At 42.1% G+C, this 40,849-nt stretch carries 32 protein-coding genes; 5 read left to right on the top strand and 27 right to left on the bottom strand.

Translation table 11 applies throughout. The features are described 5' to 3' along the window. The 20 genes from Q7J41_RS10815 to Q7J41_RS10720 form a co-directional block, all read right to left on the bottom strand. On the bottom strand, positions 1-693 hold a 693-nt coding region (locus Q7J41_RS10815), incomplete at its 3' end, for a histidine kinase dimerization/phospho-acceptor domain-containing protein (RefSeq protein ID WP_304887955.1). A gap of 293 nt (positions 694-986) precedes the next feature. Further along, the gene (locus Q7J41_RS10810; RefSeq protein WP_304887953.1) at positions 987-2,519 is read right to left on the bottom strand and encodes an ABC-F family ATP-binding cassette domain-containing protein; all 1,533 of its coding nucleotides are present in this window, start codon (positions 2,517-2,519) and stop codon (positions 987-989) included. Between the two features lie 383 nt (positions 2,520-2,902). Then, on the bottom strand, positions 2,903-4,798 hold the full coding sequence (gene htpG / locus Q7J41_RS10805) for a molecular chaperone HtpG (protein ID WP_304887951.1): 1,896 nt from the start codon (positions 4,796-4,798) through the stop codon (positions 2,903-2,905). Positions 4,799-5,021: 223 nt separating this feature from the next. Further along, complete coding sequence (locus tag Q7J41_RS10800; RefSeq protein WP_304887949.1) at positions 5,022-6,257, bottom strand: LL-diaminopimelate aminotransferase; 1,236 nt, start codon at positions 6,255-6,257, stop codon at positions 5,022-5,024. Between the two features lie 38 nt (positions 6,258-6,295). Continuing rightward, positions 6,296-7,549 (bottom strand): diaminopimelate decarboxylase, encoded by a 1,254-nt coding sequence (locus Q7J41_RS10795; RefSeq protein WP_304887947.1) that lies wholly within the window; start codon positions 7,547-7,549, stop codon positions 6,296-6,298. A gap of 2 nt (positions 7,550-7,551) precedes the next feature. Further along, positions 7,552-8,247: a TrmB family transcriptional regulator gene (locus Q7J41_RS10790; RefSeq protein ID WP_304887945.1), complete on the bottom strand. Its 696-nt coding sequence runs from the start codon at positions 8,245-8,247 to the stop codon at positions 7,552-7,554. A 215-nt stretch (positions 8,248-8,462) separates the two neighbouring features. After that, positions 8,463-8,882: an MORN repeat-containing protein gene (locus tag Q7J41_RS10785; protein ID WP_304887943.1), complete on the bottom strand. Its 420-nt coding sequence runs from the start codon at positions 8,880-8,882 to the stop codon at positions 8,463-8,465. 157 nt (positions 8,883-9,039) lie between these two features. Next, positions 9,040-9,384 carry a branched-chain amino acid transporter permease gene (locus tag Q7J41_RS10780; protein ID WP_304887941.1) on the bottom strand — a complete coding sequence of 115 codons (345 nt, stop codon included), beginning with the start codon at positions 9,382-9,384 and terminating at the stop codon, positions 9,040-9,042. After that, a complete protein-coding gene (locus Q7J41_RS10775; RefSeq protein WP_304887939.1) occupies positions 9,374-10,126 on the bottom strand; it encodes an AzlC family ABC transporter permease in 753 nt (250 codons plus the stop codon). The genes Q7J41_RS10780 and Q7J41_RS10775 overlap by 11 nt, the downstream gene beginning before the upstream one ends. 102 nt (positions 10,127-10,228) lie before the next feature. Further along, positions 10,229-11,614, bottom strand: a complete 1,386-nt coding sequence (locus tag Q7J41_RS10770; protein WP_304887937.1) for a PLP-dependent aminotransferase family protein — start codon at positions 11,612-11,614, stop codon at positions 10,229-10,231. A gap of 154 nt (positions 11,615-11,768) precedes the next feature. After that, positions 11,769-12,884 carry a two-component system response regulator gene (locus Q7J41_RS10765; protein WP_304887936.1) on the bottom strand — a complete coding sequence of 372 codons (1,116 nt, stop codon included), beginning with the start codon at positions 12,882-12,884 and terminating at the stop codon, positions 11,769-11,771. Between the two features lie 2 nt (positions 12,885-12,886). Then, complete coding sequence (locus tag Q7J41_RS10760; RefSeq protein WP_304887934.1) at positions 12,887-15,973, bottom strand: response regulator; 3,087 nt, start codon at positions 15,971-15,973, stop codon at positions 12,887-12,889. A gap of 21 nt (positions 15,974-15,994) precedes the next feature. Beyond that, positions 15,995-16,582 carry a SpoIIE family protein phosphatase gene (locus Q7J41_RS10755; RefSeq protein WP_304887932.1) on the bottom strand — a complete coding sequence of 196 codons (588 nt, stop codon included), beginning with the start codon at positions 16,580-16,582 and terminating at the stop codon, positions 15,995-15,997. Next, the gene (locus Q7J41_RS10750) at positions 16,569-17,045 is read right to left on the bottom strand and encodes an anti-sigma regulatory factor (protein ID WP_304887930.1); all 477 of its coding nucleotides are present in this window, start codon (positions 17,043-17,045) and stop codon (positions 16,569-16,571) included. The genes Q7J41_RS10755 and Q7J41_RS10750 overlap by 14 nt, the downstream gene beginning before the upstream one ends. A gap of 24 nt (positions 17,046-17,069) precedes the next feature. Beyond that, positions 17,070-17,426, bottom strand: a complete 357-nt coding sequence (locus Q7J41_RS10745; protein ID WP_304887929.1) for an STAS domain-containing protein — start codon at positions 17,424-17,426, stop codon at positions 17,070-17,072. 33 nt (positions 17,427-17,459) lie between these two features. Next, on the bottom strand, positions 17,460-18,263 hold the full coding sequence (locus Q7J41_RS10740) for an STAS domain-containing protein (protein ID WP_304887927.1): 804 nt from the start codon (positions 18,261-18,263) through the stop codon (positions 17,460-17,462). A gap of 60 nt (positions 18,264-18,323) precedes the next feature. Further along, on the bottom strand, positions 18,324-19,994 hold the full coding sequence (locus tag Q7J41_RS10735) for an MBL fold metallo-hydrolase RNA specificity domain-containing protein (protein WP_304887925.1): 1,671 nt from the start codon (positions 19,992-19,994) through the stop codon (positions 18,324-18,326). Positions 19,995-20,232: 238 nt separating this feature from the next. Next, positions 20,233-21,552, bottom strand: coding sequence for an ATP-binding protein (locus Q7J41_RS10730; RefSeq protein ID WP_304887923.1), 1,320 nt, complete (start codon positions 21,550-21,552; stop codon positions 20,233-20,235). A 72-nt stretch (positions 21,553-21,624) separates the two neighbouring features. Beyond that, on the bottom strand, positions 21,625-23,955 hold the full coding sequence (locus Q7J41_RS10725; protein ID WP_304887920.1) for a methyl-accepting chemotaxis protein: 2,331 nt from the start codon (positions 23,953-23,955) through the stop codon (positions 21,625-21,627). Positions 23,956-24,330: 375 nt separating this feature from the next. Then, positions 24,331-24,735 (bottom strand): hypothetical protein, encoded by a 405-nt coding sequence (locus tag Q7J41_RS10720; protein ID WP_304887918.1) that lies wholly within the window; start codon positions 24,733-24,735, stop codon positions 24,331-24,333. A gap of 259 nt (positions 24,736-24,994) precedes the next feature. Here Q7J41_RS10720 and Q7J41_RS10715 point away from each other — a divergent pair, with 259 nt between their 5' ends. Together Q7J41_RS10715 and Q7J41_RS10710 are read left to right on the top strand one after the other, a co-directional pair. Next, positions 24,995-25,672 (top strand): LiaF domain-containing protein, encoded by a 678-nt coding sequence (locus Q7J41_RS10715; RefSeq protein WP_304887915.1) that lies wholly within the window; start codon positions 24,995-24,997, stop codon positions 25,670-25,672. Beyond that, positions 25,669-26,511, top strand: a complete 843-nt coding sequence (locus tag Q7J41_RS10710; protein WP_304887913.1) for a DUF4097 family beta strand repeat-containing protein — start codon at positions 25,669-25,671, stop codon at positions 26,509-26,511. The genes Q7J41_RS10715 and Q7J41_RS10710 overlap by 4 nt, the downstream gene beginning before the upstream one ends. Before the next feature lie 54 nt (positions 26,512-26,565). Here Q7J41_RS10710 and Q7J41_RS10705 read toward each other — a convergent pair whose 3' ends face one another. After that, positions 26,566-27,201, bottom strand: coding sequence for a flavodoxin family protein (locus Q7J41_RS10705; protein WP_304887911.1), 636 nt, complete (start codon positions 27,199-27,201; stop codon positions 26,566-26,568). 182 nt (positions 27,202-27,383) lie between these two features. On the opposite strand from Q7J41_RS10705, the gene Q7J41_RS10700 reads away from it, so the two are divergent. Beyond that, positions 27,384-28,040: a YitT family protein gene (locus tag Q7J41_RS10700; RefSeq protein WP_304887908.1), complete on the top strand. Its 657-nt coding sequence runs from the start codon at positions 27,384-27,386 to the stop codon at positions 28,038-28,040. Between the two features lie 53 nt (positions 28,041-28,093). Here the strand turns inward: Q7J41_RS10700 and Q7J41_RS10695 are convergent, their stop codons facing one another. The 6 genes from Q7J41_RS10695 to Q7J41_RS10670 all read right to left on the bottom strand — a co-directional run bounded on the left by Q7J41_RS10695 (position 28,094) and on the right by Q7J41_RS10670 (position 38,034). Further along, on the bottom strand, positions 28,094-30,367 hold the full coding sequence (locus Q7J41_RS10695) for a PAS domain S-box protein (protein WP_304887906.1): 2,274 nt from the start codon (positions 30,365-30,367) through the stop codon (positions 28,094-28,096). Positions 30,368-30,552: 185 nt separating this feature from the next. After that, positions 30,553-31,440: an SPFH domain-containing protein gene (locus Q7J41_RS10690; protein WP_304887904.1), complete on the bottom strand. Its 888-nt coding sequence runs from the start codon at positions 31,438-31,440 to the stop codon at positions 30,553-30,555. 16 nt (positions 31,441-31,456) lie between these two features. Next, complete coding sequence (locus tag Q7J41_RS10685; RefSeq protein ID WP_304887902.1) at positions 31,457-32,002, bottom strand: hypothetical protein; 546 nt, start codon at positions 32,000-32,002, stop codon at positions 31,457-31,459. A 147-nt stretch (positions 32,003-32,149) separates the two neighbouring features. Beyond that, complete coding sequence (locus Q7J41_RS10680; RefSeq protein ID WP_304887900.1) at positions 32,150-32,986, bottom strand: 4Fe-4S binding protein; 837 nt, start codon at positions 32,984-32,986, stop codon at positions 32,150-32,152. A gap of 216 nt (positions 32,987-33,202) precedes the next feature. Next, positions 33,203-36,280 (bottom strand): EAL domain-containing protein, encoded by a 3,078-nt coding sequence (locus Q7J41_RS10675; RefSeq protein WP_304887898.1) that lies wholly within the window; start codon positions 36,278-36,280, stop codon positions 33,203-33,205. Between the two features lie 158 nt (positions 36,281-36,438). Then, positions 36,439-38,034, bottom strand: a complete 1,596-nt coding sequence (locus tag Q7J41_RS10670; RefSeq protein ID WP_304887896.1) for an ABC-F family ATP-binding cassette domain-containing protein — start codon at positions 38,032-38,034, stop codon at positions 36,439-36,441. 573 nt (positions 38,035-38,607) lie between these two features. Between Q7J41_RS10670 and Q7J41_RS10665 the strand changes: the two genes are divergently transcribed. Then, a complete protein-coding gene (locus tag Q7J41_RS10665) occupies positions 38,608-40,323 on the top strand; it encodes a sulfatase-like hydrolase/transferase (RefSeq protein WP_304887894.1) in 1,716 nt (571 codons plus the stop codon). Next, a partial coding sequence (locus Q7J41_RS10660; protein ID WP_304887892.1) for a radical SAM protein occupies positions 40,323-40,849 on the top strand: 527 nt, incomplete at its 3' end. The genes Q7J41_RS10665 and Q7J41_RS10660, both read left to right, overlap by 1 nt.

Below are 40,849 nucleotides of genomic sequence, written 5' to 3'. Positions count from 1 at the left end.
TGCGCTTGCGGCGTAAGGCCTCATCGCATCTTCTACGGTTGCATAGAGATCAAAGGGAACAATTTCAAGGTCAATCTCGTTGGTCTCCATTTTTGACATATCCAGAATATCATTGATGACATTGCTTAACAAAATCGAGGATAGCTTCATATTTTTTATAAATAGCTGTTGTTTTGAGGTTAGCTCAGTGTTCTCCAGTAATTGTATAAATCCCAGAATGCCATTCATCGGCGTTCGTATTTCATGGGATATATTGGCCAGAAACTGATGCTTAATGTTATTTGCAGTATCCACCTGCTCTTTAGCTTTCACAAGAGCGGTTTCATTTAACTTCTTTTGGGTGATATCCCTGCCGGCCGCGTAAATATATTCCCCAGAAAGATGAGCGTCCCATTCGATGTATCGGTAAGTATTGTCTTTTGAACGATATCGATTAACAAAATTCATTATTTCTTTCGTACTTATAAGTTGTTCAATCGCAAAACGTGTAGCTTCTAAATCATGGTGATGAACAAAATCAAGATATGCTTTGTTGTTCAATTCCTGCGGCAAATATCCAAGTATGGTTAGAAAGCCATTATTATTTTTCACAAAAGCACCATTTCGATCCACGATACAGATAAGGTCGAGATTTAAAGAAAATAAACCATCGATAGCCTCAGTATCGCACTTCACTTCATTTGACTTTTCCATTGTTCATCATTCCTTTCTTCATTTAAGGTACCAATGCTTCCTGTCCATCGTGATTATTTATTGCCCAAAATGAACCAGTTCGAATCATCATATTGCCAATATCCGGTGCGTTTTAGTTTCCTCTGTTTTGCAATGATGATGATCCTAGGCTAAATTTTTATCAATTTTTAAGTCAATCGAAACCATCCAGATAAACAACGCCCCGATCTGATTCGAGCCGATTCAACTTTCTTGAACTATCATTATACATGTTGTTCTTTATTGAAGATACCCCTGATTATCTCTTTATCACATCAACCCTCAATATTGATAATGTGCTCGGCCCAGTCTTCATAAAAAGAAGCTTCATGCGAAACCAGAATCAGACTTCCGGTCCATTTGATCAGCTCTTTTTTCAACACCTCTTTGGCATCGGCATCGAGATGGTTTGTCGGTTCATCCAAAATTAGAAAATTCGCCTGAGTCAGCATTAGAATGCAAATTTTCACCTTGGCTTGTTCCCCACCACTGAGGGTAGCTACCCCTTGAAGCATGCTTTTGGCTTTTAAACCACATTGGGCCAGATAACGCCGCAACTGACTCTGGGAGAGCTTGGGATAGACTTCTGATACCACCTGGATCGGTGTCATGCTGGGGTTACCCCAATTGAGATCCTGCTCGAAATAAGCGATTTTGATGTTATCAGCAAACTTGAATTTTCCGGAAATAGCAGGAATCTGTTTGATCAGGGTTTTCAGCAGGGTTGATTTTCCGATCCCATTGAAGCCGGTGATCACAGTTTTTTGACCCGACTCGATTTTAAAATTCATTTTCGACAGCAGCGGATAATCATAACCGATCTCCAGATCTTTGACACTTAAGGAGCGCTGGGCGGAAATGTGCGTGGCGGTTAAACGAAAATTGGGTTTTGGCACCAGTTCTGGAGGCGGAATCCTGTCGATGCGATCCAATTGTTTCTGCCGGCTCTTGGCCATACTGGCCGTGGATGCCCGGGCCTTGTTTTTGGAAATATAATCTTCATACTTCTTGATCTCTTTTTTCTGAGCTTCAAATTCCCGGATATAACTTTCCCGACGCAACCCTTTTAAAGTAATGAACTTGGTAATATTGCCGCTGTATTTTTTGATAGTAGAAAACTCAATGTCGCAGATACAAGTGGTGATCTTGTCAAGAAAATCAAAATCATGGGAGATCACCAGAAAAGTTCCCTCATAAGTTTTTAGATAGTCGGTGAGCCAATCCACATGTTCCTTATCGAGAAAGTTAGTCGGTTCATCCAAGAGCAACACGTTGGGTTCTTCCAGCAGTAGCTTGGCCAGAATCACCTTTGCCCGCTGTCCGCCACTAAGTTGTCCCAGTAGGCTGTCCATCCCCAATGCCGTAATCCCCAGACCGTCAGCAATCTTTAAGATCCGGCTTTCCAGTTCATAAAACCCGGAATTCTCCAGCAGACTCTGCAGATCCGAAGCCCGGTTCATAGCTTTTTCACTGCAATTACTGCCCATGTCTTCATAAATTTTGGTGAGCTGAGCTTCTGTTTCATAAAGCTCATAAAACGAGGTTTTCAGATAGTCAAATACGGTCACATCTTGATCCATTTTAGCATGCTGATCCAGATACCCGACCTTGATTCCTTTTTGCCAGCGGATCTCCCCGCCATCGGGAATAAGTTCTCCGATTAGGGTATTTAAAAGGGTTGTCTTCCCGGTTCCGTTGCGCCCGACAATTCCCATGTGCTCGCCTTTGAATAATTCGAAGGAAGCCTCCTGATATAAAATTTTATCACCAAACGAATGTGATAGATTAATTACGTCCAATAGTCCCATTATCATTTCTCCTGTATGTTAGAATTTTTAACAAAAATAAAACAGAGAGCCATTTTATACTGACTCTCTGTCATTATAAAAGGCCATAACGAACATTGCGTTATGGCCTGAAAACTTTCCTGCTGGTTACCGGTTTAAGCGCACTAAAATAAAGTATAGCAGTGCTATACCATAAAAACGCTTAGACCGACGAGAATAAAAGTTTTAGTTTATCTTTAGGCTCTAAACAATGTCTCATCGTATCTCTCATTGCCAGAGCTGCTTCAATGGTTAAAATCATCTTGTTACACCTTCTGCTATTAGTTTATCAAAACAGACTGAACTTGTCAATTGGCATTAAAAAACCAGCACTAATCCTTTAAGGATGGTGCTGGTTTTTGTTGTTACATCAGTTTGCTGATGTTTTTGGTAAAGGCGACTACGTCGTCAAGTGGCAATCCGGCAATTAGTCGGGCCTGATTGTAAAGCAGCTCGGTATAGAGCGCAAACTGGTCATCATTTGCTTCGTAGAAGCTTCGCAGTTTTTCATAAACCGGATGGTTTTTGTTGATTTCCAATACTTTTTGCGCTTTGACATCACCGCCCTGAGGCATGGTGTTCAGGGTCATTTCCATTTCAATGGACAGATCCCCTTCAGTGGAAAGATAAGCAACGTCATCTTTCAGATGAGCCGTGGTTTTTACTTTCACTACCTCTTCCCCGATCAGGTCTTTCATTTTTGCCAGCAGTTTTTCATCCACTTCAGATGTTTCTGCGGCCTCATCGGCGGCATTTTCTTCCGGTGCTTCCAATCCCAGATTCTGGCTCGAAACTGAACGGAATTCTTTATCCTGATAGTGTTTTAAGGTCTGAGTTACAAATTCATCAATAGTTTCGGTTAAATAGAGGATCTCATAATCTTTGTTTTTAATAATGGAAACCTGGGGCAGTTTTTCCAGCTGACTGACCGATGAACCGGTGGCGTAATAAATGTATTTCTGATCTTCCGGCATCCGTTCCACATATTCTTTAAGGGTGACCATCTTGCCTTCTTTGGATGAATAAAAGAGCAGGAAGTCCTGGAGTTTATCCTTATCCTGTCCCCATTTATCGTAGGTTCCGACCTTGATCTGATTGCCAAAGGCTTTAAAGAATTTTTCATAGGTTTCGCGGTCATTTTCCAGCATTTTTTTGAGTTCTTCGGAAATTCGGGTATCGATTTTTCGACTGATCAGTCGTAGTTGCCGATCCTGCTGAAGCATTTCCCGGGAAATATTCAATGAAATATCTTCGGAATCCACTACTCCTTTAACAAAACTGAAGTAGTCCGGCAACAGCTCACTGCATTTTTCCATAATCAGAACGCCATTGGAATAGAGCTCCAGCCCCTTTTCGTAGTCTCTGGTGTAATAATCAAAGGGGGCCTGACCGGGGATATAAAGAATCGCTTTGTAGCTCATCGCCCCTTCAATACTCAGGTGGACATGAGCCAGCGGGGCATCAAAACCGAGCCGTTTGTCGTGATAGAAGTTGTTATAATCCTCATCGGTCAGCTCGTTTTTATTTTTTCGCCAGATCGGGATCATTGAATTCAGAACATCATCAGCCAGATAGGTTTCGTATTCGGGATTTTCACTGTCCTTGGTTTCTTCTTTAATCCGGCTCTTTTCATCCACCATCTTGATCGGATAACGGATAAAATTGGAATAATGCTCGACCAGGTGGCGGATGCGATAGGGTTCCAGATAGTCGTCAAAGTTATTATCTTCGGTATTTTCTTTGAGATGGAGGGTGATTTTTGAACCATGGGTGGTGCGGGTGCCGGGTTCAATGGTATATCCGTCGGCGCCTTCTGAAACCCATAAAAACGAAGCCTCATCATCAAAGGCTTTGGTTTCCACTTCGACCTTGTCAGATACCATAAAGGCCGAATAGAAGCCAACGCCAAATTGGCCAATGATATCAAAATCTTCTTCCATTTCCTGATCGTTTTTAAAGTCGCTGGAACCGCTTTTGGCAATGGTTCCCAGGTTATCTTCCAGTTCCGCTGCGGTCATCCCGATCCCGGTATCTTCGATCGTCAGGGTTCGGTTATCCTTGTTGGGGTGAATGCGGATGTAGTAGTCATCCTTATTAAAGGTTTTATCTTTGTCTGTTAATGTTTTGTAGTAAACCTTGTCGATGGCATCGGATGCATTTGAAATCAATTCTCTTAAAAATATTTCTTTGTTGGTGTAAATTGAATTGATCATCAAATCCATAAGACGCTTGGATTCTGATTTAAACTGCTTTTTTTCCATAACATACCTCTTCTTCATCTTGTTTATTGTTAGCACTCTTTCTTTAAGAGTGCTAACAATATTGTAAGTAACTTTATTAAAAGTGTCAACCCTTTTAATGATTTTTTAAGGCTGACGAATCACGATCTATTTTTCGTATAACCAGATGAAAAGACTAAAAACAAATCTTCCTAAAAAACAAAATGCCCGGACAATCGATATTGCCGGGCATTCCTTTTCAGTCTTACAGTTTAAATTCGGTGGTAAATCGGCGGATTGCTTCTTCGGTATTTTCTTTGCTGCCGAAGGCGGTGAGTCGGAAATAACCTTCGCCGCTGGGACCGAAGCCTACCCCTGGTGTTCCGACAATGTTGACCTCATTGAGGAGTTTGTCAAAGAATGTCCAGGAATCCATGCCGGCCGGTGTTTTAAGCCAAATATAAGGAGCATTGACGCCGCCGAAAACTTCAATGCCAGTACTGGCAACTCCTTCACGGATCATTTTGGCGTTATTCATATAATACTCCACCAGGGCTTTGATCTGCGCTTGACCAGCTTCAGTATAAACGGCCTCCGCTCCTTTTTGGATAATATAAGGAACACCGTTGAATTTGGTACAGTGTCTACGGTTCCACAGCTTATTTATTTCGACCGATTCCCCCACTTCGGTATAGCCCATCACTTGTTTGGGCACGACCACGTAGGAGCAACGGGTTCCGGTGAAGCCGGCATTTTTAGAGAAACTGCGAAATTCGATGGCTACCTCTTTGGCACCGTCAATTTCGTAGATGCTGTGGGGTACATCGTCTTCCTGAATATAGGCTTCGTAGGCAGCATCATATAAAATAATGGCCTGGTTGGCTTTGGCATAGTCCACCCATTTTTTCAGTTCGGTTTTATTGATGGTGGTTCCGGTCGGGTTATTTGGGAAACACAGATAAATCAGATCCACCTTTTCAGTTGGCAATTGTGGCACAAAGCCGTTTTCGGCGGTGCAGGGAATATAGACCATGTCGCTCCACTTACCGTCGGCACCTAGTGTTCCGCTACGGCCAGCCATAACGTTGCTGTCGACATACACCGGATAAACGGGATCAGTGATGGCGATTTTGGTATTCTGGCTGAATATTTCCTGAAAATTGGCAGTATCGCTTTTGGAACCGTCACTGACAAAAATCTCGTCAATAGCCAGATCGACTCCCCGGGTTTTAAAATCGAACTCGACGATTTTTTCCAGTAAAAAATCGTAGCCTTGTTCCGGGCCATAGCCCTTAAATGTTTTTTCGTCGGCCATTTCGTCAACGGCGGTATGCAGGCCGGTGATGACTGCTTCGGGCAGCGGTTTGGTCACGTCACCGATCCCCAATCGGATAATGTTAGCCTCGGGATTGGCGGTCTTATAAGCTTCCACCCGTCTCGCTATTTCTGAAAAAAGGTAAGAACCAGGTAATTTGAGATAATTTTCATTAATTAATGCCATTTTATTTTTTTCCTTTCGTTTTGTATTGTTTAGATCTATTATTTAGTCCACTTGGAAAAATCCAGGGTGGCAAAGTAGTCGGCCGGGGTTTCGGCGCGACGGATCAGTTCGGTACTACCGTCTTCTTTTAACAGCACTTCGGCAGAACGCAGCTTGCCGTTGTAGTTGTAGCCCATGGCAAAACCGTGGGCACCGGTGTCGTGGAGAACAACCAGATCTCCGATATCGATTTTAGGAAGTGGTCTGTCGATGGCAAACTTATCATTATTTTCGCATAACCCCCCGGTGACATCATAGACATGATCCAGTGGGGCATCTTCCTTACCCATCACAGTGATATGGTGATAAGCACCATACATGGCCGGGCGCATCAGGTTGGCCGCACAGGCGTCAAGACCGATGTATTCTTTGTGGGTGTGTTTTTCATGCAGGGCGGTGGTGACCAGATGACCAAATGGTCCCAAGACAAAGCGACCCAGTTCAGTGTAGATGGCAATATCGCCCATTCCGGCTGGGACCAGAATTTCTTCGAAGGCTTTTTGAACACCCCGGCCGACTTCATAAATATCGGTGGGCTGCTGATCGGGCAGGTAGGGAATCCCGACACCACCGGACAAATTGATAAAGGCAATATGAGCGCCGGTTTCCTGATTCAGCTCCACGGCGGTCTGGAAAAGAATCCGTGCCAGAGCCGGATAATATTCATTGGCAATGGTATTACTGGCTAAAAAGGCATGGATCCCAAAATGCTTGACGCCTTTGCTTTTTAAGATCCTAAATCCTTCGGTCATTTGTTCCCGGGTGAACCCGTATTTGGCCACCTGGGGGGTATCCATAATGGCATTGTCGATAACAAAATCACCACCGGGATTAAAGCGACAACTGATGGTTTCAGGCAGACCTGCGACCTCTTCCAGAAAGTCAATATGGGTGATATCATCCAGAGTAATCAGAGCGTCCAGTTTTCTGGCCAGAACAAAATCTTCTGTGGGCGTCACATTGGAGGTGAACATAATATCCGCACCGGTGAAACCAACGGTATCTGACATCATCAGTTCGGTATAGGATGAGCAGTCCACCCCACAGCCTTCTTCTTTTAAGATTTGCAGAATCGTTGGGTTAGGGGTTGCCTTGACAGCAAAGTATTCTTTATAACCCTTATTCCAGGAAAAAGCTTCCTGCAGATTTCGCACGTTTTCGCGGATCCCCTTTTCATCATAGAGATGGAAGGGGGTTGGGAATTCTTTGACTATCTCTTCTAATTTTTCTTTGTTTAAAAACGTCTTTTTCATATTTAGTTTCCTTTCGTCATTTCAATCAGCTTTATTTCATTTTTCATGGAGTCTTTAAACAAATCCACCAGATTTCGCTTGCGGGAATAAAGACAGGTGGAATGCTCGCCGTTACTCACATCGCCAGTCAGGACATTCGTTGAATCGGCAATCAGCCGAATCTGCTGGAGCGGTTGGTCAGCGATATGGATAGTGGCCCCTGCCAGCGTAAATGATCCATTGGTGATGATAACCATTTTAATATCACGATTAATCGCTGATTCAATATCCCCTAGCACGGTTTCCAGAATCTGAGCGGGCACTGAAATGTAGACCCGTTCCCGGGCTTCCAGAATCATGTTGCGCAGTTTGTTGAGAATATTGTTTTCACCTTTGATGGTGATATAGCCTTCCACCGCATCCCGTTTTGCGGGGATGGTAGCGATTAGATCCTGTTTGGCTTGCTGCAGTTTTCTGATCTTATTCTGGCAGAATTCGGCAATCGCCACTGGGGTGTAGCGGATGGTCGCTTCCTCAATCACATAAGCCCCGCCTTTTTCCACCAGGGACGCCAGCGATGTGTAGGCATTGGATCTTGAAATGCCAGTTGTCTTAGCCACCTCATAGCCATTTAGGTCACCTTCGGCAAGTAAGGTCAAATAAATAGCCGCCTCATGCCGGGTCAGTCCAAATTGTGTCAGTCGTTCAACGATATCCATAACCATCAGTCCTTATTTTTAATAATCTGTGAATTGTCGACCCGATCTGCCAGCGTAGCGGCTGTTTTTAAACCGCCACTGCTTCAGATCAGGCGCTTATTGATTTAGTGTTCCTACTTAGTAAGTCTACACTAGTTTTGATCTTCTGTCAAGAATGATTATAAAAAAACAGCATGAAAAATTCATACTGTTTTTTAAATCATTGCCCCTGTTATTTACGGGCCGACGTATTGATCGTTGGCAAAGGTTCCCACATAGGTGGTGCCGTCGGCCATGGTCAGGGTGCCTTTCCCATGCATCATGCCTTCTTTAAATTCGCCCGCATAGGTGTTTCCACTATCGGTCTTGGTGCCATAGCCGTCCAGCTTACCATATTTCCATTCCCCTTCGAATTTTGTTCCATCATACCCTATGGCAGTGCCCTTGCCATGGAGCTTGCCATCCTTCCATTCACCCTCATAGATTACATCCTCAGAGTAAGTGAACTTGCCATATCCATTGGGCACGCCATCTTTCCACTCACCAGTATAAATACCACCACCATAGCTCTGGGTGTGAACACAGCCGCTGACTGTCAATAACAGACTTGTCACCATTAATATCGCAAATAATTTCGATATCGTCTTCTTTTTCATCCGATCCCCCTGTATTGTTCGTGCATCCTTTTCATACGCCTCAGCTTTTAAAGAATTGTGGTCTTATTATACCGCATTAGTCACTGATAATAAATATTAAACCTACTAATCCGCGCAATTATTATTAAAACCATCTACGAAAAAGATTCTCTGATTATCAGCAGCCTGTCATAAACAGGGTACGGGTCAACACCATATAAAGTCCGGTTCCGGCGCTGATGCTGAGAAAAACATTTTTTCTGAGCCGATGAACAATGATCACCACGGCGACGCTTAACAGCTCCGGCAAGCCAAAGGGATAGGCGGTCAATCCGATATTTCGCAGACAGAACACCACCAGAATAATCATAATGGCAGCTGGTAAAACTGTTCCCAGATAACTTATCGTATCTGGCAGTTCTTTTTTACCACCAAAAAACAAAAATGGCAAAGATCTTGTCAGAATAGTAACCAGCGCCACAACAAGTAGAGCTTCCAGCGTGTTGATCCAATTAATACTCATAACTGATTTCCTCCGCTTGCTCTGTTAAACCCGCTTCCAATTCTAGACCACGGTTCTTTTTTTGATCGTTAAGCCATCGGGATCTTACCACGATTAACACGAGGACGCTGACAGCCAGGGCTGGCAGGATAAACTGACTGGGTCCCAGGATAAAGTAAAAGGCCAATGCGCTGATCAGCCCGGTGATTGCTGGCAGATGGGAATCCATGGACTGCCATTGATTCATGCAGACGGTAATAAAAAAAGCTGTGGCTGAAAATTCAATACCGGCCAGATCATAGGGTATCAGCTGTCCAAACAGGGCTCCGGCCAAACAGCTTAAAATCCAGACCAGATGAAGAATCAGGGTGATATAAAAATCGGTCTTCCTGACATCCACTTCATCCGGATAGTCGATGCTGCAAAAAATAGAATAGACCTCATCGGTAAGAGTCACGATCATATAGGGATATTTCCGTCCCATTTTTTTGAATTTCTCAATGAAGGCGATACCGTAAAAAATATGTCGGGCATTAACAAAAAAGGTCATTACGGCAATGGTACCAAGCGAGGCCCCGGCAGTAAGCAGCGAAACCAAAACAATCTGCATCGACCCGGCATAAATAAAAATGCCGGATAAAAATGACCAACCTGCTGTATAGCCAGCCTCATCCATTAAAACTCCAAAAGCGATGCCAATAAACAAATAGGGGAAAAAAACGGGTATCGCTTGTTTGAAGGCAAAAACAAAACTTTTCATCATCAGACACTCCCTTCACGCTCGGTTATATATGAGCTTTATTTTAACACGCAAAAATACGCCATACAATAGTTTAAATGTATGGCGTACAAATTAGCCTGAATTTCACAAATGATCGAGGAGGTTTTTCAAGATTATCAGTCCCTGTTCCAGTTCAGCTAGGGTTTCCGGGGCACAAACTGATATCCGAACGGCCCGGCTGGGCAAACTATTTCCGACCGTAAAGCGCTCGGCGCCGTAAACTCGAACCCCTTTTTCCATGGCCAGCACTTCAAAAGCTGATCCGCTAATCGTTCCCGGTAGCTCCAGCCAACGAAATATTCCGGTTTCATCGCCGTGGCAGGAGTATTCCCGAAAGTAGCGGTTCACCAGCGCATTACGCTGGCTGGCATTCTGCTGGTGGCTCTTAATAAATTGATCCAGCTGTCCGGAAACGATGACCCGAGCCGCCAGCACTGCCATCAGTGGAGAAACTGATATATTCAGATTATACAGGGCTTTCGACACCGCCTTTCGATAGGCCTGGGGAACCGACAGATAGGCCATTCGCAAGCCGGGCGCCAGGGTTTTGGACATGCTGGCAATATAGATAGTATGGTTTGGTGCAAAAGATGCCATCGCCGGCCGGGTATTTTGACCAAGAAAATGGTAGGCGCCATCTTCGATGATAAAGATGTCCTGATCTTTGGCAATCTGAGCCAGCGCCTGACGACGATCCGAGGTCATTGTATGGGTGGTAGGATTGTGATTGTCTGGGATCAGGTATACCCCCTTGATATTTTCGTTTCGGCAAGCATCAAGCAGCGCTTCATCATCCATTTCCCCACCACGATGGCGGATCGGTGTCAGCTGAATGCCCAGCATCGAAGCGGTGGTTTTGAGACCGGAATAGGTATGGGGGTCAGCCCCGATTTTATCGCCATGACGACAAAGCCCGGCCAGAATGGCCGTGATGGCATTTTGGCCACCGTTGGAAAACAAAATGCTCTCTGAGCCCGGGCTGAATCCGCCTTTTTCCATCAGCTTCACCGCTGTATCTTTCAGCCAGATATTGGCGTTGGGGCGGCTGTAATTAAACAGCTTATCGGCATCGGCTTCATTGAGCATATCTTTCAAACAGCCAATTAATGGTCCAAAGGTGGCCGTATCCGGAAAAACCGCACCCAGCTCAATCAGATTCCGGGGCTTATCATCCGGCAGCAGGTAGGCATTTGCCAGCGCATCAAAAGATACAAAGGTGCCGCTGCCCACGGTTGCACTGAGGAGCCCTTTTAACTCGCAGACCTTACAGGCTTTGGACACAGTGCTCACATTAATATCCAGAAAATCTGCCAGTTCCCGCTGCGGCGGTAGCTTTGTCCCCGGTAACAGATTGCCCTTTTTGATATCCTGCTCCAATTGACGAGCCAGCGAAAGATATAAGGGTTTAATCTGATGGTTCAGCGTTGGTTTCCAGGACATCGGATAATCTTCAAATGAGTTTACTGGCATGGTTGTCGCCTCCTTGTACCTTATTCTGTCTGGTGAAATGGCTTTAGTAATCGATCAAAACAGACTTAACCATCAACACCTCCGTAATTATCTGATATCATTTTATCTAAAAGACCTGTCGGCGTCAAGCCAACAGGTCTTTTAGATAACAACTCTACACTTCATTTAATGTCACTCGTTCCTCATCACAATCGGCATATTTTATCGCAATCTGCCGGAATTCTTCATTAACATCTTCAAAAGCATCGACCATCAGCGGATCAAAATGAATACCCCGGCCTTCTTTAATGATCATTACCGCCTGCCGGTGCGTAAATGGCTGTTTATAAATCCGCTTACTGATAAGTGCATCATACACATCGGCAATTGCCATGATTCTTCCAGCTATGGGGATATCATCGCCAGACAAACCATCCGGATAGCCTGTCCCATTCCATTTTTCCTGATGGCTTTTTGAAATCTCCATGGCGTGTTTTAGAAATGAATTTTCGCCAAGCTTTAATGACGCAATTCGAAGAGCATTATAACCAATCAACGTGTGTTTTTTCATTTCTTCAAATTCCTTAACGGTCAACTTACCTGGTTTCAGAAGAATTTCGTCCCGAATACCAATTTTTCCGATGTCATGGAGTGGCGCCGACTCGTAAAATATTTTGATGACTTCCTCATTCAGGATATTTTTATATTTTTCAAAGGTACTTAGTTTTTCTGCCAGAATTTTTACATAATTCTTTGTGCGATAAATATGTCCCCCCGTATCCGGATCTCGATATTCAGCCAGTGAAGCTAGCGCTTCAATGGTAATTTCCTGAGTCAGGCAAAGTTCTTCGGTTCGTTCAATAACCCGTTGCTCAAGTATTTCATTCTGTATAGCTAATTCCTTTTTTGCAATCGTGATATACAGATGGGTCTGTACTCGTGCTTTTACTTCCAGTATTTCAAATGGTTTTGTAATATAATCGACAGCCCCAGCTTCAAAACCCTTTGTTTTACTTTCGATGTCAGTCATCGCGGTCAGGAAAATAATTGGGATCTCTTTAGATTTGGGATTCTTTTTAAGTTTTTCGCAAACTTCATAGCCACTCAATCCTGGCATCATGATATCAAGTAAGATTAAATCAGGAATCTCCATTTCTATCATTTCGAGGGCTGCTTCCCCATCCATTGCGACTGACAGTTCATAGTCATCTCCAAGTGCGCCAACTAAAATGTCAATATTCATTTCTGTATCATCGACGATTAAAATATTATAATCTGACAATTTCTTCATAATCAAACCTCACTTAATTTGATCAATAGGGAATTTACGCATTCAGCGGCTTCTTTATATCGATATTTGGAAACAAGTCGATAGATCTCAGCGACTTCAATTTTGTTTTCATCTGGCCATAAGAATTTACAATAAGCTTCAAGAACATCCAGACATTTTTTGGGTTTCCGTGTTTGAATCCCCGGCATAAGTTCTTCTAAAAAACGCACCAGTTCAACCTTCGAGTAAACAGTATCGTAGTCGTCAAGGGGGTTTTTTTCTTTTGTCAACGCCGTTTCCAATGATTCAGTCAGCTTTTTTAACTGAACACTTAAATTTTTTATGAGCGGTCTTAATGTATCCTTACTGGGTTGTTCACGGATTGCGGTCTCAAGAATTGTTGCCGTTCGTCTTATTTCCATTGCCCCAATATTCCCAGATATCCCTTTTAATGTATGAACAAGCCTTTCAGCGGTGGTATAATCTCCATTACTAACTGCCTGATCCAGGTCTGTAATGATACTCTGTTGTCCAGCAATAAATTTTCTTAGCATATTTAGATACGATTTTTTCTTGCCAAGTACCCGCTGCAAACCCAATTCAACGTCCAGACCACTGATTCTGATGTTTAATTCCGCTTCTGGAAAAATCTCATCATCAGTATCAATGATATGATCTTCTGAACCATCGGTATTTGTCGTCGGCGGTATCCAATGTGTCAGCATTTCAAACAAATGATTCGGCTCGATCGGTTTAGGCAAATGATCATTCATTCCGGCGGCAATACAACGTTCGCGATCACCGGCCATTGCATTGGCAGTCATCGCAATAATTCGCAGTTCCGCAAATCGACTATCTGAACGAATCCGCCTGGTCGCTTCAAGCCCATCCAATACCGGCATCTGCATGTCCATCAGCACCAGATCATATTCATTTTCAGCCACCATTTCCACGGCAATCTGACCATTTTCTGCCACATCTACAATCAACCCGCCCTCTTTAAGTAGTTCAAGTGCAACCATCTGGTTCAATTCATTATCTTCCACCAACAAAATTTTAGCCCGGGAAATTGCCTGCAAATTTTTTCTTTGACCGGCCGCTACCACTTCTTTTTTTTCGACGGTCTCATTCGGTTGGCTTTTTCCAAGAATTCTAATCATCGTTTCATACAGTACCCAAAGATTAACCGGTTTAACCATAACCAGTTCAAATCCCGCCCGATCCGCTTTACTAAATACTTCTTCTCTTCCAAAAGCGGTAACCATCACATATTTGGGTGGGCTTTTCAGTTTAATTTGACTTAACCGTTCGACCGTTTGGATGCCATTTAAATTTGGCATCTGCATATCAACAAAGACAATTTCGTAGGGATCTTGCCGCAGATCTTCCATTTGAACCATTTCAATGGCACTCTCACCAGACCCTGTTTCATCCACCCGAATTCTCATGGAATTTAACATCGCCGAGAGGATCATTCGTGCCTGATTATTATCATCGACTACTAATACATGTAAATTTTCCAACCCTTCATTTGAGATAATTGATTGCTCCGTTTTACCAGAGACCCGAAAGTGGGTCGTAAACCAAAAATTACTGCCTTTACCATATTCTGATTCCACACCAACTTCACCGCCCATTAATTCCGCCAGATCTTTAGAAATAGCCAGTCCCAGTCCCGTTCCACCGTATTTTCTTGTGGTAGAAGTATCAGCTTGTTGGAAAGACTGGAATAATTTAGACTTTTGATCTGTTGTCAAGCCGATTCCGGTATCCTGAACTTCAAATTTAAGCAAGAATCCTTGGGTTAATGCTTCTTCTTTCCTTATTCCGACAATAATTTCACCTTGTTCCGTGAATTTTATGGCATTGTTGACATAGTTAATCAGGATTTGTCCAATTCGCAGCGGATCGCCACATAGTTCGTTCGGAACATTCGGATTAACATCAAAGACAAGTTCCAAACCTTTTGACATACATTTTTCACTAATACAATTGGACAAATTATCCAGGACTTCATATAATTTAAAGTCAATGCATTCAATATCCAGTTTCCCTGCCTCGATTTTTGAAAAGTCCAGGATATCATTAATAACACCCAACAAATGTTGTCCCGACAGCCGTATTTTTCCAAGATAGTCTTTTTGCTTTTCGGTCAAAACCGTTTTTTCCATCAAATAACTCATTCCCAGTATGGCATTCATGGGTGTTCGTATTTCATGGCTCATATTTGCTAAAAAATCGGATTTTGACTTGGCGGCCTCTTCAGCGGTTTTTTTTGCTTCATAGAGCTCTTCTTCCATGATTTTTCGTTCGGTGATATCTGTAGAAATACTACAAAGTCCGATAATATCATCCTTCTGTTTCATTGGTACCTTTGTGGATAAATAGGTTTTTGTATTTTCTTCCAGATTAGAATGCTCTTCGATTATCTGAATTTTCTTTGATTTAATAACATTGAGATCATTTTCTTCATATGCTTCGCCAAGACCTGGTCTGAATATGTCCTTAGCTGTCTTACCGATACAGGCTTCCCGCTCAATACCCGTTACCGCTTCCCATTGTTTATTAATATATGTATATTTTCCATTAAGATCTTTTGCATAAACAGCTGCCTGTAAATTTTCCAGAACTGATTCGATAAACTCTCGGCTACTTGCCAATTCTTTGTTCTTTTCCTCAATTTCTTTGAGTAATTCTGCTCTTGTCGGCGACTCGATTTCAATACGGATTTCTTCGACAAGGGTATCACAAAAGTCTGGTTCGACTGTTATGAAAGGAAAAAAGACATTAGCCAAGTATTTTCCATCAGGCTTTTCCTGAATTTCAAATAGATTTACATATTTTTCAGCACAATTCAATCTAAGCGGTACCTCAAGATTATCATATGCGATATTAATTCCTTCTTTATCCTGGCTTTTTATGACTGAAATGATGCAGTCAACTGTATTTGTTTCATCAAGCAACTGCCGAATCATTTCCGATAAAACTGCTTCAATTCGGGCTGCCTTAATTTCGGTACATCCTAATTTTAAAGCAACATGTCTTGCTTTTTTTCTTGCTTCGATCAAAGCAATATTACTATCGACCCTAGTATGACCCAATTCGATCATTGTTTTACCTCGATTCCGCCTTTATTTAATATACTTCAACGCTATACAGCAAGCATCATCAGTTTTTTTGCCAAATTCTTTAAGAACATCCCTTACAATTGATTCCGTCTCGCCAGTAAATAATTGCAAATGATCAAGCAAATTAAAGTGCTCTTTAATGCCATCAGAATAGAGAATCAGCAGATCTCGATCAGAAAATTCACATTCTCGAATAACTGGACTAATGCTTCCAAATCCTACGATTCCATCTTTTGAAAGCATCCGATGTTGATTGGCGCCGATTACTCTTCCGGTGACATTTCCAATTCCTGTATATTGAAGTTTCTCAGTCGGTATATCCAGACGACACATTAGAACAACCCCGCCTCTACTGCCATATAAATGTTTATGGAGACCGTTCATGACATCAACGAGGTTGCGTTGATAATTGGCTTCAAGATATTCTTCTGCATTAACTGCAATACTTCTTGCTAATTTACCATGACCTAGGATGTCAATCAAACAGACAAAGCATTTATTATCATATTCCCTGATGTAGCCCAGATCACCGCATTCTGAAATATCCCACAGCAGTGCTCGGAGTATCATTGCATATTCAATTTTCTTCATAATCTACCCATTTACGTGTCAGCACTCGTGTTCCTTTACCTGAAACCGATTCGATATAGAACTCGTCCATGATTCGCTGCACACTCGGAAGGCCTTGTCCCAAGCTATTTGCCTGTGAGCTGTAGTTTTCCTTTAGTGCCAGTTCAACATCATTGATGCCCGGTCCTTTGTCGCTTGCAAACAGTTCGATCCCATTGGCCTGGCTGACTTCATCGGTAACAATACTTACTTCAATCTGGCCGCTTCCAGCATACCGCAAAATATTTGTCGATAGTTCCGAAGCAGCTACGGCTATTAATACCTCATCAGTTAAACGAAAGCCAGCTTTTTTAGCGATACTACGAACAGAATACACCACATTTTCATTATCGTGGCTAAAAACGAGATCTATTTTTTTTGTTTCTCTGATCCTGACTCTTTCGTTAATTTCTTTTATTAATCGTACATCAGATATTTTCATCATCTTTAACCAGTGTTACCATTTGCTCTAATTGAGCAATGTTAAACCAATCTCAAGATTAACTGCCATTTTTATTCTTGTATTAATTGCAACATCCAAGTCAATCAGACCAAAAACTACCCCGGGACTTAAACCTACCCAGATTGTCTGAATCCCCATCAATGAAAAAACCCTCGTAATGTATTCAAAAGCCCGATATGTATAAGTATCCATAACAGTCACCATTGAAAAATTGAGGAGAACTCCATGAATATTTTTCTGATACGCTTTCTCGGTAATCATTTTTTCAATGTTTTGAATGCACGAATCAGTCATTTCTGCTGGAAGTGCCACGATCAGGTTATTTTTTATCACGGTTATGGATGTATTATAATCTTCTCCCATTACTTTCAACCTATTCCCATCAAAAATATTATTTCACTGCTTTTTCTTATTCACTTCCAGATTTAACATTAAAAATGCTTCTGTCAATGCATCACTGAGTGTTGCCCGGGTGTTGATCGCTTCCATATCAATGCCTAATTGGATGATTGTTTGCGCCACGGCAGGTGAAATTCCTGACAGAATACAATCACACCCCATCAGTTTAGTAGCTTTTGTTATTTTTATCAAATGATTGGCTACGGCAGTATCCACGGCTGCAACACCGTGAATATCCAAAATAATTACTTTTGCATAAGTTTCAGCGATTTTTGTCAGCATGCTTTCCATCATATGTTGAGCTCTCATTGAGTCAACAACACCAACAACTGGCAATACCATAACACCTTCCCATAATTTAATTGTCGGTGTCGACATTTCCCTGATTGTATGGTTCTGTTCTTTGAGACGATTCTCATATAGGACCCGCTCAGTAATGTCCAGAACAAATTCAAGGCCACCGATGATCTTCCCGCTATCATCAACTAGGGGTACTGCTGAAAATTCTAAAGGAATCGTTTGCCCCCCTAAGGTTGCTTCGGTTCGTGATGAATAGGTCTTCCCTGATCTCATTGCTTTTAGCATGGCACAATCATCGGTACCGCACTGATCGGTACAAATTATATCTTTACAGGCAATTCCAATAATATCCTCTGATCTATTTTTTAGTAATTTTTTACCTGCCTCATTCATATATGTCACTATCAGCTCTTTATTTACTGCCATGACCGGAGTTGGAATCTGGTCAAGAATCTGAGCCTTTAATTTGTCATCTGCTTCCTGAAACTTTTTGTTCATCATACCCTCCTGAGTATTATCCATTATTTATTAGTTTACAAAAATGATCATTTACCCGATTATTCAATCCACATTCTCATCTTGTTGCAAATCTTTTTCGCCGACTACTGATTTAATTTTCGTCAGGGTCTTTTCAAAGTCACTAGAAAGATTAGAAATGTCATCGATCTCGTCAAGTGAGAATATTTCATTTGTTATTCTGCCTGGTTTGGATAAAAGTGTGTCCAGCTCGTCATACATATCTTGAAAATTGGTTTTTATCTGGAGCAGTTGTTTTTTTGCATCAATCTGGCTTTTTATCCCATCACAAACGACTTTTTCTTCATCACCAAGAACATATTCGGATACATCTTCCACGACTATACAATCATAACCGAGAATATTTTTGACTGTTTCAGCAAATTTTTTTTTAGGTTCTTCTTCGCCGTGTACCAGAAAGATCTTCTTTGGTTTTTCTGTAAACCCGGACAGCCACTTCAACAGATCGTTTTTATCGGCATGCGCAGAGAAACCCTCGAGAAAATAGATTTCCGCATTCACACGGATCCGTTCCCGCAGGATCCGGACATATTTTTCGCCGCTGGTAATCGCCCGCCCAGTCGTGCCCTCCGCCTGGTAGCCGGCAAAAACAATGCTGGATTTCGGTTTCCAGAGGTAGTGTTTGAGATGATGCTGAACCCGTCCAGCGTCAGCCATGCCGCTGGACGAAATAATGACCTTGGGAGATGGATTATCGTTTAATGCCTTGGATTGCTCAATACTCTTGGTGAAATTCAGATTTCTGAAATAGAAAAGCTCGTCCCCTTTTTTGATCCGTTCCTTGATATAGTCATTAAAATAATGGGCATTTTTGCGGAAAATTTCGGTAGCGTCGGTAGCCAGAGGACTGTCAACATAAACCTTAACCTTATCAAGCTGATTCTGATAGAGTTCGTGGTTATCATAAAACACTTCCAGCACATGGATCAGATCCTGGGTTCGACCCAAGGCAAAAGCAGGTGCCACCACGGTGCCGCCCCGAGCAACGGTTTTAAAAATGATGTCAAGGAAACGCTTCCCGCTTTCCTGTTGGGATTCATGGACACGATCTCCATAGGTCGTTTCCATAATCAGATAATCGGCCGCTGCAATCATAGTCGGATCATTGAGCATCCGCTGATTGGCCGCCCCGATATCGCCTGAGTAAACAAGCTTGGTTGTTTTTCCGCCATCTTCAGCCCAAATTTCAATGATTGCTGCCCCCAATATATGCCCTGCTTCATTGAGCCGAATCTTGATCCGGGGACTGATCTCAAAAGTTTGACCATATGCCACCGGAAAGAAATATTGGGCGCAGCGAGCGGCATCTTCCTGGGTGTAAAGCGGATGAATCTGTCGCTGTCCAGAACGGGTCGTACGTTTGTTGATCCATTTAGCGTCCATTTCGTGAATATTGCCGCTGTCCTGAAGCATGATGTCGGCTATCTCAGCGGTTGCCCCGGTGCAATAAATATTTCCTTTGAATCCCTGTTTAACAAGCAAAGGGATACGTCCGCAATGATCTATATGAGCATGACTTAAAATCATAAAATCAATTTCTGCCGGATTGAAATCAAACTCCTGATCGTTTAATTCTTCCAGGGCTTCACTGCCCTGAAACAAACCGCAGTCCAGGAGGAATTTACAGTGATCAGTAGTCACCAGATGGCAGGAACCAGTGACGGATAGTGCCGCTCCTAAAAATTTAATTTTCATTTTCTTTCTCCTGTTCTTTTCATATTCTATTAAAACAATCCCCAATTTTTCAAGTTGCGCAGTTTTTTGTATGCCAACCATGGATTTTCATCTTTTATCATTTAACCCTTTATTTATTTATATCCAACTTACTAAAATTTACGCAGATTAGACCGATAAAAATACACCTGGGACTAAAATAAGTCCCAGGTGTCATGGTTTTTCTGACATGATCTTGTGTAAAATAACATTTGTTGATTTAATTATCCGCTGAACCGACAGAAAGCAAATGATAGATGAATTGCTGGGCAGTTCGACCTGAAATCCCACCATGTTGCAGTTCCCATTTATTAGCTTCCCGATAAAGTTCTTCCTCCGACAGGCTCAAACCTTCTCGCCTGGCCAGCTCAGCAACAATTCCGAAATATTGTTTTTGACTGGGTCGTTCGTAAAAAATACTGACCCCAAAGCGATTTACCAGGGACAGCTTTTCCTGCATGGTGTCTGATCGATGGATGTCTCCATTTGCTTCTATATCATTTCGGTCGTTCCAGGTTTCCCGAATCAGGTGGCGGCGGTTTGAAGTGGCATAAATCAAAATGTTATCCGGTTTTGTTTCCACGCCACCTTCGATTACAGCTTTCAGAAACTTGTATTCAATCTCAAATTCCTCAAAAGAAAGATCATCCATATAGATAATAAACCGATAGTTCCGATTTTTTATCTGGGCAATGACATTTGATAAGTCCCGAAATTGATGTTTGTAGATTTCAATCATCCGCAGCCCCTGATGATAGAATTCGTTGACGATGGCTTTTATACTGGTAGACTTACCGGTACCGCTGTCTCCGAACAGCAACACATTGTTGGCTTTTCGCCCTTCGACAAAGGCTTTGGTGTTTTCGACAAGTTTTTGTTTCTGATTTTCGTAACCAACCAGATCCGCCAGCATGACCTTATCCATGTTATTGATGGGATTAAAGATAACTCCGGTATTATCGGCTTTGGGAATAATCCGGAAGGCTTTGTTCAATCCAAACATACCCACTCCGTATTCTCCATAGAACTGCGTGATTTCATCGAAAAATAGTTGTTCGTTTGCGGCAGCTGCTAATTTAAGACTCAGCGATTTTACTTTTTCACTGACGTTCTGGTTGTACATAAATTCCGGTTTTTTGATGGCCTGGTAATTTGAAACCCGGGTGAAACAATCAATTCCCAATGCTGATTCCAATTCGGTGAAATTAAAATCAAAGAGATCTTTAAAAACCTTGCAGTCGTTTTGAGCAAAAAAGTTAACACTTCCTTCTTTTTTCCCCACCTTTTCACAGGTTAAACTGAATGGATTTTCATTGGTTATCAGTAAAAAGGTCAGGTAATGATGCCAGAGGTTTCGATCAAACCCAAAATCAGTGGCAATTTCCAACAGTGACTTTAACTGGTGATAACTTTCGGCAATCAGTTCTTCCTTGGTATCCGTGCCTTTATAAAAACGTTCATAGAGCTGACCCATCTGCTTCAGCAGACTCTCGTGATTTGAGTCGGTAAAAAGTATCAGTTTTGCGATTAATCGATTCATGATGATCTTCCTTCTAAAAAAGCCACCTCATTACAAGGTGGTCTTTTTAATCATTTATTTTGACTACTTGAATTATCTCAGCTGGAACTGGTCGATCATCTGTTTTAATAAAATTGATTGACCCGAAAGTTCTTCACTGGCAGCAGCGCTCTCTTCAGCAGTTGCTGAGTTCTGCTGAACAACTTGAGCAACCTGCTCAACACCCATATTAATCTGTGCGATGCCAGTGGCCTGTTCATTAGATGCGGTGGCAATGTTGCCGATTAAATCATTAACCTTGGCAATTCCGCCGACGATTTCATCCAGGGCGCTGGCAGTTTCATCGGCAATTTTTGTGCCGACCGCAACCTTGCTGATGGATCCTTCAATTAAGCCGGTTGTTTCTTTGGCCGCATCAGCACTACGGGCGGCCAGGGTACGGACTTCTTCCGCCACTACGGCAAAGCCTTTACCATGCTGTCCAGCCCGGGCGGCTTCCACGGCAGCGTTAAGAGCCAGAATATTGGTCTGGAAAGCGATATCGTCAATAACTTTGATAATCTTGGAGATATCTTCGGACGACTTGTTGATTTCCACCATCGACTGCTGCATCTCAGTCATCTGTTGGTTTCCTTTATCAGCATTAGCCATCACATCCGTAGCCAGTTCTCTGGCTTTGTTTGCATTGACGGCGTTGTTCTTCGTCTGGTCGGCAATCTCGGTAATCGATGCGGTCAGTTCCTGAATAGAGCTGGCCTGTTCAGTCGACCCCTGAGCAAGCGCCTGACTGCTGTCGGACACCTGATTTGCCCCGGCGTTAACCTGTTCGGAGGCATGATTGATATCTCCTAATAGCGAGTTCAAGGTGGCAATAATGGTATTAAGAGCGTCAGAAATCGCATTGAAATCGCCTCCGAAAGCACTGACATTTTCCAGATTAAGATTCCCATTACTGATTTCTCTGGTAACGGTAGAGATTTCTGTCACAATCGTTTTGAAGTTGCTGCCCATCTCATTGACAGCCTGTTTCAAGACATCAAAACTACCCTGGTAATAGCCATCAACTGTCGCATCAAGATTGCCGTTGGCGATCGCAGCCATCACATTTGCGACCTCTTCCATCGGTCTTGCCATGACCCCAAGAATACCATTCATGCCACTGATAAGTTCCTGCCAGGAGCCACTGAATTTGGTTTCATCAGCCCGGACATCCAAATCTCCCTGCATGGCTGCTGTTGTCAAGATGATAGCATCGCCAACGAGTCTATCGATGGAATCTTTTACTTCTCGTAAATTTGTTTCTATTGCTCTGAACTGCTCAAAAACTTCGCTGGTATACCCGCCAGGTTCCTGAATATTCAAATCAAAATCCAGATTTCCTGCTGATAGGCGTCTTAAATTATCAGCCAGTCGATTAATCTCAGCCTCCGAATAATTGTTAACACTCATAACCGGTGTTGTATCATGAGACACATCCACATAACCAATCTTTTCACCTTGCTGATTGATCAGATTCATTGTGTCCATCCGATAATATCGATCCCTGAATTCAAAGCTATGTTCAGAATAACCAAGCTCATTCAGTCGATCCCCACCAGCCTTTAATGCTTTGACACCACAATCTTCGGTGTGACACATTTCCAGATTACATGAGTTACAGGGCACCCCACGAATTTCTTCCCGTTGGTTAGCAGTGCCGGTCATTTTCATCAGATCTTCAAGAATTTTATTAACAAAAACCATATTCATGTCTTTGTCGATTGTTGTAATTCGGTAAGGGAGCGCATCCAGAATGGATAAATAGTATTCCATGTTTGAGGAGACCGCCGCCATGGCTTGATTTGCCTGCACCAAAGCTTTTTTATAATCACCGGTCATGTTTTTTTCAATATTTTTATCAAAATACTCTTTTTTCTCGACCAATTCCGGCATCATGACAAGATAGTCGAGGAGTTTTTTCATCGATTTTTGAGCTGTAACTAAATTATTCCCCAGCAGGTCTTTATCCGATAGCGGGATGATAGTCTTTGACAGATCTCCATCTGCCAGTTTTTGTGCAATTTCTGACTGAGTCTTACTGTTATCCGCCAGTAATGAAAGTGCATAAGCGATTTCTCCCACCTGATCCTGAGGTTTATCAGATCTTAACCCAACTTCAATGTCACCATCCGCCAACCGGTTAGCGGCCTCTGCCAGACTAGTTATTCTGTGCGAAGTTTCCTTCATTCCGAGCATAATCACACCGACAATAACCGCTAAACCGATTACATAAATCAGTATCAAACTGTTCTGAATCCCTGCGAACTGATCGACATTCTGACTTGTTACCATCATTGCAATACCTGCTATCGCACTAAATATTAAGGCTACTGGTAAAACAACAGTCATCAGGATCTTTGACAACAAACTCTTCTCATGTTTCATTCTTTTTCTCCTTCTAATTTTATATCAATGCAACATAAACTTTTTTTATTTTTATACCCCACTTTTTATCAAATAACTATAATACGCCCTTCGAAAAAAGGGCGCCGTTAAGTTTAACAACATTGCTGTATTTAATTGAAACATTTTAGTCATGATCAACATTATACCTGATTTTTTTCAAAACCTCAATTTTTATTTAACTTTTGTTAAATACTTCTGTTTTGGATACTATTACATTATCGTCATCAACAAACCATACTTTAGTTCAATTTAAGCTAACGTTTGTCATGTAATTTTTTCTTTTTTTAAACAATACCAGCTGATGCTTTCTTCAGCTGGTTCTGCAAAAATCGTCTCTTTTAATCTTTTCCATTATTAATGAGAACTACTATATACCAATTCATTTTTTTCAAAGTCAAAGGTATTGTTGATGTGCCCCAGAATGATGAGCACCTTGCTTAAATTTTCAAAATAGACTTCATCATATTTGGCACTGCCAATATCAAATCCTTTTAGCGTGGGTAATAATTCTTCAGCCCGATCATGATTACTATCCACGGTTGTACACAATTTGTAAAGCTTTTTAAACTGATATTCCTCAACCAGATAAAATCGGCTGTCGTCTACCCCATTTTGAATATTCTCTAAAAACCAGCGATGAATCTGATTAACCTTTTTAAATCGCCCCATCACTTCAGAAGCGACAGCCCAGGGTTTAAGTCGCAATTGTTTGAGATCCACGCCCCTATCACATTTATATAAAACACTTTCTAATCCCATGTTAATTCCTCCATTTATCGATAGGTCTAGCTTTTATAAGTATTCTCTAAAATTTAAAAAACACTTTATAAAAGCAGCCTGTTTTAATATCGCTTATTTTTTATTCACTATTTACCATTTTACCCACCCTGTTTCAATTAGTCAATTATAATAAAGCCTTAATTCGATTTATTTCTCTATATTAAATAAATTCTGGAAGAATTTTTATTTTCCTAGATGCATGGTATAATAAAGAAAATTTCGAAATAAGGAGAAAAAAATGAGAAATCGAGTAGGTAATTTGTTATGGGGGCTTTTATTGGTCGCTATCGGCCTTGGTTTTGCCGGAAATGTCTTCGGTCTGTGGAATTTTGAATTATTTTTCGCCGGCTGGTGGACCTTGTTTATTATTGTTCCCTGTGCCATCAGTATGGTGCAAAACGGCGTACAGCTTTGGAATACCATTGGATTGGGGATTGGGGTATTATTATTCATTTCAGCCCAAGGCTACTTTAATGGGGAACTACTGGGCGACCTGATCTTTCCCATCATTATTATTGCCATTGGGTTGAGTATAATGTTCAAGGATCGACTCAGTAAAAATGCCAAGTTGATTCAAGGTATGACGAAGGATGGTCTTCCTGATTATTCAGCAGTTTTTGGCGGCCAGGAAATAAACTTTCCCGGCGAACAATTCAACGGCGCCAATCTGACTGCGGTTTTTGGAAGTATTTCTCTTGATTTGCGCCAGGCCGTTATCAGCGAAGATATTTATATCTCGGCCACAGCAGTCTTTGGCGGCATTGATATGATGGTTCCTAGCAATGTTCGGGTGGAAATGTCAACCACGCCCATTTTTGGTGGAGCATCAAACAAGACCAACAAACCGCTGGGCGAAAATCCACCGACTATTTACATCAACAGCACGAATATCTTTGGGGGTACAGAAGTCAAATGAATACCAATCAAAGTTGGATTAAATACCTGGCCATTGCCTTTGGGCTGGTATTGGCCTTGGGGATCATCGCCAGCATTGTCAATGGCGGCGTAGCGATCATGAGGGGGTTTGGTCTGATGGAAAACAGAACCCAAATCAACGAGGGTGGAGATAGCTTTCAGCAGGATTTCACCGGTGAGTTGGAATCTGTTTTTATTAATTTCAATGCCGGTAGTATTACCCTTAAAACCGGGGATGCTTTTCGAGTAGAAGGGTCTGATGTTCCCGCGAGTCTAACCGCCACCCTCGATGATGGCGAACTTATCATCGAAGATAGCGGGAACACCAACATTATTCCTAACCTGATCGGCAAGGATCGTGCGCCTGATCTTGTGATTATCATTCCCAGTAACACCCACTTGAAAAAACTGGAACTTGAGATTGGTGCCGGTCGTGGTGAATTGTCACAAATTATCACTGACGAACTGACCATCAAACAGGGCGCCGGTGAAATTGTCGCCGATCAGCTTCAGGCAAATTCCGGTAAACTCAGCGGTGGCGCTGGTGCTGTTTATTTTACCGACGTAAAACTCAATGATTTTGAAATCAAAGGCGGCGTCGGACTCATCAACATTCAGGGAATCATCACTGGAGATTTGGAAATCGACTGTGGCGTCGGTCAGACCAGTCTGGACATCAACGCCAATGTTAATGATTATTTTATAACTGCTGACCAGGGTGTCGGCCCCATTACCGTCAATGGTGCGAGTATTTCTGAATCCGGAACCGGATCTAAATCTGCACCCCATCGCATTGATATCGATGGCGGCGTCGGACCCGTCAAGATGATATTTAAATAACCAATAAAAAAACACGTTAACCGTGTTTTTTTTATTGGCTGAAACGTTCCTGCTTTATCTGACAAAATGCATATATACTTTTTTAAAGGGATGTGGCTCAGCAACAACACCTTTACCGTTTTCGATAAGACGCATCAGCCAAACCATGTTCGCTGCCATGACCTCAATGGTCTGAGCGCCCTCAGTATCCTGAGATGCTTCTCCGGCGGTACGGCCATGGATAACATTCCAATAGTTGCCGGTTGCCATCACCATTTCCGAGTAGGTGATATAGTGATTCAATTGATCAATGGTTGCCACCCCGCCAGAACGTCTGACCGCCACCAGCGCTCCGGCCACCTTGTGACGAAATAATCCGCCATTGGCGCCAGCGACATAGAAGGCTCGATCTAGAAATGACTTCATATTTCCGCTGATCCCAGAAAAGTGAACAGGACTGGAAAAAATAACGCCATCTGCTTCTTTAATTTTTTGAATCCCTTCATTCACAACATCTTTGGTAAAGATACACTGCTCATTTTTATTTTTGCTGCAAGCATTACAGCCCGTACAACCCTGTACTGCTTTCATGCCAACATTGAAAATTTCTAAATCAATGCTTTCCTGAGCAAAAATTTCGCCGGCAATACTCAACGCCGTAAATGTGTTTCCTTCTCCATGGGGACTCCCATTAATGCCTAATACTTTCATCTCTAACCTCCCGAAGCGCTACGCTCCATCTGTTCTATTTTGCTGCTTATAGTATACCACATTTTTAAATAAGTTAAACATGTAATCAACAGATTCAAATATTTTCAAGCCATCACGATTTGGTCTTTGCCCGCTAATAGTTTTATGTTATACTGGGAACATTATTCTTAAAGGAGGGCATTATGACTGGATACATTTTTAGATTTCTCAAGCTGAATTTTGGACTCTTTCTTTATGGATTGGGCATTATTGTGACCATGCGGGCAAATATTGGTTATGCTCCCTGGGAGGTTCTCCACAGTGGGATCAGTCAAACCCTAGGGGTCAGCATTGGCCTGGTGAACACGGCAGTGGGCGCCATTATTGTGGTCATCGTCTTTCTGTTAGGTGAAAAAATAGGGTTAGGCACCATTTTTAATATGTTTATGATCGGTCTATTCTTGGATCTCATCCTATTTTTAGATTTCATTCCGCTTTTTAATAATTTCTGGATTGGAACCGTATTTCATATTTTAGGTCTCTTTATCATTTCGCTGGGGACATACTTTTACATTGCATCTGGCTTTGGTGCCGGTCCCCGGGATAGCCTGATGGTGGCGGTAACCCGAAAAACGAGGCTGCCGGTTGGCTTGTGCCGAGGCATTCTGGAAGTCAGTGTCGTCCTAATTGGTTGGCTCCTGGGCGGGATGGTTGGCATAGGCACGGTGATCTCGGCTTTTGCCATCGGTTTTTGTGTGCAAATCACCTTTAAGCTGTTGAAATTTGACCCGACTCAAGTCAAACACGAGACCTTCGGCGTCATGTTCCAGAATCTTCGCAATCTGAAAAAACACAATTAACCCAGCCCTATCCTCTAATGGATCGGCCGGGTTAATTTCCTGACAAATCTATTTCAACTTTCGTTTTCGATCATATCAATGAAAACCCTGGCAATTTCCGGATCAAACTGCGTACCGGAACAACGGTTAATTTCTTCGATGGCTTCTTCCACTGTAAGATCATCCATATGCAGACGCATTCTGGTCATCGCATCATAGGCATCGGCAATGGCAATAATCCGAGCTTCCAACGAGATCTCTTCGCCTTTAAGTCCTTTGGGATAGCCACTGCCATCCCAATGCTCATGGTGTTCTAAAATATGATCAGCTATTTCAGCAAATTCATTGGCGGAGCTTAAAATACGGTATCCAATTTCTGGATGACGTCGTATTTCTATCCAATCCTTTTCGCTCAGTTTTTCAGGCTTATCGAGAATCCCCTCAGCAATCCCGATCTTGCCAATATCATGCATCAAGCCGGCTGTTTGAAGATCATGGGAGTCCTTGGAATTCAGCCCGATTATACTTCCGACCTCAGCTGACAGTCGACTGACCCGTTCCGAATGGAACATTTCTTTCTGGTATTTATCAAATAAGGTTTCGATCACCATGCCGACAGTTTTGTTCCGCATTCCCAGACTTTCGGTCAGTTTCCGCCGATACATATAGTCTTCAGCTCTTTTAAAGATCCGCTGAATGTCTTCTTCTTCATCAATCTTTGTTTCAAAACCAAATGAAATGGAAAGTTCTACCGTACCCACTTGTTCTGTTTTGGCCAATTCTTCGATGCGAGCGATGATTTCTTCCGCTTCTATTTGATTTGTTTTTGGTAATAGCACGACAAATTCGTCACCACCCAACCTTGCCACCACATCATCGGTGCGACATGCTTTAGTAATCGTTGCGGCCGCTTTTATTAATAATTCATCACCCATAATATGTCCAAAACTATCATTTACCAGTTTTAATCCATTGACATCACCCATAATCAAAGACAATGGTAAGTTTCTTGGGGTATCCATTCGAGCGAGTTCTTCTTCATAAAATCGCCGATTATAAAGGCCGGTGAGCTGATCATGATAGCTCAAATACTCAATCTGATCCAGTTTCTGCTTCTTCTCGGTATAATCACGAAAGACCAGAACGACCCCCAGAACTTCGCCATTTTCATCAATAATTGGCGCTGCACTGTCCTCGATGGTTCGTTCACTGCCGTCTCTGGCAATCAACAGGGTATGATTATCCAACTCCCGGATTTCTTTTGTTTTAATGACTTCTTTAACAATATTTCCAGCTTTCTCGCGGTTAATATCATTGATGATGTTAAATACGGTTTCGATGGGTCTTCCTAAGGCTTCATTTTTTGTCCAACCCGTCAATTCTTCTGCCACCCGGTTAATAAACAAAACACGGCCATCCTTGTCACTGGAGATGACCCCATCCCCCACGGAAACCAAAGTTATTTCGAGCAGTTTACTTTCTTTTGCAAGTTCAGCTTCCAGGCGTTTGCTTTCTGCTATATCGATTCCCACCCCGGTAAAATAGTTTTTTCCATCAAGGGTCATTATCACACCGTTGGAACGGATGAGCAGTTTTTTTCCGCCTTTGGTAATCAGATTGGCTTCGACCTCGCCATAACCCTTCTTAAACACATCGTCCACAGCCGCCATGACTCTGACCAGATCATCGCCCTCAAACCACTGCTCCAGCGTCATATTCGCCAGTTCATCGGCCGAATAGCCGGTCATCTCTTCATGTTTTTTATTCCATTTGATCAGTCTTCCCGCTTCATCGTAGACGTATAGGTAACCCGGGATACTTTCAAACAAAGCTTGAATAAAAACCATTTCCCGTTCCAACTCAGCTTTAGCGGAAAGCAACTGATCATTAAGCTCTTTCAAAGCATAGGTGCGTTCAGCGACTCGTTTCTCCAATACTGTGTTTTCTTTTCGCAAGGCATCGCTATCGAGCTGCAAACCACTGATATCTGTTACAATTGAAAGCAAATAATTCCGGCCATCCAAAGAAACGGGACTAGACCGCACCTCAACGTCTTTGATCTCGGCATTAAAGCAACGATGCTTAAAATAAAACTGATTGCGTTCTCTATTTTGTGCCTGCTCAACTTCTTTTTTAAGTTGATCTTCACTGAGACAATTGAATTGAGTAATTTTATAAGTTACCATCTCATCATGGGTTTTTCCATAAAACAAACAGGCTGAACGATTGCAATCTTCAATTTTAAGCGTATCAGGATTAATCAGAAGCATAATTTCCTGATTATATCGAAAAAGCTCTTCAAAAAATGACTCTTTGTCTTTTATCGGCCCGGCTTTTTGATCATCCAATTTACTCACCCCATTTACATTCTTTTACTTAATTTCGATTCAACCTATCGTTTTATTTAATGTTCATCATGTAACTATATCTACCCCCGAACGCAGCTCTTTAACCATACCGAATATTTTAAACAGACCATTCCTTAAATCTTCTGAGCCGGATCGTCGTTCCATCGAATAAAAAAAGCAGCAAATCAATGTTCGCTGCTTTTTAAAGAACTCATATTATGGTTTTCTATCGGTATCACCCCGGACATCTCCCCAATGACATTGATTAGCTGGGTATCAGAAGGAATTACAATCTTAGCATTATTTTTAAGTGCTATCTCGGTGGTTTGTAATTGTTTTAGAATTTGAGCATTGCCAATGAAATACTTTTCCGCTGCTTCGTTCACTAATTTTATTGCAAACGCCTCACCCTCCGCTTCAAGAATTCTGGCTTGTTTTATTCCTTCAGCTTTTTTAATCTCCGCTCGTTTTACTCCATCTGCTGTAGTTTCTGCGGCAGTAGCGAAATCAATCGCAGCGACTTTTTCATTTTCGGCTTTGACCACCTTATTCATGGTTTCCTGAACGTCCTGGGGCGGATCAATTTCTCTTAATTCTGCTCTGACAATATCAATCCCCCACTTATCTGTTTCTTCTTTTAATGTCTTAAGCAAATCTGTATTAATTATGCTGCGTTCACTATTGGCAGATTTTAAGGTCATCGTGCCAATAATATTTCGCAATGTGGTCCGAGCTAGATTAACGATTTGCACCTTATAATTATTGACATTATAAACCGAGTTTTTGACACTCTCTTCGTCTGATTTAACCTTAAAATAAATCTGCGCATCGACGGTAGCGTTTAGGTTGTCATTAGTGATGATAACCTGTGGCTCAGCATTAAACATCTGCTCCGTAATATTGACGACAAAAAGTCGTTGCACACCAATTATAATCCAGTGAAAACCTGGTTCTGCGTATTTTGTGTACTTTCCCATTGTTTCAATCAGCCCCCGACTTGTCGGGCGAATAATACGAATACCGGCCAGAAAAAAAGCTAATCCAAGAACTGCAATTATTAAAAAATAAATCATTTCTTTTTACTCCTTTCTAATACTCTCCCAGCGGAAAATACTCCCCACTTTCAGACATCCCAATGGGATAGTGGCAGCGGCTGAACCAACTCTGGGTAGCAAGCTCAGGAATTGGTGGCAGATCGAGGCAGTGCGCAAATCCTTCCCGGACGATCTCCACCACCTGCTGATCAATATCGGTGGCTACTTCGTCAAAGACTTCCCAGCCTTTTTCCGGCAAGTGGAGCAGGATAATCTGAGTTTTATCTCCGCAAGTAAAGGTATCTAAAACCTTAAAATGCGAACCCGCTTCCATGACACATAAGCCCCAATGCGTCTCATGCTCATAAGCCTGCATATTAGCATAATGGTTGGATAAGATTGCCAAGCGATGGGTCGTAGCTATACCTCCCCGACGCAAACTGGCATCGGTAAAACCCAGCTCTTTTAATACCATTCCGACCTTGTACTTTGATCCCAGATCACCCAGATTACAGTCCCGAATCAATAGGGTGATGCCAGGATAGGTAAACTCGATAACTTTTTCTAATTCTTCCAGTTTTTTATACTTTTCAGTTAACATTATCTGACTCCATCGTTTTCGAATCGACTGGCTGATTCTCTGCGATTACCGCCAGCTTCGATTATATTTGTTTTTCTACTCTCTTATTTATCGTCAATACGCTTCAACTAAACAAGAGTAAACTTTTGTCATATCTGCTCACTCAAATTATTTTTTCTGTCCTGGTATGCCGTTTTCACAGGGGACATTGACCTGACATTTGCCACAGCCATACCGGGGCTTGAATTTTTCCGCCGTTTTATCCAAAAAAATACTGCACAGTCGATGGTCTTTTCCTTTTTCGATGGAGATAGCTTTCACCGGACATTGTTTGACACAAGCACCACACTGGGTGCAATAAGCGTTATAGATTTCATAAGGGCGTTGATTGGGTTCTAACTGTAATTCAGTGACCAGACTGCCGAACCTTCCGGCGATTCCTTTTTCCGTGATCAGCCCCTTTGACAGACCAAAGGTTCCCAATCCTGATAGATAGGCGATATGACGTTCTGACCAGTTGCTGGTAAATGCCAGGGGTTCACCGCAGAGCTCTTCAATGGGTTCGGTAATACTAAAGAACTTTTTATCCATGGATGGTATGATGGTGGCATAGCCAGCTTTTTTTAGGTTCGTTTCAAGCTGTGATAACAAGGATCGCAATAATCGGTGACCTTCAACCCGACCAACCAACCATCCCCATGAAGGCCAGATTTTCTGTTCTCGGTTGCTGGCTTTCACGGCCTCGCTATAGGGCAGAAAAAACGAGATCACGGTTTGTGCTGTTGGCAACCACTCCCGAGGATTCCGGAAATGACAGCCAATCACCTCCGGTTCCTTTAATATTGCAAACACCTCGTCACTGGCATCACAAAATCCGAAAATTGGAGCATCGTATATTTTCTCACCAACTAACTCGCTAGGTGCTTCGCTTTCCATTTTTATCCGGTTATCCACGGAGCTTGCAATAAAGTCTTCCGCAAGATGTATTACTTCTTTTTTGTCCATTTTAAGCCTCTCGATCAGATTCATCTAATTTACTCAATTATAAACCAAGCTCCTGGCTTTGTAAATTTTTTAGTTGTTAATCGTCAAAATAATTGTTAAAAAATCAACAAAATAGCCTTTATCCATAAATTTGAGTTGCTCATAAGTTTTTACCGCAGTTCAATTTTCAGACTGGGCTTTATCATTGTTGTCAAGTATGCATCTACTTAGCTCAGCTCAGCTCTGTTGTTTTAAAATTTTTGCAATCGCCGCCGCATCAAGGGGCTTGTAGTAATAATATCCCTGGATCAAATCACATTGGGCTGTTTTTAAAAAGGAAACCTGATTTTCATCCTCGACCCCTTCAGCCACTACGGACAATCCAAGACTTTTACCCAACTGGATTATCGCTTTGGCAATGGCCTGATCTTTGTGATCAGAGCCAATCCCATCGACAAACTGCTTGTCCATTTTAAGCCGATCCAACGGCAGCATTTTTAGACGCCCGAGGGAAGAATACTCAGTTCCAAAATCATCGATGGCGAGGGAAACTCCAATCTCCTTCAAGCCATTGAGTTTGCAGATAATCTCATTCAATTCTAAAATAGCGGTACTCTCAGTAATTTCTACTTCCAGATACTCAGGTTTAAGACCGGTCTTTTTCAGAATCCCCTCAACCTGGCTGATCAGGTTCGGGTTTTTAAACTGGCTGGCCGAAATATTAACAGCCATCAGAATCGGTTCCATGCCCATATCCTGCCAGGCCTTGTTTTGCCGACAGGCTGTTTCAAGCACCCATTCGCCGATGGGATTAATCAAACTCGTTTTTTCGGCCAGCGGTATGATCACCGCCGGGGAAATCAGCCCCAACTCCGGATGCTGCCACCGCAAGAGCGACTCAACACCGGTCACCTTCCCGGTATTCAGACATACCTGGGGTTGATAGTTAATAAATAATTCGTTTTTTTCCAGGGCACGATAAAGAAAACTTGTGAGCTGATTCTGACGATTTACTTCCTCTTTCATATCGGAAGAACATAGAAGATATTGATTCCGGCCTTTTTCTTTGGCTTTGTATTTGGCAATGTCAGCATTCATAATTAATGTTTCCGGGTCTTTTCCATCGATGGGATAGAGTGCAATCCCGGCACTGGCAGTCATGAAAAATTCCTGTCCCCTGAGAATAAAGGGTTCATCAAAAATACTCATCAGTTTTTCAGCAATCACAGCCATTTCATCTTTGTTTTTTATGTGACTGACCATGATTAAAAATTCATCACCGCTGAAACGGGAAACCAGATCCGTTTTATCTACCACTCGTTTAATTTTTTCCCCAACTAGATAGAGCAACTCATCGCCCATTTCATGGCCAACAGTATTATTAACCGTTTTAAACGAATCCAGATCCAGAAAAATAATCCCTAAATGCGTGTCAGTAAACTCTTGTTTAACGATGCTGAAATACAGGTAGTTTGTAAATAGATTCCGATTTGGCAACTTGGTAATCTCGTCATAATGAGCCCGATAACTCAGTTCCTTTTCCGAGTCAATCCGGGAAATCGTATCGCCGAGAATGTTCGCAATGATTTTGGCAAAATTCAGGTGGTCGTCCTGCCATTCCAGCACCTTTGTCTCTGTGTCAAATCCCCAGAAGCCAATAATTTTCTCTTTGCTGGCAATAGGGGCAATAATCTGGGATTTAATTAGGTTAATTTCCATATTAAAAAGCTCGGCGTTGACAAAATCCGGAAGTTTGCTGAGATCTGATGCCACAAATATCTCATTGCCCAGAATTTTCTCCATGCGCCAGTGACTACCATCAATAGGCAGATTTTGAATCCGCTCTTTACCCGACTTAATACCAGGCTGACAATAATCTTGGAGGCAGGAAAAGTTTTCATGTTCCGGGTCAAACAAACAGATATAAGCTCGATCAACGAAAAAAAACTCACAGCTTTTTTTTAACAAATAATCGATATTCTCCGTAAAATTCTGCTGATTGATCCCGACACAATCTGATGAAATTTGGGTGATCAGTTCCTGCAGTTCCATTTTTTCGGCCGTTTCATCAAGCCGCACTAAAAATAATTTATTGATGTAATAGCATAACCAGATCGCAATACAAAACAAGCCAATTCTTACCGAATAATCAACCCCGCTTACTTTCACGTATGTCAGAGGCACCATCACCCATACAATAATCTGAGTCGAAATAATTGATACTGTCATGATACCCAGTAGGATTTTTTCTTTAAATACTAAAAATGCAATAATCAGGATAAATGGAAAAGCCCAAATCGTAACTGCTCCAAATTTTGCAAACTCCAGGGTGACGATGGGAATCAAAACTGCCAGTAACGAAACACTGAGATAATCCTTCAGGTGATCCGACTGCTTCAGCCTTTGAACAAGCTGAATCATCAATCCAAAAGAAATCAATATCCCACTCATAACCAGAACTTCGCCCAGGCTTGATTCTTTGCTGACTAGATACTGGGTAACAAAATTCAGTACGCCGCCAAAAATCATTGCCATGGAAAGATAGATATATACTTTTTTTGTTGAGATAATATTTAAGTTCCTGCTTCCCAGTTTTTCCGGTCGAGCGCTGATTACGCCGAAGTAGTTTTTTGTATAGAACATACTAAAAACCGGTAACAAAAGAAAAATCGGTGCCATCTGAGGAATAGCAATTCCCAAATAAGTATTGCTAATGATATCGGTTAGCGTTCCCAGCAGAAAAGCTAAAAAATAGAATCCAATAATAATGCGTGATTGTTTTTTTATTTGGGGTTCTTCATGCTGAAGGCCCCAGCGCCAGATCATCACCATACTGGCCAGTGAATAACCAATATAATAGCTGCTATAAAACAAATCCCAAACGGTATTTTGAGCCTGGTTGATCCAACCCCACTCTGTCTCAACCAGGTTGAACAGAGTCGGTGCCAGGTTATTTGAAATGGCAAAAGCAAAAACAACAATTCCTGCCGGCAAATATAGAAGAATATATACCCACCAGCGCTTGAGCAGATCTTTCTTTTCTGCGAGCATTAAGGAAAAATGCAAAAGCACTGCAAAAAAGGATCCCCAGCCGAGTGCCGAAAAACGCCGCCAAAATAAACACGTCTCGTAATCGACGGCCGAAATTGCGATGGTAAAACCAAAAGTCCATAAGCTCAGCGACACTAGCGCAGCTAATAAAACCCGATTGATCGGTTTTTTGGGCGATTTAAAAAAAACGTAGAGACCTGCTATTGTATAAAAAATAAAAAATATAAAAAAGACAATTGACAATAAAAACACCCTATTATCCATGAATCACCTCAATCAAGTCATTCTAATGATTTAGCTGAATTATACCATTTTTTTGCATAATTGTCAGAAAAAAGAACAGCGGATTAAATTCAATAAAAAAGCGCACCTTCAAATGCCAGATTTTTCAGCTGTCATTTGAGATGCGCTCGATAATGATATTAAACTAACTTTTTCTTATAATCGATGAATTCATCATAGGTTGATAAACGATCGATGACACCTTCTTCTCTGATTTCAATAATTCGATTGGCCACAGTTTGCATAAACTGATGGTCATGACTGGCAAAAAGTAAAATGCCTTTGAAATCAATGAGTCCATTATTGACAGCGGTGATTGATTCCAAGTCCAGGTGATTGGTTGGTTGATCAAGAACCAGCACGTTTGAGCCAAACATCATTATTTTGGACAGCATGCAGCGAACCTTTTCACCCCCGGAGAGAACCTGAACTTCTTTATAAATATCATCGCCAGAAAAAAGCATCCGTCCCAGAAAACCGCGGATATAGGTTTCGGTGATTTCTTCGGTGTACTGCTGCAGCCATTGGCAGATGTTCAGGGTACAGCCATTGAAATAGTCGCTGTTATCTTTAGGGAAATAAGACTGGGTGGTACTGACTCCCCATTTGAAACTGCCTTCATCTGGTTCAATTTCTTCCGTCAGAATCTTAAACAGGGTCGTCATGGCTATTTCGTTATCTGCCACAAAGGCAATTTTATCATCCTTGTTGACCCGGAAACTGACGTTGTTGAGAACTTTGACGCCATCGATGGTTTTTGATAAATGCTCGACGGTTAAAATTTCTTTGCCGGGCTCCCGATCAATCTGGAATCCAACCCAGGGATATTTTCGGGATGACGATGGCATATCTTCGATGTTTAACTTATCCAACATTTTCTTACGGGAGGTAGCCTGTTTGGATTTGGACTTATTGGCCGAGAAGCGGGCAATAAAGTTTTGCAGTTCTTTGGCTTTATCTTCATTTTTCTTATTCTGATCTTTTAGTAAGCGCTGAATCAATTGGCTGGATTCATACCAGAAATCATAGTTCCCGACATAAACCTTAATCTTGGCAAAGTCAATATCGACGATATGGGTACAAACATTATTTAAGAAATAACGGTCATGGGATACCACAATAACGGTTCCCTCATAGTCCATTAAAAATTCTTCCAGCCATTCCACCGCCTGGATATCCAAATGATTGGTCGGCTCATCCAGTAAGATGATCTCTGGTTTGCCAAATAAGGCCTGCGCCAATAAGACCTTAACCTTTTCATTACCACTAAGGCTATCCATATTGGCATCCAGAATGTCAACCTTAAGACCAAGGCCCTGGATAATTCGGGACGCATCGGACTCAGCTTCCCAGCCGCCCATTTCAGCAAATTCACCTTCCAGCTCGCCAGCCCGGATACCATCCTCATCGGAAAAATCTTCCTTCATATATAAGGCATCTTTTTCTTTCATGACCGCATAAAGATGCTGATTTCCCATCATAATGGTATCAAGCACCGAAAACTCATCAAAGGCGTAATGATCCTGCTTTAAGACCGACATCCGCATGTTTTCGGGAATAAAGACATTACCGGTTGATGGTTCGAGCTCTCCTGATAGAATTTTCAAAAAAGTGGTCTTTCCGGCGCCATTCGCCCCGATGACCCCATAGCAATTTCCCGGGGTAAATTTTATATTTACGTTGGTAAAAAGATTTGTTCCGCTAAAATTCAAACTTAGTTCTGATACTGTTATCATTAATCGATAATCCTCCATTGATTTATTAGTCAGCAATCGCAATTAAGCAAGTTCAGCACAATTTTTCTAAACTGCCTGATTCTTATCTTTTTCCGGCAATGAATATCGCATTTCCATTGATGCGATCTCGTCATTGACATGCATGCCAGATTTTTATAATTTTATTGCCTTTCCGAAAAGAAGAGGCCTTTATCAGATCACTGATAACGAGCCTCTATCATAAGCCGTTTTATTATATCCTTTTTACAGCAAGTTATCCAGTCTTTTCGCAAAATATTATAGTATTAATTTACAGCAATTCCAACCGCCTTAAGACCGCTTCACGGCAATGTTTCTGGAATCGGCTTTAACAAAGATATCCCACGGTTGCTACTATTATTCTTTACTTATCGATTATAAAAATGTTCTTGCTCTGTCATAATTGTTTAATGAATATCTAAGATTTGTAAGGGTATACTTTTTTAATAGTGATATTTTTAATTTAATGCAACAAGCGCTTTAAAGCTCATCTCACTAAAGCTATTAGAATGGTCATGTATTCAGTTTTTACATTAGATTCAGGAGGTCTTCTAAATGAATATAAAAAAAGCCGCATTGGGCATCACCCTTGCTACCTCTTTATTAGGCGTGTCAAGCTGCACTCAAAGCACCGGCAGCCAAACCATCGAACCGCAAGTTGATGTCGATGCCCAACAGAATAACGATGGCAATTATAACATTGTCTTTGTGACTGTCGATCAGGAACATTATTTTGGTGAGTACCCAGCAGGATCCAATTACAAAGCCAGAGAACTGCTGGAGAAAATGGGAACCACCTTTGAAAAACACTATACCTGCACCAACGTGTCCACCTCATCCCGGTCAGTAATTTATACCGGTACCCACATCACCGATACTCTGATGATAGATAATACAGAAGCACCCTGGCAGGAACCAATTTCTGAAAACCTCACCACCGTCGGTGACAAGATGCTCTCGGCAGGTTATTACTCAGCTTTTAAGGGCAAGTGGCATATGGGCGATACCAGCGTTTTTGATAATACCAGCCAACCATCCATGCAGGAACAGAACGGTTTGCTGGGCTATGGGTTTTCCGACTGGAATACCCAGGGCGATATTACGGGACAACTTCAACAGGGCTACATGCAGGACAGCAACATCACTGGCGATACAGTCAGCTGGTTGCGCTCAAAAGGATCTGCCACCAATGCCGCAGGACAGTCTTTTTTTCTGGCCGTCAATCTCGTTAATCCCCACGATATAATGTATTATGACACCGATACTGATGGCGAAGCCGTTCAGAACACGGGACAAACAACCTTTGCCATTGAAGAGGCACCAGCCAATGTGATTTATGATACCAGCTACCCCAAGGCGGCAATTCCTTCCACCTGGGATCAACCGCTTGATGCTGAGGGACGAGTACCTGCTGAACTTGAATATTTTAATTTATGGAACCGTCGGGTGGGTGAGATTCCATCTGAAAAAAACCGCTGGGAAAATTTCCGTGATTATTATTATAATTGCATTCAGGACAATGATGACCAGCTCAACAATATTATTTCTGAACTATCTAATCTGGAAATGTTGGATAACACCATCATCGTCTTTACCAGCGACCATGGTGACATGCAAGGTGCCAATGGCCTCCGTGGCAAAGGTGGATTTATGTACGAAAACAATATCCATGTCCCCCTAATTATCGTCCACCCCGAATATGAAGGTGGGAAATCCATTGATGCCGTAACCAGCCACATCGACTTAGCAACCACCTTTATTGATATGACAAACCTACCGGATGCTAAAAAAACTGAGATTTCCGCCGGACTCCCAGGTAACAGTCTGATGGATCTGATCGATGGCAGCCAAACCGAAATTAGAGATGGATCATTATTTGCCTATGAAATGATCTCAATGATCGACAGCAACATGATGCAAACCACCGACCCATCAACTGGTGTCACTAGCTATGATATTGATTATTCCAAGCGTGGATTTGTCAGAGGGATTACAACCGAAAAATATAAATTTGCCCGGTACTTTTCGCCATTGAAATTCAATATGCCAACAACTATTGAAGAATTATATGCAAATAATGATGTTCAGCTCTTTGATCTCGAGAATGATCCCCAAGAATTAGTCAACCTGGCGGCTGATAAAGAAGCCAATGCCCCCCTGATTATGAAACTTAACAGTCAACTTAATGCCCTCATCACCAAAGAAATTGGCGTTGACGATGGCAGCGAAGCCGCCGCTGTTATTGGCCAGATTAATAAAACCCCGAATTAATGATGATGGAAAATAAGCCACAACAGGATTCCCGGACTTATGCCATTATCGCCAAACCCATTGGCGCAGCCTGTAATCTTCATTGCCGCTATTGTTATTACCTTGAAAAAAAAGATCTGATGGATCAAAGCGCTAAGCTAATGTCAGATCTGGTGCTTGAAACCTATATCCGTCATAATTTAGCGATTCACGGCCAAAACGCCGTTGTCGAGTTTGCCTGGCATGGCGGGGAACCAACTATGGCGCCCCAGGCTTTCTACAAACGGGCATTGGCTTATCAACGCCAATATGGCATCGGACGAAAAATACGCAATACCCTTCAGACCAATGCTACCTTGTTGACTGATTCCTGGTGTGAATTTTTTGCTGTCAATGATTTTCTGATTGGCGTCAGCATTGACGGCAATGCAATGTTTCATGATAGCTATCGACAGAGCCGTAACGGTGGATCTTTTGAGCAAACCATGAATGGTGTAAAACTGCTTCAGAAACATGGGGTATCTTACAACACCCTAACAACCGTCAA

It is taken from the genome of Acetobacterium sp. (assembly GCF_030652775.1).
In the GTDB taxonomy this organism is placed as follows: domain Bacteria; phylum Bacillota; class Clostridia; order Eubacteriales; family Eubacteriaceae; genus Acetobacterium.
Note: the sequence above shows the minus strand (reverse complement) of the source record. Positions and strands in the feature narration are given on the sequence as shown.

What these genes read in the sequence shown, in the direction of transcription:
- Q7J41_RS10810 (WP_304887953.1), bottom strand. Translation starts at nt 2,519, where the DNA reads ATGGGACTATTGGACGTAATTAATCTATCACATTCGTTTGGTGATAAA.
- htpG (WP_304887951.1), bottom strand. Translation starts at nt 4,798, where the DNA reads ATGGAAAAAAAGCAGTTTAAATCAGAATCCAAGCGTCTTATGGATTTG.
- Q7J41_RS10800 (WP_304887949.1), bottom strand. Translation starts at nt 6,257, where the DNA reads ATGGCATTAATTAATGAAAATTATCTCAAATTACCTGGTTCTTACCTT.
- Q7J41_RS10795 (WP_304887947.1), bottom strand. Translation starts at nt 7,549, where the DNA reads ATGAAAAAGACGTTTTTAAACAAAGAAAAATTAGAAGAGATAGTCAAA.
- Q7J41_RS10790 (WP_304887945.1), bottom strand. Translation starts at nt 8,247, where the DNA reads ATGGATATCGTTGAACGACTGACACAATTTGGACTGACCCGGCATGAG.
- Q7J41_RS10785 (WP_304887943.1), bottom strand. Translation starts at nt 8,882, where the DNA reads ATGAAAAAGAAGACGATATCGAAATTATTTGCGATATTAATGGTGACA.
- Q7J41_RS10780 (WP_304887941.1), bottom strand. Translation starts at nt 9,384, where the DNA reads ATGAGTATTAATTGGATCAACACGCTGGAAGCTCTACTTGTTGTGGCG.
- Q7J41_RS10775 (WP_304887939.1), bottom strand. Translation starts at nt 10,126, where the DNA reads ATGATGAAAAGTTTTGTTTTTGCCTTCAAACAAGCGATACCCGTTTTT.
- Q7J41_RS10770 (WP_304887937.1), bottom strand. Translation starts at nt 11,614, where the DNA reads ATGCCAGTAAACTCATTTGAAGATTATCCGATGTCCTGGAAACCAACG.
- Q7J41_RS10765 (WP_304887936.1), bottom strand. Translation starts at nt 12,884, where the DNA reads ATGAAGAAATTGTCAGATTATAATATTTTAATCGTCGATGATACAGAA.
- Q7J41_RS10760 (WP_304887934.1), bottom strand. Translation starts at nt 15,973, where the DNA reads ATGATCGAATTGGGTCATACTAGGGTCGATAGTAATATTGCTTTGATC.
- Q7J41_RS10755 (WP_304887932.1), bottom strand. Translation starts at nt 16,582, where the DNA reads ATGAAGAAAATTGAATATGCAATGATACTCCGAGCACTGCTGTGGGAT.
- Q7J41_RS10750 (WP_304887930.1), bottom strand. Translation starts at nt 17,045, where the DNA reads ATGATGAAAATATCTGATGTACGATTAATAAAAGAAATTAACGAAAGA.
- Q7J41_RS10745 (WP_304887929.1), bottom strand. Translation starts at nt 17,426, where the DNA reads ATGGGAGAAGATTATAATACATCCATAACCGTGATAAAAAATAACCTG.
- Q7J41_RS10740 (WP_304887927.1), bottom strand. Translation starts at nt 18,263, where the DNA reads ATGATGAACAAAAAGTTTCAGGAAGCAGATGACAAATTAAAGGCTCAG.
- Q7J41_RS10735 (WP_304887925.1), bottom strand. Translation starts at nt 19,994, where the DNA reads ATGAAAATTAAATTTTTAGGAGCGGCACTATCCGTCACTGGTTCCTGC.
- Q7J41_RS10730 (WP_304887923.1), bottom strand. Translation starts at nt 21,552, where the DNA reads ATGAATCGATTAATCGCAAAACTGATACTTTTTACCGACTCAAATCAC.
- Q7J41_RS10725 (WP_304887920.1), bottom strand. Translation starts at nt 23,955, where the DNA reads ATGAAACATGAGAAGAGTTTGTTGTCAAAGATCCTGATGACTGTTGTT.
- Q7J41_RS10720 (WP_304887918.1), bottom strand. Translation starts at nt 24,735, where the DNA reads ATGGGATTAGAAAGTGTTTTATATAAATGTGATAGGGGCGTGGATCTC.
- Q7J41_RS10715 (WP_304887915.1), top strand. Translation starts at nt 24,995, where the DNA reads ATGAGAAATCGAGTAGGTAATTTGTTATGGGGGCTTTTATTGGTCGCT.
- Q7J41_RS10710 (WP_304887913.1), top strand. Translation starts at nt 25,669, where the DNA reads ATGAATACCAATCAAAGTTGGATTAAATACCTGGCCATTGCCTTTGGG.
- Q7J41_RS10705 (WP_304887911.1), bottom strand. Translation starts at nt 27,201, where the DNA reads ATGAAAGTATTAGGCATTAATGGGAGTCCCCATGGAGAAGGAAACACA.
- Q7J41_RS10700 (WP_304887908.1), top strand. Translation starts at nt 27,384, where the DNA reads ATGACTGGATACATTTTTAGATTTCTCAAGCTGAATTTTGGACTCTTT.
- Q7J41_RS10690 (WP_304887904.1), bottom strand. Translation starts at nt 31,440, where the DNA reads ATGATTTATTTTTTAATAATTGCAGTTCTTGGATTAGCTTTTTTTCTG.
- Q7J41_RS10685 (WP_304887902.1), bottom strand. Translation starts at nt 32,002, where the DNA reads ATGTTAACTGAAAAGTATAAAAAACTGGAAGAATTAGAAAAAGTTATC.
- Q7J41_RS10680 (WP_304887900.1), bottom strand. Translation starts at nt 32,986, where the DNA reads ATGGACAAAAAAGAAGTAATACATCTTGCGGAAGACTTTATTGCAAGC.
- Q7J41_RS10675 (WP_304887898.1), bottom strand. Translation starts at nt 36,280, where the DNA reads ATGGATAATAGGGTGTTTTTATTGTCAATTGTCTTTTTTATATTTTTT.
- Q7J41_RS10670 (WP_304887896.1), bottom strand. Translation starts at nt 38,034, where the DNA reads ATGATAACAGTATCAGAACTAAGTTTGAATTTTAGCGGAACAAATCTT.
- Q7J41_RS10665 (WP_304887894.1), top strand. Translation starts at nt 38,608, where the DNA reads ATGAATATAAAAAAAGCCGCATTGGGCATCACCCTTGCTACCTCTTTA.